This is a genomic window from Streptomyces sp. NPDC006430, assembly GCF_040612395.1.
In the GTDB taxonomy this organism is placed as follows: domain Bacteria; phylum Actinomycetota; class Actinomycetes; order Streptomycetales; family Streptomycetaceae; genus Streptomyces.
The window spans coordinates 230,687-278,705 of sequence record NZ_JBEXQA010000008.1; the positions used below are offsets into that span (position 1 = coordinate 230,687).

The 48,019-nt window shown below is 70.6% G+C and carries 43 protein-coding genes, 5 tRNA genes and 1 pseudogene (1 of these 49 only partly in view); 33 read left to right on the plus strand and 16 right to left on the minus strand.

The features are described from left to right. The 8 genes from ABZZ20_RS15335 to ABZZ20_RS15370 all read right to left on the minus strand — a co-directional run. Positions 1-375 carry the 5' portion of an ATP/GTP-binding protein gene (locus ABZZ20_RS15335; RefSeq protein ID WP_037792108.1) on the minus strand. Its footprint begins 207 nt before the window's first position, so only the first 375 of its 582 coding nucleotides appear in the window; it begins with the start codon at positions 373-375; the stop codon falls past the left edge of the window. Next, a complete protein-coding gene (locus ABZZ20_RS15340; protein WP_356869881.1) occupies positions 356-913 on the minus strand; it encodes a DUF742 domain-containing protein in 558 nt (185 codons plus the stop codon). The genes ABZZ20_RS15335 and ABZZ20_RS15340 overlap by 20 nt, the downstream gene beginning before the upstream one ends. Positions 914-1,006: 93 nt before the next feature. Further along, positions 1,007-1,420, minus strand: a complete 414-nt coding sequence (locus ABZZ20_RS15345; RefSeq protein ID WP_008739857.1) for a roadblock/LC7 domain-containing protein — start codon at positions 1,418-1,420, stop codon at positions 1,007-1,009. Positions 1,421-1,430: 10 nt separating this feature from the next. Further along, positions 1,431-4,610, minus strand: coding sequence for a nitrate- and nitrite sensing domain-containing protein (locus ABZZ20_RS15350; protein WP_356869882.1), 3,180 nt, complete (start codon positions 4,608-4,610; stop codon positions 1,431-1,433). 334 nt (positions 4,611-4,944) lie between these two features. Next, complete coding sequence (locus ABZZ20_RS15355; protein ID WP_356869883.1) at positions 4,945-5,526, minus strand: ATP/GTP-binding protein; 582 nt, start codon at positions 5,524-5,526, stop codon at positions 4,945-4,947. Continuing rightward, entirely contained in the window at positions 5,507-5,902 is a 396-nt protein-coding gene (locus tag ABZZ20_RS15360; protein WP_048475965.1) for a DUF742 domain-containing protein, read from the minus strand. Before ABZZ20_RS15360 ends, ABZZ20_RS15355 begins: the two co-directional genes overlap by 20 nt. 151 nt (positions 5,903-6,053) lie before the next feature. Next, positions 6,054-6,467 carry a roadblock/LC7 domain-containing protein gene (locus ABZZ20_RS15365; RefSeq protein ID WP_008739864.1) on the minus strand — a complete coding sequence of 138 codons (414 nt, stop codon included), beginning with the start codon at positions 6,465-6,467 and terminating at the stop codon, positions 6,054-6,056. Positions 6,468-6,476: 9 nt separating this feature from the next. Further along, positions 6,477-10,124 (minus strand): nitrate- and nitrite sensing domain-containing protein, encoded by a 3,648-nt coding sequence (locus tag ABZZ20_RS15370; RefSeq protein ID WP_356869884.1) that lies wholly within the window; start codon positions 10,122-10,124, stop codon positions 6,477-6,479. Between the two features lie 566 nt (positions 10,125-10,690). Between ABZZ20_RS15370 and ABZZ20_RS15375 the strand changes: the two genes are divergently transcribed. The 10 genes from ABZZ20_RS15375 to ABZZ20_RS15420 all read left to right on the plus strand — a co-directional run bounded on the left by ABZZ20_RS15375 (position 10,691) and on the right by ABZZ20_RS15420 (position 15,398). Then, on the plus strand, positions 10,691-10,873 hold the full coding sequence (locus tag ABZZ20_RS15375; RefSeq protein WP_356869885.1) for a hypothetical protein: 183 nt from the start codon (positions 10,691-10,693) through the stop codon (positions 10,871-10,873). Between the two features lie 87 nt (positions 10,874-10,960). After that, positions 10,961-11,767 carry a fumarylacetoacetate hydrolase family protein gene (locus ABZZ20_RS15380; RefSeq protein WP_356869886.1) on the plus strand — a complete coding sequence of 269 codons (807 nt, stop codon included), beginning with the start codon at positions 10,961-10,963 and terminating at the stop codon, positions 11,765-11,767. Next, positions 11,760-13,241, plus strand: a complete 1,482-nt coding sequence (gene gltX, locus ABZZ20_RS15385) for a glutamate--tRNA ligase (protein WP_356869887.1) — start codon at positions 11,760-11,762, stop codon at positions 13,239-13,241. Before ABZZ20_RS15380 ends, gltX begins: the two co-directional genes overlap by 8 nt. A 155-nt stretch (positions 13,242-13,396) precedes the next feature. Beyond that, positions 13,397-14,083 (plus strand): DUF4241 domain-containing protein, encoded by a 687-nt coding sequence (locus ABZZ20_RS15390; RefSeq protein WP_356869888.1) that lies wholly within the window; start codon positions 13,397-13,399, stop codon positions 14,081-14,083. Between the two features lie 10 nt (positions 14,084-14,093). After that, positions 14,094-14,822, plus strand: a complete 729-nt coding sequence (locus ABZZ20_RS15395; protein ID WP_356869889.1) for an HAD family hydrolase — start codon at positions 14,094-14,096, stop codon at positions 14,820-14,822. Positions 14,823-14,908: 86 nt separating this feature from the next. Further along, positions 14,909-14,980: transfer RNA gene (locus ABZZ20_RS15400), tRNA-Gln, on the plus strand. Between the two features lie 27 nt (positions 14,981-15,007). Further along, positions 15,008-15,080 (plus strand) — tRNA-Glu (locus tag ABZZ20_RS15405). Between the two features lie 63 nt (positions 15,081-15,143). Further along, positions 15,144-15,216, plus strand: a tRNA-Glu gene (locus ABZZ20_RS15410). Positions 15,217-15,239: 23 nt separating this feature from the next. Next, positions 15,240-15,311 (plus strand) — tRNA-Gln (locus tag ABZZ20_RS15415). A gap of 14 nt (positions 15,312-15,325) precedes the next feature. Beyond that, positions 15,326-15,398, plus strand: a tRNA-Glu gene (locus ABZZ20_RS15420). Between the two features lie 175 nt (positions 15,399-15,573). Here ABZZ20_RS15420 and ndgR read toward each other — a convergent pair. Further along, complete coding sequence (ndgR, locus tag ABZZ20_RS15425; protein WP_356869890.1) at positions 15,574-16,290, minus strand: IclR family transcriptional regulator NdgR; 717 nt, start codon at positions 16,288-16,290, stop codon at positions 15,574-15,576. Positions 16,291-16,475: 185 nt separating this feature from the next. Between ndgR and leuC the strand changes: the two genes are divergently transcribed. The 4 genes from leuC (at position 16,476) to ABZZ20_RS15445 (ending at position 19,689) form a co-directional block, all read left to right on the plus strand. Then, positions 16,476-17,900, plus strand: a complete 1,425-nt coding sequence (gene leuC / locus ABZZ20_RS15430) for a 3-isopropylmalate dehydratase large subunit (protein WP_356869891.1) — start codon at positions 16,476-16,478, stop codon at positions 17,898-17,900. A 5-nt stretch (positions 17,901-17,905) separates the two neighbouring features. Beyond that, positions 17,906-18,499 carry a 3-isopropylmalate dehydratase small subunit gene (gene leuD / locus ABZZ20_RS15435; RefSeq protein WP_356869892.1) on the plus strand — a complete coding sequence of 198 codons (594 nt, stop codon included), beginning with the start codon at positions 17,906-17,908 and terminating at the stop codon, positions 18,497-18,499. A gap of 137 nt (positions 18,500-18,636) precedes the next feature. Beyond that, positions 18,637-18,864, plus strand: coding sequence for a hypothetical protein (locus tag ABZZ20_RS15440; RefSeq protein WP_045945905.1), 228 nt, complete (start codon positions 18,637-18,639; stop codon positions 18,862-18,864). Between the two features lie 144 nt (positions 18,865-19,008). Next, a complete protein-coding gene (locus tag ABZZ20_RS15445; protein WP_356869893.1) occupies positions 19,009-19,689 on the plus strand; it encodes an HU family DNA-binding protein in 681 nt (226 codons plus the stop codon). A gap of 307 nt (positions 19,690-19,996) precedes the next feature. On the opposite strand, the pseudogene cofC reads toward ABZZ20_RS15445, so the two are convergent. Then, positions 19,997-20,596: pseudogene (cofC, locus tag ABZZ20_RS15450) on the minus strand (2-phospho-L-lactate guanylyltransferase); the annotation flags it as partial. Between the two features lie 269 nt (positions 20,597-20,865). Here cofC and ABZZ20_RS15455 point away from each other — a divergent pair. From ABZZ20_RS15455 to ABZZ20_RS15465, 3 genes are read left to right on the plus strand one after another with little or no spacing between them, the layout of a single operon-like run. After that, the gene (locus ABZZ20_RS15455; protein WP_356869894.1) at positions 20,866-21,618 is read left to right on the plus strand and encodes a lysophospholipid acyltransferase family protein; all 753 of its coding nucleotides are present in this window, start codon (positions 20,866-20,868) and stop codon (positions 21,616-21,618) included. Further along, a complete protein-coding gene (locus ABZZ20_RS15460; protein ID WP_356869895.1) occupies positions 21,615-22,625 on the plus strand; it encodes an NAD(P)H-dependent glycerol-3-phosphate dehydrogenase in 1,011 nt (336 codons plus the stop codon). Before ABZZ20_RS15455 ends, ABZZ20_RS15460 begins: the two co-directional genes overlap by 4 nt. Before the next feature lie 39 nt (positions 22,626-22,664). Next, positions 22,665-23,822: a D-alanine--D-alanine ligase family protein gene (locus tag ABZZ20_RS15465; protein ID WP_356869896.1), complete on the plus strand. Its 1,158-nt coding sequence runs from the start codon at positions 22,665-22,667 to the stop codon at positions 23,820-23,822. An 87-nt stretch (positions 23,823-23,909) separates the two neighbouring features. Here the strand turns inward: ABZZ20_RS15465 and ABZZ20_RS15470 are convergent, their stop codons facing one another. Both ABZZ20_RS15470 and ABZZ20_RS15475 read right to left on the minus strand, forming a co-directional pair. Further along, entirely contained in the window at positions 23,910-24,410 is a 501-nt protein-coding gene (locus tag ABZZ20_RS15470) for a DUF3515 domain-containing protein (RefSeq protein WP_356869935.1), read from the minus strand. A gap of 23 nt (positions 24,411-24,433) precedes the next feature. Continuing rightward, positions 24,434-24,667 carry an Lrp/AsnC ligand binding domain-containing protein gene (locus ABZZ20_RS15475; protein WP_356869897.1) on the minus strand — a complete coding sequence of 78 codons (234 nt, stop codon included), beginning with the start codon at positions 24,665-24,667 and terminating at the stop codon, positions 24,434-24,436. 244 nt (positions 24,668-24,911) lie between these two features. Between ABZZ20_RS15475 and ABZZ20_RS15480 the strand changes: the two genes are divergently transcribed. Together ABZZ20_RS15480 and thiD are read left to right on the plus strand one after the other, a co-directional pair. Then, the gene (locus tag ABZZ20_RS15480) at positions 24,912-25,895 is read left to right on the plus strand and encodes a thiamine-phosphate kinase (protein WP_356869898.1); all 984 of its coding nucleotides are present in this window, start codon (positions 24,912-24,914) and stop codon (positions 25,893-25,895) included. Continuing rightward, positions 25,892-26,695 carry a bifunctional hydroxymethylpyrimidine kinase/phosphomethylpyrimidine kinase gene (thiD, locus tag ABZZ20_RS15485; RefSeq protein WP_356869899.1) on the plus strand — a complete coding sequence of 268 codons (804 nt, stop codon included), beginning with the start codon at positions 25,892-25,894 and terminating at the stop codon, positions 26,693-26,695. The genes ABZZ20_RS15480 and thiD overlap by 4 nt, the downstream gene beginning before the upstream one ends. A 156-nt stretch (positions 26,696-26,851) precedes the next feature. On the opposite strand, the gene rpmB is transcribed toward thiD, so the two are convergent. After that, on the minus strand, positions 26,852-27,037 hold the full coding sequence (rpmB, locus tag ABZZ20_RS15490; protein ID WP_048475950.1) for a 50S ribosomal protein L28: 186 nt from the start codon (positions 27,035-27,037) through the stop codon (positions 26,852-26,854). A 242-nt stretch (positions 27,038-27,279) separates the two neighbouring features. Between rpmB and ABZZ20_RS15495 the strand changes: the two genes are divergently transcribed. The 9 genes from ABZZ20_RS15495 (at position 27,280) to mutM (ending at position 37,210) form a co-directional block, all read left to right on the plus strand. After that, positions 27,280-28,929 carry a DAK2 domain-containing protein gene (locus ABZZ20_RS15495; protein ID WP_356869900.1) on the plus strand — a complete coding sequence of 550 codons (1,650 nt, stop codon included), beginning with the start codon at positions 27,280-27,282 and terminating at the stop codon, positions 28,927-28,929. A 16-nt stretch (positions 28,930-28,945) separates the two neighbouring features. After that, a complete protein-coding gene (locus ABZZ20_RS15500; RefSeq protein ID WP_356869901.1) occupies positions 28,946-32,050 on the plus strand; it encodes a helicase-related protein in 3,105 nt (1,034 codons plus the stop codon). Positions 32,051-32,167: 117 nt separating this feature from the next. Then, positions 32,168-32,746 carry a 16S rRNA (guanine(966)-N(2))-methyltransferase RsmD gene (gene rsmD, locus ABZZ20_RS15505; protein ID WP_356869902.1) on the plus strand — a complete coding sequence of 193 codons (579 nt, stop codon included), beginning with the start codon at positions 32,168-32,170 and terminating at the stop codon, positions 32,744-32,746. 29 nt (positions 32,747-32,775) lie between these two features. Beyond that, on the plus strand, positions 32,776-33,255 hold the full coding sequence (gene coaD / locus ABZZ20_RS15510; RefSeq protein ID WP_356869936.1) for a pantetheine-phosphate adenylyltransferase: 480 nt from the start codon (positions 32,776-32,778) through the stop codon (positions 33,253-33,255). Positions 33,256-33,358: 103 nt separating this feature from the next. Beyond that, positions 33,359-34,387, plus strand: coding sequence for a cell division initiation protein (locus ABZZ20_RS15515; RefSeq protein WP_356869903.1), 1,029 nt, complete (start codon positions 33,359-33,361; stop codon positions 34,385-34,387). 111 nt (positions 34,388-34,498) lie between these two features. After that, entirely contained in the window at positions 34,499-35,167 is a 669-nt protein-coding gene (locus ABZZ20_RS15520; RefSeq protein ID WP_356869904.1) for a DUF177 domain-containing protein, read from the plus strand. A gap of 2 nt (positions 35,168-35,169) precedes the next feature. Then, complete coding sequence (rpmF, locus tag ABZZ20_RS15525) at positions 35,170-35,343, plus strand: 50S ribosomal protein L32 (protein WP_003965982.1); 174 nt, start codon at positions 35,170-35,172, stop codon at positions 35,341-35,343. Between the two features lie 19 nt (positions 35,344-35,362). After that, positions 35,363-36,223, plus strand: coding sequence for a ribonuclease III (rnc, locus tag ABZZ20_RS15530; protein WP_356869905.1), 861 nt, complete (start codon positions 35,363-35,365; stop codon positions 36,221-36,223). A gap of 126 nt (positions 36,224-36,349) precedes the next feature. Continuing rightward, complete coding sequence (gene mutM, locus ABZZ20_RS15535; protein WP_356869906.1) at positions 36,350-37,210, plus strand: bifunctional DNA-formamidopyrimidine glycosylase/DNA-(apurinic or apyrimidinic site) lyase; 861 nt, start codon at positions 36,350-36,352, stop codon at positions 37,208-37,210. Here mutM and ABZZ20_RS15540 read toward each other — a convergent pair. Both ABZZ20_RS15540 and ABZZ20_RS15545 read right to left on the minus strand, forming a co-directional pair. Next, on the minus strand, positions 37,183-37,560 hold the full coding sequence (locus ABZZ20_RS15540) for a helix-turn-helix domain-containing protein (RefSeq protein WP_356869907.1): 378 nt from the start codon (positions 37,558-37,560) through the stop codon (positions 37,183-37,185). The two genes, mutM and ABZZ20_RS15540, sit on opposite strands and share 28 nt — an antisense overlap. Positions 37,561-37,622: 62 nt before the next feature. Further along, positions 37,623-38,492, minus strand: a complete 870-nt coding sequence (locus ABZZ20_RS15545) for a CAP domain-containing protein (RefSeq protein ID WP_356869908.1) — start codon at positions 38,490-38,492, stop codon at positions 37,623-37,625. Positions 38,493-38,626: 134 nt separating this feature from the next. Between ABZZ20_RS15545 and ABZZ20_RS15550 the strand changes: the two genes are divergently transcribed. The 4 genes from ABZZ20_RS15550 (at position 38,627) to ABZZ20_RS15565 (ending at position 45,154) form a co-directional block, all read left to right on the plus strand. Beyond that, positions 38,627-38,908 (plus strand): acylphosphatase, encoded by a 282-nt coding sequence (locus tag ABZZ20_RS15550; protein WP_356869909.1) that lies wholly within the window; start codon positions 38,627-38,629, stop codon positions 38,906-38,908. Between the two features lie 349 nt (positions 38,909-39,257). Beyond that, positions 39,258-39,473: a hypothetical protein gene (locus ABZZ20_RS15555; protein ID WP_030162422.1), complete on the plus strand. Its 216-nt coding sequence runs from the start codon at positions 39,258-39,260 to the stop codon at positions 39,471-39,473. 209 nt (positions 39,474-39,682) lie between these two features. After that, the gene (locus ABZZ20_RS15560) at positions 39,683-43,504 is read left to right on the plus strand and encodes an AAA family ATPase (protein WP_356869910.1); all 3,822 of its coding nucleotides are present in this window, start codon (positions 39,683-39,685) and stop codon (positions 43,502-43,504) included. 216 nt (positions 43,505-43,720) lie between these two features. After that, positions 43,721-45,154 carry a sugar porter family MFS transporter gene (locus ABZZ20_RS15565; RefSeq protein ID WP_356869911.1) on the plus strand — a complete coding sequence of 478 codons (1,434 nt, stop codon included), beginning with the start codon at positions 43,721-43,723 and terminating at the stop codon, positions 45,152-45,154. Positions 45,155-45,203: 49 nt separating this feature from the next. On the opposite strand, the gene ABZZ20_RS15570 is transcribed toward ABZZ20_RS15565, so the two are convergent. Continuing rightward, positions 45,204-46,190: an LLM class flavin-dependent oxidoreductase gene (locus ABZZ20_RS15570; RefSeq protein WP_356869912.1), complete on the minus strand. Its 987-nt coding sequence runs from the start codon at positions 46,188-46,190 to the stop codon at positions 45,204-45,206. Between the two features lie 340 nt (positions 46,191-46,530). On the opposite strand from ABZZ20_RS15570, the gene ftsY reads away from it, so the two are divergent. Then, on the plus strand, positions 46,531-47,754 hold the full coding sequence (ftsY, locus tag ABZZ20_RS15575; protein ID WP_356869913.1) for a signal recognition particle-docking protein FtsY: 1,224 nt from the start codon (positions 46,531-46,533) through the stop codon (positions 47,752-47,754). The last annotated feature ends 265 nt before the right edge of the window (positions 47,755-48,019 follow it).

Sequence of the window (48,019 nt, forward strand, 5' to 3'; positions counted from 1 at the left end):
CACGGCCGGGAAGCAGTCGGCGAGGCGGCGGGTGTCGACGAGGACGACCGCGCCGATGGCACCGCGGACGAGGTCGTCCCACATGAACCAGAAGCGGTCCTGACCGGGGGTACCGAAGAGGTACAGGATCAGGTCCTGGTCCAGCGTGATGCGGCCGAAGTCCATGGCGACCGTGGTGGTCGTCTTGTCCCCGGTGTGGGTCAGATCGTCGATGCCGGCGGACGCGCTGGTCATAACGGCTTCGGTGCGCAGCGGGTTGATCTCGGAGACCGCGCCGACGAACGTGGTCTTGCCCACGCCGAAGCCGCCCGCCACCACGATCTTCGCGGAGGTGGTGGAGCGAGCCGCTCCGCCGTTAGAGCTTGCGAAGTCCACTGAGCACCCTTTCGAGCAGTGTCACATCTGGCTGGCCGCCGGCAGACTCGTCGCCGCCGGGCTGGTGAATGGCGACAAGGCCCGCCTCCGCCAGGTCGGCGACGAGAATACGGGCGACACCAAGAGGAATGGAGAGAAGTGCCGAGATCTCCGCGACGGATTTGATCTCCTGGCACAGACGGCAGATGCGCTGGTGCTCGGGCAACTGCCCTTGCAACCGAGCGGGATCGGCCGTGGTACTGACCAGCGCCTCGATGGCGAGCTGGTAGCGCGGCCGGGTACGGCCGCCGGTCATCGCGTACGGGCGCACCAGCGGGTTGTGGGCCTTGGGTGCCTGCTGCTGCGAACCCCGGAAGGGCTGCTGCGAAGGCCTGTGGGGCGGCTGTGCCTGCTGGGGCTGGCCGTACGGCTGCTGCTGGTAGGGATTGTGCTCCGGAACCTGCCGGCTCGGGGCGGAGGGGAAGTTGAAGCGGTTCTGGTCGTGCCCACCCTGCGGCTGCTGCGCGCCGCCATAAGGATGTCCTCCGGGTGTTGTCACGTTTCCTCCTCCGACTCCAAGAACGCAGTACTCCCTGTGGAACCGCGCCACCGCACCCTATGGTGCGATGACGCGAAACGCACTGCCTGTCTGCTAGTTGAGAAGACTTCCCTGCAGCTCCGAGCGCAGTTCCGGGGTGAGAACACTGCCCGCTCGGTCCACGAGGAGGGCCATCTCGTAGCCCACGAGGCCGATGTCGCACTCGGGGTGCGCGAGCACCGCGAGCGAAGATCCGTCCGAGACGGACATGAGGAAGAGGAATCCCCGGTCCATCTCGACCACGGTCTGGTTGACGGCGCCACCCTCGAAGATGCGGGAGGCTCCCGCGGTCAGCGACGTCAGACCGGAGGCCACGGCCGCCAGCTGATCGGCGCGGTCGCGCGGGAATCCGTCGGACATCGCCAGAAGAAGGCCGTCGGCGGAGACCACCACCGTGTGGGACACCCCGGGGGTGTTGTCCACGAAGTTGGTGATCAACCAGTTCAGGTTCTGTGCCGCCTGGCTCATCGGGCTCACACTAACGCTCCTGGTCATAGCTGTTACTTGACTGCTCAGAACCCGCATTGCGTCCCTGCTGGACACCGCGGCGCAGGTTGCTCAACCTGCCACGGACGTCCTCCGGTGCGCGGGAGACCTGGGGGCCGCCCTGCGGGGTCGTCTCCGCCGCGCCCTCGACCAGGTTGGCCTTGGGCACTCGCCGAGGGAGACCGGACGGGGTGATCCCGCCCGCCTTCGGCTCACGAAGTTTGGCGGCCTGCTGCCAGCGCTCGTCGTTGTTCGAGCGCCAGTCGGCGCCGCCTTCCTCGTCCTGCTCCGGGGCGGCGGGCTGCTGCTTGCGCTGCGGCCGCTGCTCGAAGAGGGATCCGGAGGACTCCGCTTCCTTCTGTCCCGGCTGCCACTGCTGCTGGCTGCCGCGGCGCGGCAGGCCCGCTCCGGTCACTTCGTGGCCGGTGTCGGCAGCGGCGCCCGGACGGTCGAAGCCTACGCGTTCCGCAGCGGGTTCGGGAGCGACCTGGGATTCCGATTCGGTCCCGTAGTCCTGCTGGTAGGTGCCGGAGAAGGTGTTCTGCTCGGGCCACTCGGCGTGCTGGGGCTGGGATGCGTAGCCACCATCGTAGGCCGGGGTGCCCTGCTGCCGATCCTGATATCCGGCTTCCGGATAGGCATAGTCCTGCTGAGGGTACGCCTCATAGCCCTGCTGGGCCTGGTGGGCCTGCTGGGAGTCGTACGAAGTGTCGTAACCCTGTTCGGGCTGCTGCTCGTACTCCTGGTACGGCTGGTACCCGTGCTCCGGCTGGGGTTCCACATACTCCTGTTCGGAGTACTCGCCCTGGTCCTGCCCGTAGCCCACCTGGGCCTCAAGGGCGGCACGGCGCTCCTGCTGGCTCAGGGACCGGCCGACCGGGTTCAGCCCGGCGGCGTCGGGGCCCTGGTTGTCGTAGCGGGAGTCGTCGAAGCCGAGCTCGGCGGCCGTGCGCAGCGGGGCGCTCTGCTGCGCCTGCTGCTCCGGGATCATCGAGGAGACGGTGAAGTCGTCGTCCGGGATCCCTTCGCCACCACCACCGTGGGTGATCGCGTCGGGGAGCATGACCAGCGAGGTGGTGCCGGCGGCCTCGCCCGAGGGGCGCAGCTGGACCCGGATGCTGTGGCGGTCCGCCAGCCGGCCGACCACGAAGAGACCCATGCGCTGGGAGATCGCGGCGTCCACGGTCGGCGGGTTGGCCAGCTTGTGGTTGATGTCCGCGAAGTCCTCGGCGGTGAGGCCGATGCCCTTGTCGTGGATCTCGACCATGACGCGGCCGTCGGGCAGACGCGTGGCGTTCACGCGGACCTTGGTCTGCGGGGAGGAGAACGTGGTGGCGTTCTCCAGCAGCTCGGCGAGCAGGTGCACGAGGTCGGTCACGGCCTGGCCGTGGATCTCGGCCTCGGAGACGCCCGAGAGCTCGATGCGCTCGTACTGCTCCACCTCGGAGGACGCGGCGCGCAGCACGTCGACGAGGGGGACCGGCTGGTCCCAGCGGCGACCCGGTTCCTCACCCGCGAGGATGAGGAGGTTCTCGCCGTTGCGGCGCATGCGGGTCGCGAGGTGGTCCAGGCGGAAGAGGTTCTCCAACTGGTCCGGGTCGGCCTCGTTGTTCTCCAGGTCGGTGATGAGGGTCAGCTGGCCCTCGATCAGCGACTGGTTGCGCATGGAGAGGTTGGTGAAGATCGCGTTGACGTTGCCTCGCAGGAGCGCCTGCTCGGCGGCGAGCCGGACGGCCTCCCGGTGGACCTGGTCGAAGGCGCGGGCGACCTCGCCGATCTCGTCCTGGGAGTCGATCGGGATCGGGGCGACACGGGTGTCGACCTTGCCCGGGTCGGTGCGCGAGAGCTGGTCGACGAGCATCGGCAGGCGCTGCTCGGCGACGTCGAAGGCGGCGGTGCGCAGGCGGCGCATCGCGCGGCTCATCTGGCGGGCCATCATGCCGGCCAGGATGAAGGCGGCGAGCAGGGCCACGACCACGATGGCGCCGGTCCAGATGGCGGCGTTGCGGGCGTCGTCGGAGACGGCGACGGAGTCGTTGACGGCCTTGGCGAGGAGGTCCTTCTCGACCTCGGCGTAGCCCTCGAACTTGGCGGTGGCGGCGGCCTGCCAAGCCTGGGGCGTGGTGCCGCCCGCGGCCAGCTTGGTCTTGTTCTCGCCGCTGGCTATCGCCTCGGTCATGCCGGTGAGCGCGGAGTCGTTGACCACAGGAGGAGTCTTGAAGGGGGTGCCGGCCTGCTCGGCCTGCTGCTTGGCCGCGGCGAGCTTGACAGCGCCTTCCTGCTTCTTCTGCGCCATGACCTCCTTCAGCCGGCTCACGTCGTCCTCGGTGCCCGCCGCGACGTACTCGCCGATGGCAATCTCTTCGAGGTAGGCGTACGAGGAGAAGGCGACGAGCTGGGCCTTGCGGACTTCCTCGTTGTCGCTCGGGCGCACCAACAGGTGCGTGCCGATGGACCGCTGGAGCGACTCCGCGGCCTTGGCCAGCTCGACCGCGTAGACCATGCGGCCGTAGCTGGTCACGTTGCCGGTGCCGAGACCCAGTTCGTTCGAGAACGTCATGAGGTAGTGCTGGACCAGCAGGTAGCCGTCTTCGGTCGGGATCGGACCGTACGAGCTGGGCGGGTTCTTCTTCGCCGTCTCCGGAGTCACGTAGGCCGACTTGCGGACGGCCTCCAGCTTCGGCTCCTCCTGACGGAAGAGCTGCAGTCGGCGTTCCAGGCTCTGGTTGTCCGGGAGGTCCTTGGCCGCCTCGGCGAACTTGGCCTTGGCCGCGTCCGTGGCCGCGTAAGCCTTCACGACGGCGTCGTTGTTGCGGTCGCCCTTGAGGAGCGGCTCGGCCGTGAGGTCGCGCTCGTTGAGGAGGGCCTGACCGTATTCGGCCGCGGCCTGGACGATGCGGGCCGTCTTCTCGGCGTCCTTGGCCTCGTTCCAGGTGTCGACGGAGCCCTTCACCTGGAAGCCGCCCATGACCAGTCCGACGAGGACGGGCACGAGCAGAATGGCGTTCAGACGGGTCGGCACGCGCCAGTTGCGGGGCGAGAACCTGCTGGTGCTGCCGCTCTTCGCCGGTGGGTCGACGGGTACGTCGACGGGCGACGCGGCCGCGCGCGGCGGCGGGGTGAAGTTGCCGCGCGCGGTTTCATCCGCGGGGCTCGAGTTGCTTCGCCTCACTCGACCAACAACCTCTCGGCGGTGCTACTAGCTAGTTAGTTGAATTCCAGCACGGTTAACGGCCGTGTTCCAAACAGTTGAAATCAGCCATTCCCAGAACCTTATGCCCCACATAAATCGGACATAAAGAGCGAGCTGCGGCAAAAATGGGCCGAGTTGTGAGCGCAGCGGCACCGTCCGAACGCACCCTGTGCCCAACTGGCGACAATTCTCTGTCGAAACGTTATGAACGAGGAGGGCGGGCCGTGTCCTATGACACAGCCCGCCCTCTCCTCGTTGTGAAGAACCGGTGTTACTTGAGCGGTCCCACTTGAGCCGCCAACGCGGAGTCGTGTTACTTGAGTCGGGCCATGAGGGCGTGCTCGACGAGCGTGATGAGCGCGCTCTTGGCGTCCGCGCGGTGGCGGGCGTCGGTGGTGATGATCGGGGCGTCCGGGCCGATCTGCAGGGCCTCGCGGACTTCCTCCGGGGTGTACGGCTGGTGCCCCTCGAAGCCGTTGAGGGCCACGACGAACGGCAGACCGCTGTTCTCGAAGTAGTCCACGGCCGGGAAGCAGTCGGCGAGGCGGCGCGTGTCGACGAGGACGATGGCACCGATGGCACCGCGGACGAGGTCGTCCCACATGAACCAGAAGCGGTCCTGACCGGGGGTACCGAAGAGGTACAGGATCAGGTCCTGGTCCAGCGTGATGCGGCCGAAGTCCATGGCGACCGTGGTGGTCGTCTTGTCCCCGGTGTGGGTCAGATCGTCGATGCCGGCGGACGCGGACGTCATGACGGCCTCGGTGCGCAGCGGATTGATCTCCGAGACGGCCCCGACGAACGTGGTCTTGCCCACGCCGAACCCGCCCGCCACCACGATTTTCGCGGAGGTGGTGGAGCGGGCGGTTCCGCCACTAGAGCTTGCGAAGTCCACTGAGCACCCTTTCGAGCAGCGTTACATCCGGCGTGCCGCCGGCCTCTCCATTGCCCGGCTGGTGGATGGCCACCATTCCGGCCTCGGCCAGGTCGGCCACGAGGATCCGGGCGACACCGAGCGGCATCGACAGCAGTGCGGAGACCTCCGCGACCGACTTGACCTCGCGGCACAGCGTGCAGATGCGCTGGTGCTCGGGAAGCAGGCCGGACAGGTGCATCGGATCGGCCGTGGTGCTGACCAGTGCCTCTATGGCGAGCTGGTAGCGGGGCCTGGTCCGTCCGCCGGTCATCGCGTACGGGCGAACGAGCGGCTGGTCGCCTTCCGAGTACGACGAGTCGCCGTACGAATCGGAGTAGGCGGGGGGCGGGGTCATTGATCCTCCGGGCTGGACAGCAGTGGTCAGCGTGCCGTCTGACGGGGCGGCCGGTGGGGGGACGGTATGACGGCCTGGCGGTGGTACTGGGTTCCGGGGCGGGGGCCCCGGTCCCCCGGCCGGAAGTACCGTCCGGCCGGGAGATGGGAGGTCAGATGAGCAGGCTTCCCTGAAGCTCCGCGCGCAGGTCCGGGGTGAGGACGCTGCCGGCGCGGTCCACGAGGAGGGCCATCTCGTAGCCGACGAGGCCGATGTCGCACTCGGGGTGCGCGAGCACCGCGAGCGAGGAACCGTCCGAGACGGACATGAGGAAGAGGAATCCCCGGTCCATCTCGACCACGGTCTGGTTGACGGCGCCACCCTCGAAGATGCGGGAGGCTCCCGCGGTCAGCGACGTCAGACCGGAGGCCACGGCCGCCAGCTGATCGGCGCGGTCCCGGGGGAAGCCTTCGGACATCGCCAGAAGGAGGCCGTCGGCGGAGACCACCACCGTGTGGGACACCCCGGGGGTGTTGTCCACGAAGTTGGTGATCAACCAGTTCAGGTTCTGTGCCGCCTGGCTCATCGAACTCAACTAACGCTCCTGCTGGTAAGTGGGGTCGATGTGGTAACTGCCGGTCGCCGGGCCGTTGGTGCCGGCCTGACGACCCTGCTGGATACCGCGTCGGAGGTTGGTCAGGCGGCCACGGACGTCGTCCGGTGCTCGCGAGACCTGCGGACCCGACTGTGCGTCGGCCTGCTGCTGCGCCGTACCGGCCACGAGGTTCGCCCGCGGTACCCGGCGGGGCAGCCCCGAGGTGGTGATGCCGCCGGCGGCGGGTTGACGCACGCGCTCGGCCTGCCGCATCAGCTCGTCGTTCGGCGAGGAGCGCCAGCTGACGGTCGGCGTGCTGCCGGTCGTCGCCTGGGCGGGCTCGACCGCCTGCTCCTGGCCGCGCTGCGGCTGCTGCGGGCGCTGCTGGGGAGCCGGGGTCGACTGCTGCGGCTGCTGGGGTACGGCCGGCACATGACCGGAGGACTGCTGGCCCTCCTGGTGGAACCAGTTCGACTCCAGCGTGTCGAAGATCGGGCTGCGCTCGTTGCCGAGGCTCGGGGCCGGCGGGAGCGCCTCGGGCTGGTGAGCCTGGGGCAGCTGCGCGGCCTGGGGCTGCTGCGGGGCGAATCCACCGACACCGGGGCCGCCGGGCCGCGGGGCCTGGTGGTCCGGACGGGCGAACTGCCCGGTGGTGGACGGGTCCGCGAGCCCGCGCAGCTCCGGGCGCTCGAACTGCCCGGTGGTGGACATGTCCTGCCCGGCCGGCGGCAGCGGCGCCCTCATGTCGGGACGCTCGAACTGGCCGGTCGTGCTGTTGCCGGCCTGCGGGCGCGGGGCGTCGAAGTCCGGACGGGCGAACTCGGCCGTCGAACCGGGTCCCGACAGCTCGTCGTGGCCGCGCGGCACCTCCTGACCGCCGTGGCGCGCCTGGTCGGCGCCCCAGCTGGTGGTCTGCTGGATGCCGGCGGACGGGCCGCCCGTACCCGGGAGTTCCGCGCGGGGGGCGCCACCGCGCGGCGGCAGCTGCGGCCGGGAGCCGCGGGAAGCCGGGGCGGTGGGCGCCTGGGCCGAGGGCACCGGGCCGGTGGGAGCGGGCTGCTGCTGCGGCTGAGGCCGCTCGAAACCGTTGCCCTGCGGGAATCCGGTCGAGCCGGAGGACGCGGGCGGGGTCGTCGGACGGGACGGGGGAGCACCGGCCGGACCCCGGCCCGGCAGCGGAGCACCGCCGCCGAAGGCGCCCTGGCCCTGGCCCTGCTGACCGGTCGGAGCCGCCGGCATGCCGGGCATGCCCGGACCGCCCTGCGGACGCCCGCCGGGAGCCCCCTGCTGGGGGCGGCCGCCCTGCGGACCGCCGTCGCGCCCCGGCAGGGCGTTGCGCTGGCCGCCGGGAACCTGGCCGCGCTGGGGGCCGGAGCCCACGGGCTGGCGTGCGCCGCCGCCCGGGACGGAACCCTGCGCGGGCGCACCCGGACCGCCCTGCGGACCACCGGCGCCCGGACCGCCCTGACCCGGCTTCTTGCCGCCCTGGGCGACGTCGACCGGCAGCATGACGAGGGCCGTCGTACCGCCCGAGTCGGACGGGCGCAGCTGGATGCGGATGCCGTGTCGCAGGGACAGGCGGCCGACCACGAACAGGCCCATGCGGCGGGAGACGGACACGTCCACGGTCGGCGGCGACGCGAGCCGCTCGTTGATCGCGGCGAGGTCCTCGGGGGACAGGCCGATACCGGTGTCGTGGATCTCGACGAGCACGCGGCCGTCGGGCAGCGCGTGACCGGTGACCTTGACCTTGGTCTGCGGGGAGGAGAACGAGGTGGCGTTCTCCAACAGCTCGGCGAGCAGGTGCACGAGGTCGTTGACGACGCGGCCGGCGACGTCGGTGCCGGGTACCGACGCGAGTTCGATGCGCTCGTACTGCTCCACCTCGGACGCGGCGGCACGGAGCACGTCGACGAGCGGGACGGGACGGGTCCACCGGCGGCCCGGCTCCTCGCCCGCGAGGACGAGGAGGTTTTCGCCGTTACGGCGCATGCGGGTCGCGAGGTGGTCGAGCTTGAAGAGCGAGGACAGCTGGTCGGGGTCGGCCTCGCGCGACTCCAGCTCGGAGATGAGCGAGAGCTGGCGCTGGATGAGACCCTGCGAGCGGCGCGAGAGGTTGGTGAACATCGCGTTGACGTTGCCCCGGAGGAGGGCCTGCTCGGCTGCGAGGCGGACGGCCTCGCGGTGCACGTCGTCGAAGGCCGCGGCCACCTGGCCGATCTCGTCGCGGGTGTGCAGACCGACCGACTCCACGGACGTGTCCACGTCCTGCGGGTCGGACTCGGACAGCTGCTTGACGAGCTCGGGCAGTCGGTCCTGGGCGACCCGGGTCGCGGTGTCCTGCAGGCGGCGCAGCGAGCGGATCATCGAGCGGGCCATGACGAAGGCGCCGACGAGGGAGACACCGAGGACGAGGAGGATCAGCGCACCGTTGATGATGGCGTCGCGCTGCGACTCGTTCTTGAGCTCGCGGGCCTTCTGCTCCATGTCCTCGAGCAGGGTGAGCTCGATGACCTTCATCGCCTGGAGCTTGGTGTCGTCCGCGTCGTACCAGTCCATCCAGGACCGGTTCTTCTCCTTGGAGAACTGCCCCTGGGTGCTCAGGACGCGTCGGGCGTAGTGGTCGGCGGTGCCGATCTCCGTGTTGCCGTCGCCGAGCGCCGCGAGGAGCTCCTCCGGCTTGCCCTGGTAGACGAGTTCGAACGTCTTCTTCGACTGGCTCTCGCCGCGCAGTGCGGAGAGCGCGTACAGACGGTCGTTCTCGGTGAGGAGGCCCGGGCGGTCGCCGCTCTCGGGGAGCGAGGCGGCGATGACGGCGCGCTGGATCGAGGCGTACTCCTTGGCGGAGGAGAAGGCTGCCAGCGCACGCGTACGCTTGATCATCTCCGGGCTGGAGGTGGCCTGCGCCATGTCCTGGGACAGCGAGAGCAGCGAGACGATCAGCGCGTTGTACTCGGTGACGGTCTGCTGGGCGCCGTTTTGGTACGCCTTCTTGCGGATTTCCTCGATGCCGGTGAGCTGGCGGCCGATCTGCAGGATGTTGTTGCGGATCGACTTGAGGGTCTCGTCCTTGTCCTCCGCGCTGTCGACCTTGTCGGTCGCGGCGGCGAAGGCCTTGGCAGCGGCGTCGGTCTGCTCGCGGACGCCCACGACGAGGCTGCTGGGCTTGCCGTCCCTGGCGACCGACAGCGGACCGGCCGATTTGTCCCGCTCCTCCTGGAGCATGGCGGCCAGGTTGGTGGCCTGCCGGGTCATCGTCGTCAGCAGCTGCATGTGCTCCAGCTGTGCGATGTCGTTGAGCGAGTCGTTGATGCGGAAGCCACCGAGCGTGGTGGCCGCGACGACCGGCAGGGTCAGCAGCGACACGAGTCGCGTGCTGATGCGCCAGTTCTGCAAGCCGAGGCGGGACCCGGGCCCACTGGGGGCCTTCGGTATCGCCACGTCCGTGTCGGCCGACTCATCGCTCTTCGCCTTGCCCTTGGGCTTGAGGCGTGCCTTGGCCTTCACCGTGGCGGAGGAGTCGGTACCCGCGCCTGCGACAGCCGGCCCGCGGTTCTGGGCGTGCTGGGGCGAGGAGCCACGGTCGGTCCCGCCGCGCGGCTCCTGCTCCGCCGCAGCGCTGCCATCCCTCTTGATTCGTCCCTGCACTAGCGTCGCAACCTCTGGACCAGGCGTCCCGCCGGGCGACCGGTGGGACGGTGTCGAGTCGTGGGGCACTGCGCGCCCCATGGTGGTCGTCGGTGACCGGCGCGTCTCCCTCTCCGTGCCGCCGCGCGCGGCGCTGTGTCGCGCCACCTGCGCGCCGGCTGTTCCCGCGGCGGTCCCGCGAATTCCAGCACAGTGGCGGATCTCCAACAAGGTGCGCGTGTCGGCCTGGAGAGTCGGTCACTTTTCGTGACCGCGGCACTACGCGATGTGGTGAGCCTTTCGGTAGGAATCGGACTTACGTCATCCAAACGCGGCTGCTGGCAAGGTGTCCCAGTCGAGATGATCAGCAGCGGAATGACTCATTCAGTGGCGCAATGTCCGTTTCCTCACTCGAAATTGACTGTCCATAATGCCCACATTGTCTGGTCACGGGTGAGCAAACTCACACACCCGTGGCCATTACTTCCCGGTTCAGGCGGGGAATCGGATGTTTAGCCTTGCCCTTTACAGGGTTGACGGATCCGACAACCCCCACCCGACGACCGAGCCGAGGGCCCGAGACACCCATGAAGACGACGATGATGTTCCGCAACATAGCCAACCCCCGCCGCACCACCCTCGCGCACCTGAAGGACGCCGAGGAGCTGCAGGCGACCGAGGCTCCGGAGCACGCCGTCGAGCTGCCCTCCCAGACCGCGAACCCGCGCCGCACGATCCTGATGGACGCGCCGGTGTCCGCCGCGCAGTAAAAGGAGCGCGAAGCGCCGCTGCCCGCCGCGTTAGCCTGGAGACCGCAGACTCCAGCCAGCGGAAATACAGAGGGGCAGACGCAACACGTGCGCATCGCCAGGTTCTCCATCGACGGCAATGTCGCGTTCGGCGCGGTCGAGGGCAGCACTGCCCCCGGCGCCGAGGGTGAGCTCGTCCTCGACATCATCAAGGGCATTCCGTTCGCGGACTTCGAGCTCTCGGGCACGAAGGTCCCGCTGAGCAAGGTCCGGCTGCTGCCGCCCGTGCTCCCGAACAAGGTCGTGGCCATCGGCCGCAACTACGCGGAGCACGCGGCGGAGCTCGGCAACGCCGTCTTCGATGAGCAGGGCCGCCCCGAGGCGCCCCTCACCTTCTTCAAGCCCTCCACCTCGGTGGTCGGCCCGGGCGACCCCATCACGTACCCCTCCTTCTCGCAGGACCTCCACCACGAGGCGGAGCTCGCCGTGGTCATCGGCCGCATGTGCCGCGAGGTCCCGAAGGAGCGCGTCAAGGACGTGATCCTCGGTTACACCTGCGCCAACGACGTCACCGCGCGCGATGTCCAGCAGCGCGAGAAGCAGTGGGCCCGCGCCAAGGGCTTCGACAGCGCCTGCCCCCTCGGCCCCTGGATCGAGACCGACCTCGACCCGACCGACCTGACCATCCAGTGCACCGTCAACGGCGAACAGCGCCAGCTCGGCCGCACCAGCGACATGATCCGCTCCATCGAGGACCTCGTCGTCCACATCACCGAGGCCATGACGCTGCTCCCGGGCGACGTCATCCTCACGGGGACCCCGGCCGGAGTCGGCCCCCTCAACGTCGGCGACGAGGTCGCCGTCACCATCGAAGGCATCGGCACTCTCACCAACAAGGTGATCAAGCGTGGCTAACGCGAACGTCCGCGTACGTTTCTGTCCCTCCCCGACCGGCAACCCCCACGTGGGCCTGGTCCGGACCGCCCTCTTCAACTGGGCGTTCGCCCGCCACCACGGCGGTACGTTCGTCTTCCGCATCGAAGACACCGACGCGGCCCGCGACTCCGAGGAGTCGTACGACCAGCTCCTCGACTCGCTGCGCTGGCTCGGCTTCACCTGGGACGAGGGTCCCGAGGTGGGCGGCCCGCACGCCCCGTACCGCCAGTCGCAGCGCATGGACCTCTACGCGGACGTCGCCAAGAAGCTCAAGGACGCCGGCTACGCGTACGACTGCTACTGCACCACCGACGAGCTGGACGCGCGCCGCGCCGCCGCCCGCGCCGCCGGTAAGCCCTCCGGCTACGACGGCCACTGCCGCGAGCTGACCACCGTGCAGTTGGAGGCGTTCCAGGGCGAGCACCGCTCCTCCATCGTCCGCTTCCGGATGCCCGACGAGCCCATCACCTTCACCGACCTGGTGCGCGGCGAGCTGACCTTCACCCCGGAGAACGTGCCGGACTTCGGCATCCTGCGGGCCAACGGCGCGCCGCTGTACACGCTCGTCAACCCGGTCGACGACGCGCTGATGGAGATCACCCACGTGCTGCGCGGCGAGGACCTGCTGTCCTCCACCCCGCGTCAGATCGCGCTGTACAAGGCGCTGATCGAGCTGGGCATCGCCAAGGGTGTCCCGGAGTTCGGCCACCTGCCGTACGTGATGGGCGAGGGCAACAAGAAGCTCTCCAAGCGCGACCCGGAGAGCTCGCTCAACCTGTACCGCGAGCGCGGCTTCCTCCCCGAGGGCCTGCTGAACTACCTCTCGCTCCTCGGCTGGTCCTTCTCCAAGGATCAGGACATCTTCTCGATCGAGGAGATGGTGGCGAAGTTCGACATTCCGGACGTGAACGCGAACCCGGCGCGCTTCGACCTCAAGAAGGCCGAGGCGATCAACGCCGACCACATCCGGCTGCTGGACCCGAAGGCCTTCGCGGACGCCTGCACCCCGTGGCTGCGGGCTCCGCACGCGAACTGGGAGCCGGAGGACTTCGACGCCGAGGCGTGGGCGGCCATCGCGCCGTACGCCCAGACCCGCGTGACCGTCCTGTCGGACATCACCGCCAACGTGGACTTCCTCTTCCGCAAGGAGCCCGTCGAGGACCAGGCGTCCTGGGACAAGGCGATGAAGGGCGACCCGGCGGCCCTGCTGACGACCGCCCGCGCCAACCTGGAGGCGGCCGACTGGAGCGATCCCGAGTCGCTCAAGCAGGCCGTCCTGACCGCCGGCGAGGCCCACGGCCTCAAGCTCGGCAAGGCCCAGGCGCCCGTGCGCGTGGCCGTCACCGGCCGCACGGTCGGCCTGCCGCTCTTCGAGTCCTTGCAGATCCTCGGCAAGGAGCGCTCGCTGGCGCGGATCGACGCGGCCCTGGCCAAGCTGGCCGCCGCCGCTTAGGCACGACCTCGCCCTGCTGACGCCGGCAGGGACCCCGCCCGCAGGGGGTGGCCCCCGGAGAATCCGGGAGGTCGCCCCCTGCGGCGTTGTCGGGGGCCGCCGTTAGGGTCTGCGGAGATCGTTCACGCGTACGCCGCCGTACGAAAGGCCTTGCCATGCCCATGACCGCCCCCGACTACTCCTGGCACTTCACGCCGGGCAACACCTTCTCGTACGAGGAGGGCCCGACCGGGGTGCTCTCGGTGGCCGACGGCGGCGAGCTGTGGTTGCCCACCGGACGTGTCGTCGCCTGCGACCCCTTCGTCTACCTCGGCGGGGGCGACACGGCGCCCTTCACCGCCGAAGTGGCCCCGGGCCGCTACCGGGTGGAGGTCGCCGTGGCCACGCTGACGCAGCCCGAGGAGGAGCCCGAGGAGCAGTCGGCCGCCACGCCGCACCGGCGGGTCGCCGCCGCCCGCCTCGTGGTCTCGGACGACGCGCCGACCGTGTCCTGGGAACTCGCGTTGAAGGACGGGCAGGACCCCGCCGCGCTCGGCGAGGGCGAGTTCTACGGCTACGGCGTGGACGCGGGCACGGGCTGCTTCTACGACCTCGCGGCCGACGGGGCCTTTCCCGACTGCGAGGGCGACGAGGGGCCGCTCTGGGAGGCCTTCGAGGGGGCGGGTCACGCCGCCGGGGCGTACCGGGTGGAGGGCGAGGGCGGCCACAGCCTCGTCGCCTTCTCCTCGGGCTGGGGGGACGGCGCCTATCCGACCTGGGTCGGTCGGGACGCCGAGGGTGCGATCACCTGTTTCGTGACGGACTTCTTCGTCGTGCCCACACCGGAGGAGACCGCGGCGTAGCCTCGGCGGTATGCCGATCCGCGCCGTGCTCTGGGACATCGACGACACCCTGTTCGACTACACCGGGGCGGACAGCGCCGGGCTGGCGCGCCGGCTCGCGGAGGAGGGCCTGGGGGAGCGGTACGGGTCCCCGGAGGAGGCGCTCGCCCTGTGGCGGGAGATCACCACCAAGCACTGGGACCGCTTCGCCGCCGGGGAGGTGAGCTTCCAGGAGCAGCGTCGGGACCGGGTAAGGGACTTCCTCGGGGTTCCCGACCTGAGCGCGGCGGAGGCCGACGACTGGTTCGACCGGTACGTCGAGCACTACAAGGCCGCCTGGACGTTGTTCCCGGACGTGCTGCCCGTACTGGACGCCCTCGCGGCCGGGTACCGGCACGGGGTGCTCTCCAATTCCTCCAGCGCCAACCAGGATCCCAAGCTGCGCCACCTCGGGTTGCGCGAGCGCTTCGAAGTGCTGGTGTGCGCCGCCGAGCTGGGGGTCAGCAAGCCCGAGGCGGAGGCCTTCCTGGCCGCCTGCGAGGCGCTCGGACTGCCACCCGGTGAGGTGGCGTACGTGGGGGATCAGCCGGAAATCGACGCGCGCGGCGCCCGCGACGCCGGGTTGACCGCGGTCTGGCTCGACCGGGACGGCGGACGCGGGCCCGGCCCCGCCGGGGTGCACCGGATCGCCGGGCTCGTCCAGCTCCCGGAGCTGCTGGCAGCGGATACCCGTTTTGGAGCACGGTCAGGCATCCGGTAATGTTCTTTCTGCGCCGCCGGAGCGGGCCGAAAGGCCGGACGGAGGCGCCACTCGAAAGAAAAGCCCCCCAGGGGGTTGACTTTCGGTGGGGTATAGTGTAATTGGCAACACGAGGGTTTCTGGTTCCCTTATTCTAGGTTCGAGTCCTGGTACCCCAGCGCAGTGCAGTAGTAACGCAGTGCTTTGCCCCCGTTGTGTAGCGGCCTAGCACGCCGCCCTCTCAAGGCGGTAGCGCCGGTTCGAATCCGGTCGGGGGTACAGATCCTTCCCGCAAGATCTCCATCGGGTAGCTCCCGGACGTCTTGATGCAGGATCGCTAGGGCCCCCGTTGTGTAGCGGCCTAGCACGCCGCCCTCTCAAGGCGGTAGCGCCGGTTCGAATCCGGTCGGGGGTACTGTGGTCTGGTCTAGACCGCATTGGGCTATGGTGTAATTGGCAACACGAAGGTTTCTGGTTCCTTTGTTCTAGGTTCGAGTCCTGGTAGCCCAGCGCAGTACGAGCAAGCCCCCGTTGTGTAGCGGCCTAGCACGCCGCCCTCTCAAGGCGGTAGCGCCGGTTCGAATCCGGTCGGGGGTACGCACAGAAGAGGCCCTCCGCGTTCGTCGCGGAGGGCCTCTTCGCTGTTCCCGAACCCGGCCGACCCGTCTGCACCGGCACAAGTGCGGGCCCGGAGGCGCGTGTTCGGACGTGTGCGGCGTCGTACGCGACCCCGGGCCCGGTGGAGTGGGGCAGTGGGGAGAGGCGGGGGAGGTCAGCCGGTACGGCGCAGGGCCTCCGTGAGGCGGGCGGCTGCGTCGATGACGGCCTGGGCGTGCATCCGGCCCGGGTGGCGCGTCAGGCGCTCGATCGGCCCGGAGACCGACACGGCGGCCACCACGCGGTTCGACGGCCCGCGCACCGGCGCCGAGACGGACGCCACGCCGGGCTCCCGCTCGCCGATCGACTGCGCCCAGCCGCGCCGCCGTACGCCCGAGAGCGCCGTCGCCGTGAAGCGCGCACCCTGCAAGCCGCGGTGGAGCCGCTCGGGCTCCTCCCAGGCCATCAGGATCTGCGCGGCGGATCCGGCCTTCATCGGGAGCGTTGAGCCCACCGGGACGGTGTCCCGAAGGCCCGACAGCCGCTCCGCTGCCGCCACGCAGATGCGCATGTCGCCCTGACGGCGGTAGAGCTGCGCGCTCTCGCCCGTCACGTCGCGGAGGTGGGTGAGTACCGGTCCCGCCGTAGCCAGCAGGCGGTCCTCGCCGGCGGCGGCGGCGAGCTCCGCCAGCCGCGGTCCGAGGATGAACCGGCCCTGCATGTCCCTCGCCACCATCCGGTGGTGTTCCAGTGCCACGGCCAGGCGATGTGCCGTGGGTCGTGCGAGCCCTGTCGCCGCGACCAGCCCGGCGAGGGTGGCCGGACCGGACTCCAGTGCGCTCAAAACCAGAGCTGCCTTGTCGAGAACGCCGACGCCGCTAGAGTTGTCCATGAAACGATATTCGCGTCTCACACTGTGAAACGCAAGTTCAATTTTTCCAAGAACAAGCGAGTCTGTATGTGCGGGTCCACGAACCACGGGGTCCGAGCCGTCGTCCGGCGCGTGGGGTACGGGCGATCAGGCGCACCAGATCTCTATGAAGCGCCGGCCCGAACCGGCCGGCCGGAGGGAAAGCGATGGGTAGGACACTCGCGGAGAAGGTCTGGGACGACCATGTCGTCCGGCGCGCCGAAGGCGAGCCCGACCTCCTCTTCATTGATCTGCACCTGCTGCACGAGGTGACCAGCCCCCAGGCCTTCGAGGGACTGCGACAGGCCGGCCGCAAGGTCCGCCGGCTCGACCTCACCATCGCGACCGAGGACCACAACACCCCCACCCTCGACATCGACAAGCCGATCGCTGACCCGGTCTCCCGGGCCCAGCTGGAGACGCTGCGCAAGAACTGCGCCGAGTTCGGCGTGCGTCTGCACTCGCTCGGCGACGTCGAGCAGGGTGTCGTCCACGTCGTGGGGCCGCAGCTGGGCCTGACCCAGCCGGGCACCACGGTGGTCTGCGGCGACTCGCACACCTCCACGCACGGCGCCTTCGGTGCGCTGGCCTTCGGCATCGGCACCAGCCAGGTCGAGCACGTACTGGCCACCCAGACGCTGCCGCTGGCCCGCCCGAAGACGATGGCCATCACCGTCACCGGCGAGCTGGCCGAGGGCGTGACCGCCAAGGACCTGATCCTGGCGATCATCGCCAAGATCGGCACCGGCGGCGGGCAGGGCTACATCCTGGAGTACCGCGGCGAGGCGATCGAGAAGCTCTCGATGGAAGCCCGCATGACCATCTGCAACATGTCCATCGAGGCAGGCGCCCGCGCGGGCATGATCGCCCCCGACCAGACCACCTTCGACTACCTGGAGGGCCGCGACCACGCCCCGAAGGGCGAGGACTGGGACGCGGCGGTTGCGTACTGGAAGACCCTGCGCACCGACGAGGACGCGGTCTTCGACGCCGAGGTCGTCATCGACGGCGCCTCGCTGTCGCCGTTCGTCACCTGGGGCACCAACCCGGGCCAGGGCGCGCCGCTGTCGGCCCACGTCCCCGATCCGGCTTCGTACGAGGACGCTTCGGAGCGCCACGCCGCCGAAAAGGCCCTGGAGTACATGGGGTTGACGGCCGGGCAGCCGCTGCGTGACATCAAGGTCGACACCGTCTTCGTAGGTTCCTGCACCAACGGCCGCATCGAGGACCTGCGTGCCGTCGCCGGCATCATCGAGGGCCGCAAAGTCGCCGACGGCGTACGGATGCTGGTCGTCCCGGGCTCCGTCCGGGTCGCCCTCCAGGCCGTGGAGGAGGGCCTCGACAAGGTCTTCAAGGAGGCCGGCGCCGAGTGGCGGCACGCGGGCTGTTCGATGTGTCTGGGTATGAACCCCGACCAACTGGCCCCCGGTGAGCGCTCCGCGTCCACCTCCAACCGCAACTTCGAGGGCCGGCAGGGCAAGGGCGGACGGACCCACCTGGTCTCCCCGCAGGTGGCCGCCGCCACCGCGGTGCTGGGCCACCTGGCCTCGCCCGCCGACCTGTCCGACGCCAACGCGACCGCCGGAGTCTGAGAACCATGGAAGCCTTCACCACCCACACCGGCCGGGCCGTACCGCTGCGCCGCAGCAACGTCGACACCGACCAGATCATCCCCGCCCACTGGCTGAAGAAGATCACCCGCGACGGGTTCGAGGACGGGCTCTTCGAGGCCTGGCGCAAGGACCCCGAGTTCATCACGAACCGCCCGGAGCGCGCGGGTGCGACGGTGCTGGTCGCCGGCCCCGACTTCGGTACCGGCTCCTCGCGCGAGCACGCCGTCTGGGCCCTGCAGAACTTCGGGTTCAAGACGGTCATCTCCTCCCGCTTCGCCGACATCTTCCGCGGCAACTCGCTGAAGAACGGACTGCTGACGGTGGTCCTTCCGCAGGAGACCGTGGACGAGCTGTGGGAGCTGACCGAGGCCGACCCGACCGCCGAGGTCACCGTTGACCTGGTCGCCCGCCAGGTCCGTGCGGCCGGAATCGAGGCGGAGTTCGAACTCGACGACAACGCCCGCTGGCGTCTGCTGGAGGGCCTCGACGACATCTCGCTCACCCTTCAGAACGAAGCGGACATCGCCACGTACGAAAGCGCCCGACCGGGTTTCAAGCCGCGCACGATTCGGGCCTGATTCCTGCCTGATCAGCGCTTATTCACCCTCGGGTGATCACATGGACAACACTGTGCCCCCCGCCTTCCGGTGGGGGGCACAGCCGTGTGTTGAGGCCCCGTGAGGCGACAACTCGCCCCAGATGGCACAATCTGTGCATGGAACGCGACAGTCAACTTGAGCTCTACGAACTCGTCGCGGACCGGTTGAAAGAAGCACACGCAAGGGTGCGCACGCTGCAAGTCCCGGAGGGCGTAAGGATGGCGCTGTCCCGGAAGCTGTTGGTCGTCACGGCCGCGGCGAAGCACGATCTCGCCGATGCGGCAAGGCGCCTGGACAGGTTGATGAAGGACCTCGACGAGGGTCGATTCCCTGAAGGCGACTGATGCGAAGGAACTCCGTAACGACCTACACCGTTGCGGCACTAGGGTGATTAGCCCGTTTCGTGTTTGATTTGCGGTATATATCCGCCTAACGTGCGAAATAAGCTTGAACACATTCGTTCTGGCGAAGTCTCCGAAGGGGAAGACGTGAACAAGGCGCAGCTCGTAGAAGCGATTGCCGACAAGCTGGGCGGCCGCCAGCAGGCCGCGGACGCTGTCGACGCGGTACTGGACGCGATGGTCCGCGCTGTGGTCGCGGGCGACCGGGTCTCGGTCACGGGCTTCGGCTCGTTCGAGAAGGTCGACCGCCCGGCCCGCTATGCCCGCAACCCGCAGACGGGTGAGCGCGTCCGGGTCAAGAAGACCTCTGTTCCCCGCTTCCGTGCGGGCCAGGGCTTCAAGGACCTGGTCGCGGGCACCAAGAAGCTCCCCAAGGGCGGCGAGGTGTCGGTGAAGAAGGCCCCCAAGGGCAGCCTCACCGGCGGCGCTTCCGCGACGGTCAAGAAGGCCGCGGCCAAGAAGGCCACCACCGCCAAGAAGGCGGCGGCGAAGACCGCGGTCGCCAAGAAGACCACCGCCACGGCGAAGAAGACCGCCACGGCCAAGAAGGTGGTCGCCAAGACCGCCGCGGCCAAGAAGACCACGGCGACGGCGAAGAAGACCACCGCGGCGGCCAAGAAGGCCGCGCCCGCGGCGAAGAAGACCACCGCCGCGGCCAAGAAGACGGCTCCGGCGGCCAAGAAGGCCACCGCGAAGACCACGGCGCCCGCCAAGAAGACGACGGCGCGCAAGACCACCGCGAAGAAGACCACGGCCCGCAAGAAGTAGGGCCACGAGTCACACACGCCGGGCCGGCTTCCCCCTGTTGGGGAAGCCGGCCCGCGGTGCTGTTCGTGCAGGTCGAACGGGGCTGGGGGCAGGGCGGGACTCAGAAGGTCTGCAGGGTGACCAGCGTGATCCGCAGCCCCGGCCCCTCGCCGTCCGTCTCGATCCGCACCCGCTGTCCGGGGCGCAGCAGGCGCAGGCCGCCGGCGTCGAAGGCCGGGGCCTCGAAGGGCACCGGAGTGCCGTCGTCCAGCAACACACTGCCGCTGCGGGTCTGGGAGTCGTACGTGTACGCGGTCGCCTGCATAGCGGCACTGTATCGGGCCGTGTGGCGCCCCACACCGAGGGCGAGGGCCGTCCGTAGATCCGCCCCCGTGTCCACGTCCCGGCGCACGCTCTCGACGTCAGCCAGGGCTATTTCCGCAGCTCCCGACGCCGAATGCCGGGCCCGCGACGGGCCGCCGAACGAGGGTGCCAATTCCACGTGCGGAGCAGCGGAAAGCAAGGTCGTGCCGATTCCCGCCGCATCCGCCAGAAATGCCCGGGGAAATGCGGAGGCGGCTTCGAGCACGCGTAGCAATTCCGGCGGGCGCAGTGCGGGCAGATCCGCGTTCATCGCGGCCACGGCCGCTCCGGGCCGGGCCGAGCGCACCTCCCGCGCCCCGTGGGCCAACGCCGCGTTGAGCCCCGCGGCCGGGGCGTCCGGCACGATCCGCGCCCCCAGCCGTGCGAGTTCCGCGCCGGCCTCCGCGTCATCCGTGACGACCACCACATCCGCGACCGCCGCGCAGGCCAGGGCCCCCGCCACGGTGTCCTGCGCGAACGCCAGCGCGAGCCCGGGACGGGACGCGCCCACGGCCGCCCCGAGGCGGCTCTTGGCCACCGCCAGTGGCTTCAGCGGGACCACCAGGCTCCAGACCGCGTTCGTGACGGACCCCTTCCCTCCGGTGCGCGTCCGTACATGCCTGGACCATGGTCGGGTCATGGTCGGGTCATGCGTCGGCCCATTGTCGCCCCTGCCTGGGCAACCGGGAGGTCCGGTGCTCCGGGCGGGGCGTACGGTGTCCTCGACAGAGACCGGACCCGAGGCCACACTTGTCCGGCCGAGGAGGTGCCCCAGCTTCCCCAGCCACCGCTGGGAGGTACCCCCGCGCACCGGTCCTAGAGGAAGGTGTCCGAGTGTCCCGCCGCAGAATCGGCTTCTGGTACCGCCTGGCGGCGGTCATCGCAAAACCGCCGCTGGTGGTGCTCTTCAAGCGGGACTGGCGGGGAATGGATCACATTCCGGCCGAGGGCGGGTTTATCACGGCCGTCAATCACAACTCGTATCTGGACCCGCTCTCCTACGCGCACTTCCAGTACAACACCGGCCGGGTGCCCCGATTGCTCGCGAAGGCCGCCCTCTTCAAGGTTCCTATTGTCGGTGCGATCCTGCACGGTTCCGGTCAGATCCCGGTCTACCGCGAGACCACCAACGCCCTGGACGCATTCAGGGCCGCCGTGGACGCGATCGAGCGCGGCGAATGCGTGGCCTTTTATCCGGAAGGCACCCTCACCCGCGACCCGGACATGTGGCCGATGGCCGGCAAGACCGGTGCCGCGCGGGTGGCGCTGATGACCAAGGCGCCCGTCATTCCGGTGGCCCAGTGGGGCGCGAACCTCGCGATGCCGCCCTACGCCAAGCAGAACAAGGTCCGGCTGTTCCCGCGCAAGACCCTCCAGGTGCTTGCCGGACCCCCCGTGGACCTCACCGAGTTCTACGACCGGGAACCCACCCCGGACGTGCTCAAGGAGGCCACCGAGACCATCATGGCGGCCATCACCGAGCTGCTGGAGGAACTGCGCGGGGAGAAGGCGCCCGAGCAGCCGTACGACCATCGCAAGGCCAGGGCGGAACAGCGGCGCAAGGCCGCGGGGGAGGACCACAAGTGACACGTCCCGTGAAGGCGGCCGTCTTCGGAACCGGCTCCTGGGGCACGGCCTTCGGCATGGTGCTCGCCGACGCCGGCTGCGAGGTGACCCTGTGGGGCCGCCGCCGGGAAGTGGTCGACGCCATCAACACCGGCCGGTCCAACCCGGACTACTTCCCGGGCGTCGAACTCCCGGCGAACATGCACGCCACCACCGACCCGGCCGAGGCCGCGCGCGGCGCCGACTTCGTGGTCCTCGCGGTTCCCTCCCAGACGCTGCGCGGCAACCTCGCCGAATGGGCCCCGCTGCTGCCCGCCGACGCCGTGCTCGTCTCCCTCATGAAGGGCATCGAACTCGGCACCGCCAAGCGGATGAGCGAGGTCATCGAAGAGGTGGCCAAGGTCCCCGCCGAGCGCGTCGCGGTCGTCACCGGCCCCAACCTCGCCCGCGAGATCGCAGCCCGGCAGCCGGCCGCCGCCGTCGTCGCCTGCTCTGACGAAGCCGTCGCGCAGCGCCTCCAGACGGCTTGCCACACCCCGTACTTCCGCCCGTACACGAGCACCGACGTCATCGGCTGCGAGCTCGGCGGCGCCGTCAAGAACGTCATCGGCCTCGCCGTCGGCATCGCGGACGGCATGGGCCTGGGCGACAACACCAAGGGCTCGCTCATCACCCGGGGGCTGGCCGAGGCGACCCGGCTGGGCCTGGCGATGGGGGCCGACCCGCTCACCTTCTCCGGTCTCGCCGGCCTCGGCGACCTCGTCGCCACCTGCTCCTCGCCGCTCTCCCGGAACCACACCTTCGGCACCAACCTCGGCCGCGGGATGACCCTGGAGGAGACCATCGCGGTCACCAAGCAGACCGCCGAGGGCGTCAAGTCCTGCCAGTCCGTGGCTGATCTGGCCCGCCGTCACGGGGTGGACATGCCGATCACCGACACCGTCGTCGACATCGTCCACCACGGCAAGCCGCCGCTGGTCGCACTGAAGGAACTGATGGGGCGCAGCGCCAAACCGGAACGCCGCTGACTCCTTTCCGGACGTCTGAGCGGGTACTCTCGTGGCGATATGAGCAGCGAGAACCTCCCCCAGACCCCTGAGCAGCAGGGCCGCAAGCCCCGTGTGGCCGTCGTGTTCGGCGGCCGCAGCTCGGAACACGCCATCTCGGTCGTCACGGCGGGCGCCGTCCTGCGCGCCATCGACCGGTCCAAGTACGAGGTGCTGCCCATCGGCATCACCACGGACGGCCGGTGGGCGTTGACCGCCGACGAGCCCGCGCGCATGGCCATCGCCGACCGCAAGCTCCCCAGCGTCGAGGAGCTCTCGGACTCCGCGGACGGCGCCGTCGTGCTCTCCGTCGACCCGGCCAACCGCGAGGTCGTCTACACCGAGCCGGGAGCCGTTCCCAAGGCCCTGGGCGAGGTCGACGTCGTCTTCCCGATGCTGCACGGTCCGTACGGCGAGGACGGCACCCTGCAGGGCCTCCTGGAGCTCTCCGGGATCCCGTACGTCGGCTCGGGCGTCCTCGCCTCGGCCGTCGGCCAGGACAAGGAGTACATGAAGCGCGTCTTCACCTCCTTCGGCCTCCCCGTCGGCCCGTACCTCACCGTCCGCCCCCGCGAGTGGGAGGCCGACGAGGCCGCCGCCCGCACGCGGATCACGGACTTCGCCGCGGAGCACGGCTGGCCGCTCTTCATCAAGCCCGCCCGGGCCGGCTCCTCCATCGGCATCACCAAGGTCGACGAGGCCTCCGGGCTCGACGAGGCGATCCGAGAGGCCCAGCGCCACGACCCGAAGATCATCGTGGAGGCGCTGCTGCGCGGCCGCGAGATCGAGTGCGGGGTGCTGGAGTTCGAGGACGGGCCGCGCGCGAGCGTGCCCGCCGAGATCCCGCCGGTCTCCAGCCACGACTTCTACGACTTCGAGGCGAAGTACATCGACTCCGCCTCCGGGATCGTGCCCGCCCCGCTCACCCCGGAGCAGACCGCCGAGGTGCAGCGGCTCGCGATCGAGGCCTACGACGCAGCCTCCTGCGAGGGACTGGTGCGCGCCGACTTCTTCCTCACGGAGGACGGCACCTTCGTCATCAACGAGATCAACACCATGCCGGGCTTCACCCCGATCTCCATGTACCCACGGATGTGGCAGGAGTCGGGCGTCGAGTACTCGGAGCTGGTGGACCGCCTGATCCAGGCCGCCCTGCGCCGTTCCACCGGGCTGCGCTAGACCACGGACGCCGATACGCAGCACCATGCCGACCGCCCGCCGGGAATCCCGGCGGGCGGTCGGTGCGAGAGCGGGGGCGTCGGGCCGTCAATACGACGAGATGCCCTCAGGGAGGGTCTTGGCCACTACCGCGGACAGCCCGACCAGCATCCCCGCATCCGTGGCATGCTCCTTGTCGACCCGGACCTCGGTGTACGCCAGCCGCATTCCGGTGGTGAACCGGAAGCCGCCTCCGGAATCGGCGGGGAGCTTTTCCAGCAGCCAGCGGACGCCGTTGACCTCGACTCCCTCCTGCTTCGGATCGGCCATCGCGGGGGGCTTGGGGATACCGCACCGCAGTACGATCGCCGAGCCGCCCCACGCGGCGGTCAGACCGGACTCCGGTTCGGTCTTCGTCCGCGCCAGGCCCGCCACCGTCTCCGGGAGTTCCTCGTGCAGTGCTGCACAGAACCCCGCGACGTCGGCGGGCGGCGTGGGCGGCGGGTCCACCCGGGCCTCGGAACCACCCGGGGTGCAGCCCGCGAGGGCCAGTACGGCGACCAGTACGGGCAGGGCGGGCGGACGGACGGGCCGGCGGTGGAAGGACATCACCGGCCAAGAGTAGACGGGGGCTACAGATGGACCACCGGGCAGGTCAGGGTGCGGGTGATGCCCTCCACCTGCTGGACCTTGGCGACGACCATGCGGCCGAGCTCGTCGACGGTGTCGGCCTGGGCGCGCACGATCACGTCGTACGGGCCCGTCACGTCCTCGGCCTGGATCACCCCCGCGATCTCGCTGATGGACTCGGCGACGAGCGACGCCTTGCCCACCTCGGTCTGGATGAGGATGTACGCCTGTACCACGGAACCTCCAGGGCGGCCACGAGGATCGATTCCCCTAACCTTCGGATGGGCCCAGGGATTCGGGTGGGCCCGGGGAAGAAGGGACGCCACGGTACCGCGTCGCCGAGCACCGCGGGGAGACCCGCGAGCCAGGCGCCACGCACAGCGGGGCGCACGAAGAGCAGAAGTTGACGTATCTGTTGACGGTACCCAGAGCTGTGACGGCTCGCGACCGCAAGCGGACTGGGCAAGAAGGGGCACAGCGATGAAGGGCACTGTGGGCGAGCTGGGGGAGTTCGGGCTCATTCGGGAGCTCACCGCACGGCTCACCACCACCCCGGCGGTCCGGCTCGGACCGGGCGACGACGCCGCGGTCGTGTCGGCCCCCGACCGGCGGGTCGTGGCGAGCACGGACATCCTGCTCGAAGGCCGGCACTTCCGGCGCGACTGGTCCACGGCCTACGACGTCGGCCGCAAGGCCGCCGCGCAGAACCTCGCGGACATCGCCGCCATGGGCGCGGTACCGACCGCGCTGCTGCTCGGCCTCGTCGTCCCGGCCGAGCTGCCGGTCACCTGGCCCACCGAGCTGATGGACGGGCTGCGCGACGAGTGCCAGGTCGCCGGCGCGGCCGTGGTCGGGGGCGACGTGGTCCGCGGGGACACCATCACCGTGGCCATCACCGCCCTCGGTGACCTGCGCAACCACGAACCCGTGCTGCGCTCCGGCGCCCAGCCCGGCGACGTCGTGGCCGTCACGGGCTGGCTGGGTTGGTCCGCGGCCGGGTTCGCCGTCCTCTCGCGCGGCTTCCGCTCCCCCCGGGCGTTCGTCGAGGCGCACCGGCGCCCCGAGCCGCCGTACCACGCGGGCCCCGCGGCCGCCGGACTCGGCGCCACCGCCATGACCGACGTCAGCGACGGCCTGATCGCCGACCTCGGGCACATCGCGGAGGCCAGCAAGGTACGGATCGACCTGCGCTCGGCGGCCGTCGACATCCCGACCCAGATGCACGACATCGGGCAGGCCGTCGGGGTCGACCCCTTGCAGTGGGTGCTCACCGGGGGAGAAGATCACGCCATCGTGGCGACCTTCCCGCCCGACGTGAAACTGCCGGCCCGCTGGAAGGTCATCGGGGAGGTGCTGAACCGGTCCGCGCTGCCCCAGGTGACCGTGGACGGCGCGCCCTGGACGAGCACCGGCGGCTGGGACCACTTCGGTTCCGACCCCTCCACCGAGGAGACGATGCGATGAACGACGCGCCACCGCTGTGCCTGACCGTCGCCGGATCCGACTCCGGCGGCGGCGCGGGGATCCAGGCCGACCTCAAGACCATGCTGGCGCTCGGCGTGCACGGGATGAGCGTCGTGACCGCCGTGACCGCGCAGAACTCCCTCGGAGTGCGGGGAGTCTGGGAACTGCCCGCAGAGGCCGTCACGGCCCAGTACCGGGCCGTCGTGGACGACATCGGCGTACAGGCGGTCAAGACCGGGATGCTCTCCTCCGCCGCGCTGGTGGAGACGGTGGCCGAGCTGTTGGCCGCCACCGCGGCTCCCGCCGTCGTCGACCCGGTCGGGGTCTCCAAGCACGGGGACGCGTTGCTCGCCGCTTCGGCGCTGGACGCCGTACGCAAGGAGCTGCTGCCCCTGGCCACCGTGGCCACGCCCAACCTGGACGAGGTGGCGCAGCTCACGGGCGTGGTGGTGGAAGTCGAGGAAGACATGCGGCGGGCCGCCGACGCCGTCCTCGGGTACGGACCGGAGTGGGTGCTGATCAAGGGCGGGCACCTGGCGGCCCACGGCGGCGAGGCCGCCGACCTGCTCACCGACGGCGACACCCAGCTGTGGCTGCGGGCGCCGCGCCACGACAACCGGCACACCCACGGCACCGGCTGCACCCTCGCCAGTGCGATCGCCGCCGGTCTCGCCAAGGGGCAGGACGTGCCGCAGGCCGCCATGGAGGCCAAGGAGTACGTGACCGGCGCGATCGCCGCCGGCTTCGCGCTCGGCGGCGGCATCGGCCCGGTGGACCACGCCTGGCAGTGGAACCGCTGAAGCGGGCGGAAAAGCAGGAGAGCGCGGAAAGCAGAAGACCACCGCGTCACGTGACGCGGTGGTCCCGTTGTCGGCAGGTCCGGACAAAGCAGAAGGCCGGTCCACGAGGTGGACCGGCCTTCTGGGCAACCGGAAGGGCTGCGCGCACGACGGGCGTCAGCGCGAGACCTTGCCGGCCTTGATGCACGAGGTGCAGACGTTGAGGCGCTTCGGCGTCCCACTGACCACGGCACGAACGCGCTGGATGTTCGGGTTCCAGCGACGCGAGGTGCGGCGGTGCGAGTGGGAGATGTTGTTGCCGAAGCTCGGCCCCTTGGCGCAAACGTCGCAGTTGGCAGCCACAGGTCACTCCAAAGACTTCAGGTGCACTTACAGTGAAATCCGGCGCACCGGAATCAGAGGTCTGAAGTGGTTTGCCGGGGGAAAGGCCCGACTCTCATCGGGCAACCGGAGCAGCATACAACGACTGCGCCCGTCCAAGAAAACTACCATGGCTGCCGCCGCCCCCGCCCCGCGGTCCCGACGCCCCGACAGTCCTTGGTTACCCTGCGGTGAACCCTGGCCCGCACAAGGAGGAACGCCCGGTGCCGCACCAGTCGCAGCCGCAGCCCCCCGACGAGCTCGATGCCGAAGCGGTGCGCACCTGGAGCTCGCTGGCCCTGGCCGCACTGGGCCGGGCCCGCGAGGACATCGACGCGATCAACGTCTACCCGGTGGCGGACGCGGACACCGGTACCAACCTCTACCTGACCGCCGAATCGGCGGCCCGCGCGCTGGAGGCCGCCGTCGGGAGCACGCCCGCGGACGTCAGCGGGACCCCCTCCCTGGCCCGGGCCGTACGGGCCTACGCGCACGGGGCCCTCATAGGCGCCCGGGGGAACTCCGGGACGATCCTGGCCCAACTGCTGCGAGGAGTCGCAGACGTGCTCGGTGACGAGCCCGACGACCGGGAGCCGGGCCGACTGCTGGCCCAAGCGCTGAGGCGCGCCGCCGAAGAGGCCTACCAGGCGGTCGCGCACCCGGTGGAGGGCACCATGCTCACCGTCGCCGCCGCCGCGGCACGGGCCGGCGAGGCCGCCGGAGCCGAGGCCGGGAGCGCCGCGGACGTGGCCCGGGCCGCCTATGACGGGGCCCGCGCGGCCCTCGCCGACACCCCCGGGCAGCTGGCCGAATTGGGCCGGGCCGGGGTGGTCGACGCCGGGGGCTGCGGGCTGGTCGCCGTACTCGGGGCCCTGTGGCAGGCGCTGTCCGGCCAGCAGCCGGCCCCCGAGGCGGTCCGCGGCCGGGCCGTGCCCGTACCGCAGCCGTGCGACGCGGAGGAGCAGGGCGGGCCCGCGTACGAGGTGATCTACCTGCTGGAGGCCACCGAGCCTGCCGTCGCGGAGCTGCGCCGGCGCCTCGACGGCCTCGGGGACTCCCTGGTGGTGGTCGGCGGCGACGGATTGTGGAACGTACACGTCCACGTCGACGACCCCGGCGCCGCCGTGGAGGCCGGCGTGGTCGCCGGGCGGCCGTACAGGATCCGCATCACACACTTCGGCGACGAGCGCCGTCGGGCGCGCGGGGAACGCGTCCAGCGGGCCGTGGTCGCCGTGGTCCCGGGCGAGGGGCTGGCCGGGCTGTGCGGGGAGGCAGGAGCGACCACCGTGCTCGCCCGCCCCGGCGAGGCGCCGGACGCCGAGGGGCTCGTCGACGCCATCCGGCGCGCGCACGCCCGCGAGGTGGTGCTGCTGCCCGGCGGCGCGGACCAGCGCGAGGCCGCCGCCGCCGCGGCCGAACAGGCCCGCGCCGACGGCGTACGGGTGGCCGTGATCCCCACCCGGTCCGCGGTCCAGGCCCTGGCCGCCCTCGCCGTCCACGACCCGGAGGGCAGCTTCGACGAGGACGTGGTCGCCATGACCGCGGCGGCCGGAGCCACCCGCTACGGGGAACTCGCCGTAGCCGAACGGCAGTCCTTCACCTCCGCCGGCATCTGCCAGGCCGGCGACGTGCTCGGCCTCATCGACGGCGACGTCGCCGTCATCGGCTCCGGACTCACCGAAACCGCCGAAGCGGTCCTGGAACGCATGCTGGGCTCCGGCGGCGAACTCGTCACCCTGGTCCTGGGACCGGAGGTCCCGGACGCCCTCGCCGAGCGCCTGGAGGAGTACGTGCAGCACGGGCACCTGGCCGTGGACACCGTCACCTACCGCGGCGGACGGTACTCCGCGCCCCTCCTCATCGGGGTCGAATAGCCGACTTGTCAGCGCCATGGTGTGCAATGAAGACGTGCCCGCGCTCGACGAAGACCTCAAGAAGACGCTCGGCCCCGCCACCGCCAAGGTGCTGGCCGAGCAGCTCGGCCTGCACACGGCCCTGGACCTGCTGCACCACTACCCGCGGCGGTACGCCGAGCGCGGCGAACTGACCTCGCTCGCCGAACTCGCCGACCAGATCGACGAGCACGTGACGGTCGTCGCCCAGGTCGCCGACGCCCGCGTCCTGACCTTCAATGGGGGCCGCGGCAAGCGCCTGGAGGTGACCATCACCGACGGCAGCGGTCGCCTCCAGCTGGTCTTCTTCGGTGCGGGCGTCCACAAGCCACACAAGGAACTGTTGCCGGGCAGCCGCGCGATGTTCGCGGGCAAGGTCTCGATGTTCAACCGCAAGCTCCAACTGGCCCACCCCGCTTACGAGCCGCTGGGCGCGGAGGCCGGGGAGTCCGATGCCGCCGCCTTCGCCAACCAGCTCATCCCGATCTACCCGGCCTGCAAGCAGCTGGAGTCCTGGAAGATCTCCAAGGCCGTAGACGCGGTGCTGCCGAGCGTCCGGGAGGTCGTGGACCCGCTGCCGGACGCGCTGCGCGCGGGCCGCGGGCTGATCCCGCTCACCGAGGCCCTGCTGAAGATCCACCGGCCGAGCACCAAGGCCGACATCGAGGACGCCCGCCAGCGGCTGAAGTGGGACGAGGCCTTCGTCCTCCAAGTCGCCCTCGCCCGTCGTCGGCACGCCGACTCCCAGCTCCCGGCCGTCCCGCGCAGGGCCGTCCCGGACGGCCTGCTCGACGCCTTCGACGCCAGACTGCCCTTCACGCTCACCGAGGGCCAGCAGACCGTCTCCCGCGAGATCTTCGCCGACCTGGCCACCGAGCACCCCATGCACCGCCTCCTGCAGGGCGAGGTCGGCTCGGGCAAGGCACAGCCGCTCGACGCCCAGGTACTGACGCCGACGGGGTTCCGCCTCATGGGAGAGCTGGCGCCGGGCGACGAGGTCGTCGTACCCACGGGCGAGATCGCCGTGATCGGAGGTGTCTACCCGCAGGGTGTCCGAGACGTGTGGCGGCTGGTGCTCTCCGACGGGAGCACGGTCGAGTGCGACGACGAGCACCTGTGGATCGTGGGGACGAGCGGTGCCTGGGAGCGCGGAGAGCAGCCCGAGGTCCTCACCACCGGCGGCATCCGCAACGACCTGCTGGAGGCCGACGGCTCGCCGAAGTGGTACCTCCCGGAGGCGGCGCCGGTGGACCTGGAAGGTGGCGGCGACCGGCCGCTCGACCCGCACCTGCTGGGCGTGCTCATCGGAGCCGGACCGGCGGTCGGCGCGGCCGTGGCACCCGACTGCGAACCGACCGTGGTCGGGGCGCTGCGAGCCCTGGGGCTGTGGGGACTGGCCCCACACGACACGTTCGTTCCGCCGGCCTACCTCAACGCCCCGGTCAAGGAGCGTCTCGCCGTACTGCAAGGGCTCGTGGACACCGCCGGCACGCTCGGGACGAGCGGACGCGGGACCTCGTTCTGCTCGACGTCGAGGCGGCTCGCCGAGGACGTGGCATGGCTGACCAGGTCCTTGGGAGGGCGAGCACGGATCGGGCCGAAGGACGGCGCGTTCGAGGTGACCCTGACCCTGCCCGAACCCTCCGAACCCTCCGAACCCTTCCGGCCGACCCGGACGGTGGGCCAGACGATGTCCGGGACCCCGTACGAGAACGTCCGGCGCGGCATTCGGGACGTCGAGTACGTCGGCCGCAAGCCCGTCCAGTGCATCAGCGTCGAGCACCCGAGCCGGGCGTACGTCACCGACCACTTCACCGTGACCCACAACACGATGGTCGCGCTGCGGGCGATGCTCGCCGTCGTGGACTGCGGCGGGCAGGCCGCGATGCTCGCCCCCACCGAGGTGCTCGCCCAACAGCACCACCGCTCCATCACCGAGATGATGGGCGAGCTGGCGGAGGGCGGCATGCTCGGTGGCTCCGACCGCGGCACCAAGGTCGTTCTGCTCACCGGCTCCATGGGGATGCCCGCGCGGCGCCAAGCCCTGCTGGACCTGGTCACCGGCGAGGCGGGCATCGTGATCGGCACCCACGCGCTCATCGAGGACAAGGTGCAGTTCCACGACCTCGGCCTGGTCGTGGTCGACGAACAGCACCGATTCGGTGTGGAGCAGCGCGACGCACTGCGGTCCAAGGGCAAGCAGCCTCCGCACCTGTTGGTGATGACCGCGACCCCGATCCCGCGCACGGTCGCGATGACCGTCTTCGGGGACCTGGAGACCTCCGTCCTCGACCAGCTGCCCGCCGGACGTTCCCCGATCGCCACCCACGTCGTACCGGCCAAGGACAAGCCGCACTTTCTGACCCGGGCCTGGGAGCGGGTGCGCGAGGAGGTCGAGAACGGGCACCAGGCGTACGTGGTGTGCCCGCGCATCGGCGACGGCGAGGACGAGCCGAAGAAGAAGTCCGCCGAGGACGACAGCGAGAAGCGACCGCCGCTGGCCGTCCTGGAGATCGCGGACCAGCTGACCCGGGGGCCCCTCGCGGGACTGTCGGTGGAGGTGCTGCACGGCCGGATGGACCCGGCCGACAAGGACGACGTCATGCGGCGCTTCGCCGCCGGCGAGGTCAAGGTGCTGGTCGCCACCACCGTCATCGAGGTCGGCGTGAACGTCCCCAACTCCACGGTCATGGTGATCATGGACGCGGACCGGTTCGGTGTCTCCCAGCTCCACCAGCTGCGCGGCCGCGTCGGCCGCGGCTCGGCGCCGGGCCTGTGCCTGCTGGTCAGCGAGATGCACGAGGCGAGCCCCGCCAGGGCCCGGCTGGCCGCCGTCGCCGCCACCCTGGACGGCTTCGAGCTCTCCCGGATCGACCTGGAGCAGCGCCGCGAGGGCGACGTGCTGGGCCAGGCCCAGTCGGGCGTGCGCTCCTCGCTGCGCATGCTCGCGGTCATCGAGGACGAGGAGGTCATCGCGCAGGCCCGGGAGGAAGCCACCCGCGTGGTCGCCGCCGACCCGGAGCTGGAGCGGCTGCCGGGACTACGGAGCGCCCTGGACGCCCTGCTGGACACCGAACGGGAGCAGTACCTGGAGAAGGGCTGAGCGGTACGGTCCGCGGAGGTACGACCTATCGTTGGACTCCGCAGTACCCGGCAGTACCCGGCAGTACCCGGCAGTACCCGGCAGTACCCCCATCACCGTCGTACCGAAGGACCCCAGATGACCCGCGTGATCGCCGGCACCGCCGGCGGGCGACGGCTGACCGTGCCCCCGGGCACCGGCACCCGGCCGACCTCGGACCGGATGCGCGAAGGCCTCTTCTCGACCTGGGAGTCGCTCCACGGCATCGAGGGGGCCCGGGTCCTGGACCTGTACGCCGGCTCCGGCGCCGTCGGCCTGGAAGCCCTCTCCCGCGGCGCGGTCCACGCGCTGCTGGTCGAGCCCGAGGCCAAGGCCGCCAAAGCGATCCGGGACAACATCAAGGCGCTGGGCCTGCCCGGCGCCGAGTTCCGGGCGGGCAAGGCGGAGCAGATCGTGGCCGTGGCGGCCGGCGTGGACCCTTATGACGTCGTCTTCCTGGACCCGCCGTACGCCGTTAGCCACGACGATCTTGGCGAGATCCTCCTCACACTCCGCGCCAATGGCTGGCTCACCGGCGATGCGCTCGTCACCGTGGAGCGCGGTACGAGGAGCGGTGCGTTCCCGTGGCCCGAGGGTTTCGAGCCGCTCCGCTCCCGGAAGTACGGCGAAGGCACCCTTTGGTACGGTCGCGCCGCCTTCACCAGCGAAGACTCATGATGCCCGCCCCGGAGAGCGAGGGACCCAAGTTGCGCCGCGCCGTCTGTCCCGGGTCATTCGACCCCATCACCAACGGACACCTCGACATCATCGGCCGGGCGTCCCGGCTCTACGACGTCGTGCACGTTGCAGTGATGATCAACCAGTCCAAGCAGGGACTGTTCACGGTCGAGGAGCGGATCGAGCTGATCCGCGAGGCGACCGCCGACTACGGAAACGTGGAAGTCGAGTCCTTCCACGGACTGCTCGTCGACTTCTGCAAGCAGCGGGACATCCCGGCGATCGTCAAGGGCCTGCGCGCCGTCAGCGACTTCGACTACGAGCTCCAGATGGCCCAGATGAACATCGGGCTCTCGGGGGTGGAGACGCTGTTCGTGCCGACCAATCCCACCTACAGCTTCCTGTCCTCCTCCCTGGTCAAGGAGGTCGCGGCCTGGGGCGGCGACGTCGCCCACCTGCTGCCGCCGCACGTGTACGCGGCACTGACCGAGCGGCTCGCCAACCGCTGACCGACTGACGGAACGTCACTCGGTGTCGGGCGCCCGTCCGGTGGCCTTACAGTCGTCCCGTCCGTCTCAGGAACCGCCCGAGGCCGAGAGAGTGCGAGCCCCCATGGACGTACAGAAGAAGCTCGACGAGATCGTCGCGGCCGTCGGCGGCGCCCGGTCCATGCCGATGTCGGCCTCGTGCGTGATCAACCGCGCCGAGCTGCTCGCCCAGCTCGAAGAGGTGCGCCAGGCGCTGCCCGGCTCGCTGGCGCAGGCGCAGGAGCTCATCGGCGGCCGGGAGCAGATGGTGGAGGAGGCCCGCCGGGAGGCGGAGCGGATCATCGACTCCGCGCACGCCCAGCGCGGTTCGCTGATCTCGGACACCGAGGTCGCGCGCCGCTCCCAGGCGGAGGCGGACCGCATCCTGGCGGAGGCCCGCCGGGAGGCCGAGGAGATCCGGGCCGAGGCCGACGACTACGTCGACAGCAAGCTCGCGAACTTCGAGGTCGTGCTGACCAAGACCATCGGCTCGGTCGACCGTGGCCGCGAGAAGCTGCTCGGCCGCGGCCCGGGCCTGGACGAGCAGGGCTACCCGGACGCGGACGCACCCGAGCGCAGCCAGGACCCGCAGGTGCAGCGCGAGCAGGCGGACGCGTACGTGGACACCAAACTGGCGACCTTCGAGGCAGTGCTGTCCAAGACGCTGGAGGCCGTCGGCCGGGGCCGCCAGAAGCTGCTGGGACGGGTCCCCACGGACGACCTCGGCGCACACATGGCGGCCCAGGACGCCGCCGGCACGCAGCAGTCCCGCTCGTCGAGCGACGCGGACTTCCTGGCGGGGCTGGCGGAGCCGGCGGCCCCGATGATCCCGGCGCAGGCCCAGCAAGAGCCCGCGTACGACGCGTACGGCTACCAGCAGCCCCAGCAGCAGGACTCCTACGCCTACCAGGACCCCTACGCCTACCAACAGCAGGCCCAGCAGCCCGACCCGTACGCGATGGGCTACGAGCAGCAGTCCGACCCGTACGCGATGGGCTACGAGCAGCAGCCGCAGGCCCCGGCACAGCAGCAGCCCGCGCTCGACGAGACCAGCTTCTTCGACACGAGCATGATCAATCTTGACCAGTTGCGCCAGTACGAGCAGGGACGCTAGGGCCGGATTGGGCTCTGAGCGAAGCGGCGGGTATCCTGGCTCTTCGGTCGCGCATATGCACCGCGATCCATGCTGCCCTTCAGCGGCGGAATCTTTGATCTTCAGCGATCTGTGAAAGCAGGAACGGCCCTGAATACCCGCCTCGACCACCGCAACCCCCTCGTGTTCGACACGCACGAGCTGGGTCGGCGTCCTGGTGCCATGCAGCGGCTGTCCCGTGAGATCGCGGCCCCGGCGGACCTCGGTCTCGCCGGAGTCATCGGGGTGCCGGAAGGCGCCCCGCTGAAGCTCGAACTCCGCCTCGAATCGGTCATGGAAGGGGTGCTTGTCACAGGCACCGTCCGTGCATCGGCCGAAGGGGAGTGCGTAAGGTGTCTGGAGTCCGTGGAGCGCGAGCTCAAGGCGGACTTCCAGGAGATGTTCTCGTACCCTGACGCCGACGACCGGAGCCGCTCGAAGGCGGAACCGGCCGACGACGCCGAGGACGACGAGGACACGCTCTACCTTGAGGACGGCTTGTTCGACCTCGAACCCGTGCTGCGTGACGCGGTGGTGCTCGCACTGCCGCTGCAGCCGGTGTGCCGGGAGGACTGTCTCGGACTGTGCCCCGATTGCGGGCTCAGCCTGAACGACGACCCGGACCACCACCACGACGCCGTCGACATCCGTTGGGCGGCATTGCAGGAACTCGTCGTGACCGATCAGGACGGCGAGAAGGACAACATGAGCGGCACTGCATCTGACGACGTTCAGAGCGCCGCCGAGAAGCAGGAGAAGTAGCCGTGGCTGTTCCGAAGCGGAAGATGTCGCGCAGCAACACGCGCCACCGCCGGTCGCAGTGGAAGGCTGCGGTCCCCACCCTGGTTTCGTGTGAGCGTTGCCAGGAGCCGAAGCTCCAGCACATCGCGTGCCCGAGCTGCGGCACCTACAACAAGCGCCAGGTCCTCGAGGTCTGAGCGGCTGGTGAGAGGCGCAATGTCTGAGCTGTCCAACGCTGAGAAGCAGGCAGACAGTAACAACGCGGCCTCGTCCCACACGCTTCTGGAAGGGCGGCTCGGGTATCGACTCGAGTCCGCCCTTCTGGTGCGTGCACTGACCCACCGCTCGTACGCGTACGAGAACGGCGGTCTGCCCACCAACGAGCGCCTGGAGTTCCTCGGGGACTCCGTGCTCGGCCTGGTGGTCACGGACACGCTGTACACGACCCACCCCGACCTGCCGGAAGGCCAGCTGGCCAAACTGCGGGCCGCGGTGGTCAACTCGCGCGCACTTGCGGAGGTCGGGCGCGGCCTCGACCTCGGCTCCTTCATCCGGCTCGGCCGGGGCGAAGAGGGCACGGGTGGCCGGGACAAGGCCTCCATCCTCGCCGACACCCTTGAAGCGGTGATCGGCGCGGTCTACCTCGATCAGGGCCTCGACGCGGCCTCGGAGCTGGTGCACCGGCTCTTCGACCCGCTCATCGAGAAGTCCTCGAACCTCGGGGCCGGCCTGGACTGGAAGACCAGTCTCCAGGAGCTCACGGCGGCCGAAGGCCTTGGCGTACCGGAATACCTGGTCACCGAGACCGGTCCGGACCACGAGAAGACCTTCACTGCTGCCGCTCGCGTCGGTGGTGTCTCGTACGGCACCGGCACCGGCCGCAGCAAGAAGGAAGCGGAACAGCAGGCGGCGGAGTCCGCGTGGCGCGGAATCCGTGCTGCCGCGGACGAGCGGATCGCGGCGCAGGCCGCGGCTTCCGCCGCCGTCGAGGTCCCGGCGGAGGCTTCGGCCGAAGCGGGGGCCCCGGCCGAGGACGACGGGTCGCCGACGCCCGCCGGCCCGACGCCGAACGGCTGACCCTTCCTTCGGGACATCCCGCCCGCCCCTGCACTGCAGGGGCGGGCGGACCCGTTTCCGGGCCCGACGGGGAGGCCGGTACGCTCGCCAGGAGCGACCAGAACCGCACCCTTCCGGAGGACCCCCGTGCCCGAGCTTCCCGAAGTCGAAGTTGTACGGCGGGGCTTGGAGCGCTGGGTGGCAGGCCGGACCGTCGATGCCGTCGAGGTGCTGCACCCGCGTGCGGTACGGCGCCACGCCGGCGGCGGGGTCGACTTCGCGGCGCGGCTGACGGGCCGGACCATCGGCGTCCCGCAGCGCCGCGGCAAGTACCTGTGGCTACCCCTGGAAGGTCAAGACCTGTCCGTGCTCGGGCACCTCGGCATGAGCGGACAGCTCCTCGTGCAGCCCGAGGAGGCCCCCGACGAGAAGCACCTGCGCATCCGCATGCGTTTCCGGGACGCAGCCGGGACCGAACTCCGCTTCGTCGACCAGCGCACCTTCGGCGGGCTCTCGCTCCACGAGAACACGCCCGACGGGCTGCCCGACGTCATCGCGCACATCGCACGGGACCCGCTGGACCCGCTCTTCGACGAGGTCGCGTACCACGCGGCGCTCCGCGCCAGGCGGACCACCGTCAAGCGGGCCCTGCTGGACCAGTCCCTGATCAGCGGGGTCGGCAACATCTACGCCGACGAGGCGCTCTGGCGCGCCAGGCTGCACTACGAGCGGGCGACCGCGACCCTGACCCGCCCCCGGAGCGCGGAACTCCTCGGCCACGTCCGGGACGTGATGAACGCGGCCCTCGACGTCGGCGGCACCAGCTTCGACAGCCTCTACGTCAACGTAAACGGCGAGTCCGGATACTTCGACCGTTCACTCGACGCCTACGGGCGCGAGGACGAGCCCTGCCGGCGGTGCGGCACCCCGATGCGCCGTCGCCCGTGGATGAACCGGTCCAGCTACTTCTGCCCGCGCTGTCAGCGTCCGCCGCGCGCCTCGTCGTAGGACTCCCGGGCGGACAGCACCTGGGGCATGCTGCCCTCCAGGAAGTGGATGAGCGCGAGCAGCCGCTCGGCGACCTCGACGCCGAGCGGGGTCAGCGCATAGTCGACGCGCGGCGGGTTCGTCGGCTGCGCATCGCGGGTGACGATGCCGTCGCGTTCCAGCGCGTGCAGCGTCTGGGAGAGCATCTTCTCGCTCACGCCGTCAACCTTGCGGCGCAGCTCGTTGAAACGACACGAGCCGTCGCGCAGGGCGCCCACCGTGAGGCTGCCCCAGCGACCGGTGACGTGTTCCAACGTCTCCCGGGACGGGCAGGCGCGCGCGAAGGCGTCAAACGGCAGTTCTGTCTCCATACCGGCCAGCTTAACTCCGCGCAGCGCTCACCATCAGCTTGCGCTTTCTTGTGGTTAGTGCATTAGAAGCCGAAGTCCTGCGTCCACCAGGGGCCGCCGTCCGCGAAGTAGGCGCCTACGCCCAGGGTGCGGAACTCGCAGTTGAGGATGTTCGCCTTGTGGCCCGGGCTGTTCATCCAGGCGTTCATGACGGCCTGGGCGTCACCCTGCCCGCGGGCTATGTTCTCGCCGCCGAGGCCGGAGAGGCCGGCCTTGGTGGCACGGTCCCACGGGGTGTTCCCGTCGGGGTCGGTGTGGTCGAAGAAACTGCGGGTGGCCATGTCCTTGCTGAAGGCGGCGGCCAGTGCCGCGAGCGGCGGGTTCGCCCGGACCGGACCGCAGCCGGCCTGTGCGCGCTCCTGGTTGACGAGGGCGACCACGGCGGACTCCTCGGCGGAGTGGCCGTCCCCGGCCGTCGGGGCCGGCGGCTTGGGCGTGGCCGTCTTCGGCGGTACCGGGACCGGGACCGGGGCCGGGCTCTTGTCCGGTTCCTTGGTGGAGGCGGACGGGGTGGGCGAGGCGGACGGGGTGGGCGAGGCGGACGGGCTGGGCGAGGCGGAGGGGGGAGGGGAGGCCGACGGCGAGGCCGAGGGCGACGGGCTGCCCGCATCCGGGCCGGCGGAGGCCCGGCCGGACAGGTTGGCGAGGCCGCCCTGCTGTTCGGCGGTGGCGTCGGGGCTGGGGGAGGCCTTGGTCCTGGCTTCCGTCTTCGTGGCGGAGCCGTCGGCGCCGATGCCGACGTAGGGGAAGGAGGTGCCGACCGGGACCATGCCGGTGGTGACCGCCGCCGTGCCGAGGGCCACGGCCGCGGAGACGCCCAGCAGGCCGGTCCGCAGGGCGATGCGGCGTGTGCCGCCGCGGCGGGGCGCGGCGTGAAGTCGGTGGCGTCCCATCGGCGGCATGCCTTCCTCGTCAGCTCAAGATCATCCTTTACTCACCCAAATGGGTGAGTTCTGGTGCGCGACTGTACGCCATGGGGCACGGGGGCGGTGTGGGCTCGAATGCCGCGCCCCGTTAGCGTTCACGCATGAACGAAGACGTCCGCCTGATCGCCTGGGTGCGCGGCCGCGTACAGGGAGTGGGCTTCCGCTGGTTCACCAGGGCCAATGCCCTGGAGATCGGCGGGCTCGTCGGCTTCGCGCTCAACCTCGACGACGGACGAGTGCAGGTGGTGGCCGAAGGTCAACGTGAGAATTGCCACCGATTGCTCGACTGGCTGCGCTCCGCCGACACGCCCGGGAGGGTGGACGGGGTGACAGAGATCTGGGGCACACCGCGCGGTGGCTACGACGGGTTCGCGATCAGGTAACCGATCGGCTGATCATGCACTGATCACATCTCTCCACGGTCCGCACCCGGTCGGATCTGCGCATTCGCCGTCGGCGCGTTGCCGGCCGCGGCGATCCGTGGAAGGCTCGAAAGAGCGGACGATCTCCACGCCCCTTGGGAGAGCCGGGCTGCCCGCCGATACAGGGCGTGATCGTGTTGACCGTCAAACTTTTTGGTGAGACGCTGGAAGCCCCGCGCACCTGAGCTGTTTGGCAGTGTTGGCAGTAGTAAGTGCAGTGACTGACAGTCGCTGTCGGACATCCGCGGGTGCGATTCCCTCACGACCCACACCGCTTCGGTCGGTCACTCAGTGTGGAGGACCATCCATCATGGCAAAGGCGCTTCTCGGTTACGTCGGCGGTTCGGATCCGCGACTCCTCGCCGAGATGCGACGGCTTCAGCAGCGCGTCCAGGACCTCGAGTCCGAGCTCGTACGGATTCAGTCCGAAAACGACGCGCTGAACGCGGCCGCCGCTCAGCACGGAGACTCGCTGCTGGACCGCATCGACATCGACGTACCCCAGGCGGAGCCTGCGCTCACCTGATCCCAGCTCATTCGTCGCTCGACTCCAGCCCCGCATGATCTGCAAGGGACATGATCTGCAAGGGACGCTTCGGCGTCCCTTCTTTCTTTGACCGACGCGTCGGCCGTGCGCACGTGCGTTGGGCCAGGTGGGGGGCCCGATCCTTTGGTGCCAGTTGTGCCCTGCACCTTCATGGGTGAAACCGAACGCAAAAGGTAGAGTCCGGCGGCGTGCACCTCAAGTCCCTGACCCTGCGTGGCTTCAAGTCCTTCGCCTCCGCCACCACCCTGCGCTTCGAGCCCGGCATCACTTGCGTCGTGGGCCCGAACGGCTCGGGCAAGTCCAATGTGGTGGACGCGCTGTCCTGGGTCATGGGAGAACAGGGCGCCAAGTCCCTGCGCGGCGGGAAGATGGAGGACGTCATCTTCGCCGGGACGACCGGGCGGCCACCGCTCGGGCGGGCCGAGGTCTCGCTGACCATCGACAACTCCGACGGTGCCCTGCCGATCGAGTACGCCGAGGTCACCATCACGCGGATCATGTTCCGCGGCGGCAGCAGCGAGTACCAGATCAACGGGGACACCTGCAGGCTGCTCGACATCCAAGAGCTGCTCTCCGACTCCGGCATCGGCCGCGAGATGCACGTCATCGTCGGCCAGGGCCAGCTCGACTCCGTCCTGCACGCCGATCCGATGGGCCGCCGCGCCTTCATCGAGGAAGCGGCGGGCGTACTCAAGCACCGCAAGCGCAAGGAGAAGGCGCTGCGGAAGCTGGACGCGATGCAGGCCAACCTCGCGCGCGTCCAGGACCTCAACGACGAACTGCGGCGGCAGCTCAAACCGCTGGGGCGGCAAGCGGCCGTCGCCCGGCGGGCCGCCGTCATCCAGGCGGACCTGCGCGACGCCAGACTGCGGCTGCTCGCCGACGACCTGGTCACGCTGCGGGGCGCCCTGGACGCGGAGATCGCGGACGAGGCGGCGCTGAAGGAACGCAAGGAGGCGGCCGAGGCTCAACTCGCGGACGCGCTGCGGCGCGAGGCGGAGCTGGAGGAAACGGTGCGGCAGTTGACGCCGCGCCTCCAGCGGGCCCAGCAGACCTGGTACGAACTGTCGCAGTTGGCCGAGCGCGTACGGGGGACCGCGTCCCTGGCGGACGCGCGGGTCAAGTCGGCCTCGGCTCCGGCCGAGGAGGAACGCCGGGGCCGCGATCCGCAGGACATGGAGCGGGAGGCGGCGCGGATCCGCGAGCAGGAGGCGGAGCTGACGGCGGCCCTGGAGGCGGCCTCGCGAGCGCTGGAAGACACGGTCGAGCACCGCGCGGAGCTGGAGCGGTCGCTGGCCGAGGAGGAGCGGCGGCTGCGGGACGCGGCGCGGGCCATCGCCGACCGACGTGAGGGCCTGGCCCGGCTGACGGGGCGGCTGGGCGCGGCCCGGTCGCGGGCCGGTGCTGCACAGGCGGAGATCGACCGGCTGGTCGCGGCACGCGACGGGGCCGAGTCCCGGGCGGCCGACGCGCAGGCGGAGTACGAGGCGCTGGCGCAGGAGGTCGGCGGGCTCGATGACCCGGGGATGGACGGGGAGTACGAGGCGGCGCGGGCGCAGCTCGCGGCGGCGGAGGCGGGGTTGGCGGCGGCGCGGGACGCGGCGGAGGCCGCGGAGCGCTCGCGCGCGGCGGTGTCGGCACGACGGGACGCGCTGGCGCTCGGGCTGCGCAGGAAGGACGGCACGGGTGCGCTCCTCGCGGTGCGGGAACGGCTGGCCGGACTGCTGGGTCCGGCGGCGGAGCGGCTGACCGTGGCCCAGGGGTACGAGGTCGCTGTGGCGGCGGCGTTGGGTGCGGCGGCGGACGCAGTGGCCGTGACCTCGCCGGCTGCGGCGGCCGGGGCCATTCGGCACCTACGGGATGCGGACGCGGGGCGGGCCGCGTTCCTGATCGCCGCACCCCCCGAGTCCCCGCCCCCGGCCGTCCCGACCCAGGCGGGCGAAGGCCCGGACGGCGCCCCGACCCCGGGCCGAGGTCCGGCCTCGGGTCCGGCCGTGCCGGTCGGCTGCGCCGTACCCGGTCAGCCTCCGGCTCCGGACGGGCGGGCCGAGCCACCAACTGCCGGAGCCGCCGCGCCGGAGCCCGTCGGCGGAGCCGGGATTGCGACGTCGAGCCGGGTATCCGCCGGTGCGGCTGACCCCAGCCACACGGTCGTTCCGGTTCCAGCCGGCGCTGCCGGCGCCGCCGGGCGTGCGCCCGTGGCTTCGGGGCCGGTGGCCGCTGCAGGACTGCTGCACGGTGAACCCGCACTGGTGCGCGCCGTCGCGTGGGTACTGCGGGACTGCGCTGTGGTCGAGACCCTCGACCAGGCCGAGGCGCTCGTCGCGCAGCAGCCCGACACCGTGGCCGTGACCCTCGAAGGGGACGTGCTCGGGGCACATCTCGCGCACGGCGGCTCCGCCGGGGCCCCGAGCCTGATCGAGGTGCAGGCCGCCGTCGACGAGGCGTCGGGCGAGCTGGACCGACTGGACCTGGAGTGCCGGGAGCTGGCCGAGGCCCAGCAGGGCGCCCAGGCCCGGCGCCGGGAACTCGTGGCGCGGGTCGAGGAGATCTCGGAGCGCCGCCGCGCCGTGGAGCAGGCCCGGGCCGGGGTGGCGCAGCAGCTGGGGCGGCTCGCAGGGCAGGCGAAGGGAGCCGCCGGCGAAGCCGAGCGCAGCGCCGCCGCCGCGGCCAAGGCACAGGACGCGCTGGACCAGGCGCTGGCCGACGTCGAGGAGTGCGCCGAGCGGCTCGCCATGGCCGAGGAGATGCCCGTCGAGGAGGAACCCGACACCGCGGTGCGGGACCGGCTCGCGGCCGACGGGGCCAACGCCCGGCAGACCGAAATGGAGGCCCGGCTCCAGCTCAGGACCCACGAGGAGCGGGTCAAGGGCTTGGCCGGCCGGGCCGATGCGCTCGACCGGGGAGCCCGGGCCGAGCGCGAGGCCCGGGCGCGTGCCGAGCGGCGCCGCGAACGGCTGCGCCACGAGGTCGAGGTGGCCCGCGCCGTCGGCGACGGGGCCCGACAGCTCCTCGCACACCTCGACGTCTCGCTGCGCCGGGCGGAACAGGAGCGCGCCGCCGCCGAGTACGCCAAGGGGCTTCGGGAGCGGGAGCTGGGCGAGGCCCGGACCCGCGGTCGCGACCTCAAGGGCGAGCTCGACAAGCTCACCGACTCGGTGCACCGCGGCGAGGTGCTCGGCGCCGAGAAGCGTCTGCGCATCGAGCAGGTGGAGGGCCGCGCCCTGGAGGAGTTCGGCGTGGAGGCCGCCGGGCTGGTCGCCGAGTACGGGCCCGACCAGCCGGTGCCGCCGAGCCCGCCCGCCGAGGGGGAAGAGCTCCCCGATGACCCGGAGCACCCCCGCAACCAGCCCGGCCCCTTCGTCCGCGCGCAGCAGGAGAAGCGGCTCAAGGCGGCCGAGCGCGCCTACCAGCAGCTGGGGAAGGTGAACCCGCTCGCACTGGAGGAGTTCGCGGCGCTGGAGGAGCGCCACCAGTTCCTGAGCGAGCAGCTGGAGGACCTGCGCAAGACCCGGGCCGACCTCCTTCAGGTCGTGAAGGAGGTCGACGAGCGCGTCGAGCAGGTGTTCACCGAGGCCTATCGGGACACGGCCCGCGAGTTCGAGGGGGTGTTCTCGCGGCTGTTCCCCGGGGGCGAGGGCCGACTGGTCCTCACCGACCCCGACAACATGCTGGCCACGGGCGTGGACGTGGAGGCCCGGCCGCCCGGCAAGAAGGTCAAGCGGCTCTCGCTGCTCTCCGGCGGTGAGCGCTCGCTGACCGCGGTGGCCCTGCTGGTGTCGATCTTCAAGGCCCGGCCCAGCCCGTTCTACGTGATGGACGAGGTCGAGGCCGCGCTCGACGACACCAACCTGCAGCGGCTGATCCGGATCATGGAGGAGCTCCAGGAGAGCTCGCAGCTGATCGTCATCACGCACCAGAAGCGCACGATGGAGGTCGCTGACGCACTGTACGGCGTCTCGATGCAGGGCGATGGCGTCTCCAAGGTCATCAGCCAGCGGCTGCGCTGAGCTGGTCGTTCAAGAAATGAAGTCCCTGACCTCACGCCCTGGGCTGCAATCCGGGCAAGTGAAGTTCTCCTGGCCCTATTGACTTCAAGAACTGAACACATAAGCGCGCTCCGCTGCCTTTCCCCTTCGGGTGGTGCCGGATCTTCAGCTGTGCGCCACTGGAAGGAATCACCCCACCCAGCCCGTCGCCGCAGCCGGGCACCGCAGGAGCAGACCTTGACCAGCAGCACAGCGCAGACGCCGGTGCCGAGCGGCGGCCGGGCCGCCCACCCCGAACACCTCGGGCACGTCATCTTCATCGCCGCCGCGGCCGCCATGGGCGGCTTCCTCTTCGGCTACGACAGCTCCGTCATCAACGGAGCCGTCGTAGCCGTCCGCGAACGGTTCGACGTCGGCTCGGCCGCCCTCGCCCAGGTGATCGCCGCCGCGCTGATCGGCTGCGCGCTCGGCGCGGCCACCGCAGGCCGCATCGCCGACCGGATCGGCCGCATCCGCTGCATGCAGATCGCCGCGGTCCTGTTCACGGCGAGCGCCATCGGCTCGGCCCTCCCCTTCGCCCTCTGGGACCTCGCCATGTGGCGCGTCGTCGGCGGCTTCGGCATCGGCATGGCCTCCGTCATCGGCCCCGCCTACATCGCCGAGGTCTCGCCGGCCGCCTACCGGGGCCGGCTCGCCTCGTTCCAGCAGGCCGCGATCGTCATCGGCATCGCGGTCTCCCAGCTCGTCAACTGGGGGATCCTGAACCTCGCCGACGGTGACCAGCGGGGCGAGATCGGCGGCCTGGAGGCCTGGCAGTGGATGCTGGGCGTCATGGTCGTCCCGGCCGTGCTCTACGGCCTGATGTCCTTCGTCATCCCGGAGTCCCCGCGCTTCCTGGTCGGGGCCGGCCGTACCGACCAGGCCAAGAAGGTGCTGAGCGAGGTCGAGGGCTCGAAGGTCGACCTGGACGCGCGCGTCGCCGAGATCGAGCACGCGATGCGCTCGGAGCACAAGTCCACCTTCCGGGACCTGCTCGGCGGCCGTTTCGGCCTGCTGCCCATCGTCTGGGTCGGCATCGGCCTCTCGGTCTTCCAGCAGCTGGTCGGTATCAACGTGATCTTCTACTACAGCTCCTCGCTGTGGCAGTCCGTCGGCATCGACCCGACCAGCTCGTTCCTCTACTCCTTCACCACGTCGATCATCAACATCATCGGCACGGTGATCGCGATGATCTTCGTCGACCGCCTCGGCCGCAAGCCGCTCGCGCTCATCGGCTCGGTCGGCATGGCGATCTCCCTCGGCTGCGCCGCGTGGGCCTTCTCCTACAAGGAGGGCAGCGGGGACAACATCTCCATGCCGGACACCCAGGGCACGGTCGCGCTGATCGCCGCGCACTCCTTCGTGCTCTTCTTCGCCCTCTCGTGGGGCGTGGTGGTCTGGGTGCTGCTCGGCGAGATGTTCCCCAACCGCATCCGGGCCGCGGCCCTGGGCCTCGCAGCCGCCGCCCAGTGGGTCGCCAACTGGGTCATCACCGTCACCTTCCCGACCCTGTCGGACTGGAACCTGTCCGGCGCGTACGTCATCTACACGATCTTCGCCGTGCTCTCGATCCCGTTCATCCTCAAGTGGGTGCCGGAGACCAAGGGCAAGGCGTTGGAGGAGATGGGGTAACCACCCCCGCCAATACCCCCTCTCCTCTCGCACCAGGTGCTGCCCCCTCTCACTCGTTGAGTCGGGGCAGCACCTGTTCGCACAACAGGTGCAGGCTGCGCCAACCCTCGTCCAGCGGCATCCCGCCGCACAGCGGGTGCAGCACCAGGTTTCCCGCCCCGCCCGCACTCCGGGCGTACCCGACCGCCTCGTCCGGGGTCAGCACCCGGTAGACGCCCTCCGCGCGCAGCTCCGCCACCGAGCGCGCGGTCGACCGTACGGCGCTGCGGATGTCCTTCGACTGCCAGGACGCGTACGCGCCGGCCTCGTGCAGGAAGCAGTCGCCGTACTCGGCCCAGACCCGGTCCGGGTCCTGCGCGATGTGCAGCAGCGGGGTCTCGGCCGAGGGCATCACGCAGAAGCCCTCGGTCCCGTGCTCCGCCAGCTGCGCGTGGTAGTACGCCTCCAACTCCGGCAGGTGCGCGCTGGGGAAGAACGGCAGCCCGAGCCGGGCCGCGCGCCGGGCCGCCGCCCGGGAGCTGCCCCCGACCAGGAGCATCGGGTGCGGCCGCGAGAAGGGCCTCGGGGTCACCCGTACCGTGCGCCCGCGGAAGGCGAAGGGCTCGCCGGTCCACGCCTTCAGCAGGGTTTCCAACAGCTCGTCCTGGAGGGTGCCGCGCCGACCCCACTCGACGCCGTGCTGCTCGTACTCCTCGGGCCGGTAGCCGATGCCGGCGACCGTGACGAGGCGACCGCCGCTCAGCAGGTCGAGGACGGCGATGTCCTCGGCCACCCTCAGCGGGTCGTACAGCGGACCGATGATCGCCGAGACGGTGACCGCGATCCGGCGGGTGGCGCCGAGGACCGCGCCCGCGAAGGCGAACGGCGACGGCAGCCAGTTGTCCGCGGCGCCGTGGTGCTCCTCGGTCTGGACCGTGTCGATCCCTCGGTCGTCCGCGTACTTCGCCATCTCCAGTGCGGCCCGGTAGCGGGCGGAGAGGGTCTCGGGGGTGCCGTTGGGGTCGACGAGATTGAACCGGACCACGGTGATGGGCATGAAGAGGTCCCCCTTCGCCGGATGCAGGTGGGCGGGCGAAGGGGGACGTTAGCTGACGTCACGTCAGTTGGACAGGCATCCGGCGCGCGAGCTCGGCGGTCCCGATCGCGCTCTCCATCGCGCCGTCGGCGGGCCCGGCCGGCATGCGGCTCATGGGGTCGTATTCCGAGCCCGCTCAGTGCGCGCGAACCGGTCCGGCACCGGACGGGTCGTGACCCCGCCCCAGGAGGCGTCCCGCCGACATGCGGCCGGGCGACGGGCCGGCCGTGCGCGTGAAGGCCGAGACGCTCACCTGCAGAGACCGGGCTCAAGCCGCGAGGTCGCGCATACTGAACGCGTTATGGACATCCTCATCCTTGCTGTAGTCATCGCCCTGGTCGCGGTCGCTGCGATCAGCGGGCTCGTCGTCAGCAGCCGCAAGAAGAAGCAGCTGCCGCCCCCGGCACCGCCCGCCGCGCCGACCATCACTGCCCCGCCCGCCGAACCGCAGGTGGGGGAGGACGCCGCACAGACGGCGGAAGAGCCGCGCCGCACGATCGAGGAGGTCGACCTCCCCGACGCGGAGACGGCCGTCGAGCCTCCGGTCTCCGCCGAGGACACCGTCGTCGCGGCTCCGCCCGCACTCGAAATCGAGGTGCCCGAGCCCACCGCCGGCCGCCTGGTCCGGCTGCGCGCCCGCCTCGCCCGCTCGCAGAACTCGCTCGGCAAGGGGCTGCTCACCCTGCTCTCGCGCGAGCACCTCGACGAGGACACCTGGGAGGAGATCGAAGAGACCCTCCTGATCGCCGACGTCGGTGTCGTGCCGACGCAGGAGCTGGTGGACCGGCTCCGCGAGCGGGTCAAGGTGCTCGGCACCCGCACCCCGGCGGACCTGCGCGCCCTGCTGAAGGAGGAGCTGCTGACCCTGGTCGGCACCGACTTCGACCGGGCGGTGAAGACCGAGAGCGGCGTCGAGACCCCGGCGGTCGTGATGGTCGTCGGAGTCAACGGCACCGGCAAGACCACCACCACGGGCAAGCTCGCCCGCGTGCTGGTCGCCGACGGCCGCTCCGTGGTCCTCGGCGCGGCCGACACCTTCCGTGCCGCCGCCGCCGACCAGCTCCAGACCTGGGGCCAGCGGGTCGGAGCGCGCACCGTGCGCGGCCCCGAGGGCGGCGACCCGGCCTCGATCGCCTACGACGCGGTCAAGGAGGGCATCGCCGAGGGCGCCGACGTGGTGCTCATCGACACCGCCGGGCGCCTGCACACCAAGACCGGCCTCATGGACGAGCTCGGCAAGGTCAAGCGCGTCGTGGAGAAGCACGGTCCGCTGGACGAGGTGCTGCTGGTCCTGGACGCCACCACCGGGCAGAACGGTCTGACCCAGGCCCGTGTCTTCGCCGAGGTGGTGGACATCACCGGCATCGTGCTGACCAAGCTCGACGGCACCGCCAAGGGCGGCATCGTCGTCGCCGTCCAGCGCGAGCTCGGTGTCCCGGTCAAGCTCGTCGGCCTCGGCGAGGGCCCGGACGACCTGGCGCCCTTCGAGCCGGAGGCGTTCGTGGACGCCCTGATCGGCGACTGAGCGCGAACCGTACGAACGGTACGCGGAGCAGCGCCCCCACGTTCCGACCGGAACGTGGGGGCGCTGCTCTGCGTAGGTGTCGCGTCGGAGCGGGGCCGAACGGTCCCCGCCGGCCGGACCTAGTGCTGTGGCCGGAGGGTCCACGGGCAAACCCTCCGGCCACGGCACTAAGGGCTTGCAGATCATTAACATGTCGTCTTGATCTTGTTGGGCTCGTCGGTCAGGGCGAGGACCTGGGCATGGAGGATTGAGAGGACTGCGGGTG

Bases quoted from the DNA above. Each gene is read 5' to 3' on its own strand.
- ABZZ20_RS15345 (WP_008739857.1), bottom strand. From the start codon at position 1,420: ATGAGCCAGGCGGCACAGAACCTGAACTGGTTGATCACCAACTTCGTG.
- ABZZ20_RS15360 (WP_048475965.1), bottom strand. From the start codon at position 5,902: ATGACCCCGCCCCCCGCCTACTCCGATTCGTACGGCGACTCGTCGTAC.
- ABZZ20_RS15365 (WP_008739864.1), bottom strand. From the start codon at position 6,467: ATGAGCCAGGCGGCACAGAACCTGAACTGGTTGATCACCAACTTCGTG.
- ABZZ20_RS15375 (WP_356869885.1), top strand. From the start codon at position 10,691: ATGAAGACGACGATGATGTTCCGCAACATAGCCAACCCCCGCCGCACC.
- ABZZ20_RS15390 (WP_356869888.1), top strand. From the start codon at position 13,397: ATGCCCATGACCGCCCCCGACTACTCCTGGCACTTCACGCCGGGCAAC.
- ABZZ20_RS15395 (WP_356869889.1), top strand. From the start codon at position 14,094: ATGCCGATCCGCGCCGTGCTCTGGGACATCGACGACACCCTGTTCGAC.
- ndgR (WP_356869890.1), bottom strand. From the start codon at position 16,290: ATGGACAACTCTAGCGGCGTCGGCGTTCTCGACAAGGCAGCTCTGGTT.
- leuC (WP_356869891.1), top strand. From the start codon at position 16,476: ATGGGTAGGACACTCGCGGAGAAGGTCTGGGACGACCATGTCGTCCGG.
- leuD (WP_356869892.1), top strand. From the start codon at position 17,906: ATGGAAGCCTTCACCACCCACACCGGCCGGGCCGTACCGCTGCGCCGC.
- ABZZ20_RS15440 (WP_045945905.1), top strand. From the start codon at position 18,637: ATGGAACGCGACAGTCAACTTGAGCTCTACGAACTCGTCGCGGACCGG.
- ABZZ20_RS15465 (WP_356869896.1), top strand. From the start codon at position 22,665: ATGAGCAGCGAGAACCTCCCCCAGACCCCTGAGCAGCAGGGCCGCAAG.
- ABZZ20_RS15470 (WP_356869935.1), bottom strand. From the start codon at position 24,410: ATGTCCTTCCACCGCCGGCCCGTCCGTCCGCCCGCCCTGCCCGTACTG.
- ABZZ20_RS15480 (WP_356869898.1), top strand. From the start codon at position 24,912: ATGAAGGGCACTGTGGGCGAGCTGGGGGAGTTCGGGCTCATTCGGGAG.
- thiD (WP_356869899.1), top strand. From the start codon at position 25,892: ATGAACGACGCGCCACCGCTGTGCCTGACCGTCGCCGGATCCGACTCC.
- ABZZ20_RS15500 (WP_356869901.1), top strand. From the start codon at position 28,946: ATGGTGTGCAATGAAGACGTGCCCGCGCTCGACGAAGACCTCAAGAAG.
- rsmD (WP_356869902.1), top strand. From the start codon at position 32,168: ATGACCCGCGTGATCGCCGGCACCGCCGGCGGGCGACGGCTGACCGTG.
- ABZZ20_RS15515 (WP_356869903.1), top strand. From the start codon at position 33,359: ATGGACGTACAGAAGAAGCTCGACGAGATCGTCGCGGCCGTCGGCGGC.
- rnc (WP_356869905.1), top strand. From the start codon at position 35,363: ATGTCTGAGCTGTCCAACGCTGAGAAGCAGGCAGACAGTAACAACGCG.
- ABZZ20_RS15540 (WP_356869907.1), bottom strand. From the start codon at position 37,560: ATGGAGACAGAACTGCCGTTTGACGCCTTCGCGCGCGCCTGCCCGTCC.
- ABZZ20_RS15545 (WP_356869908.1), bottom strand. From the start codon at position 38,492: ATGGGACGCCACCGACTTCACGCCGCGCCCCGCCGCGGCGGCACACGC.
- ABZZ20_RS15550 (WP_356869909.1), top strand. From the start codon at position 38,627: ATGAACGAAGACGTCCGCCTGATCGCCTGGGTGCGCGGCCGCGTACAG.
- ABZZ20_RS15555 (WP_030162422.1), top strand. From the start codon at position 39,258: ATGGCAAAGGCGCTTCTCGGTTACGTCGGCGGTTCGGATCCGCGACTC.
- ABZZ20_RS15570 (WP_356869912.1), bottom strand. From the start codon at position 46,190: ATGCCCATCACCGTGGTCCGGTTCAATCTCGTCGACCCCAACGGCACC.
- ftsY (WP_356869913.1), top strand. From the start codon at position 46,531: ATGGACATCCTCATCCTTGCTGTAGTCATCGCCCTGGTCGCGGTCGCT.